The organism is Paraburkholderia dipogonis, from assembly GCF_042680985.1.
In the GTDB taxonomy this organism is placed as follows: Bacteria; Pseudomonadota; Gammaproteobacteria; order Burkholderiales; family Burkholderiaceae; genus Paraburkholderia; species Paraburkholderia phytofirmans.
Genome location: NZ_JBHUFR010000006.1, coordinates 171,867 through 228,693, shown reverse-complemented (window position 1 = coordinate 228,693; position 56,827 = coordinate 171,867). Strand labels below are relative to the sequence as shown.

Below are 56,827 nucleotides of genomic sequence, written 5' to 3'. Positions count from 1 at the left end.
GAAAGCTGTCCTGCCAGCTTGTCTTCTGATGATCGAAGACGAAACAGTCTTTGCATGCCGGGCCACGAATCGAAGCGTTTTCATGTCAATGTCTCCTTCCCAGAAGTGCGTCAACGGTCAGTGCATGACCGGCCGTAAGGCGATCCCGAACGGTCCCCGCGAAGATGCGGCGTCGCGTGGCTATCGCTTTGTCAATCCTGCGATCAGATCGTCTTTTGCACTATCGACGGAGTCTAAAGAAACTGTTAACTCGTGCCGGATTGTGGGTTGGCGGAGCGTTGTCGCGCTGCGTGCTCGTTCAAGGCGCGCGTGAAGCGGGCGGAATCCCAGTCCTCGTTGAGCGCGCGATGCATGAGTTCCTGCTGGCTTTCCGGCGCCAGGCCGCCGACCGGTGGATCACGGTCGAGGTTGGTCGGAAACGGGTAGCCCTCGGCGCAGGATGCGATTGCCGCGGTGATTTCCGTGTCGCTTATTCGCCCGGACGCACGGCGCTCACGCAATACCGGATACAACGCCACGCACATCCCCTTGCGGTCGAGCACTTCCATCGCGCGACCATAAGCCGATGAGACCTGCAAGAGGTTCGCCATGCGCTGCACGTCCGCGGTGCGATTTGCGCCGGCCGCATGGAACAACGCGGGATTGAAGAACACAGCGTCGCCCTTGGAGAGCGGCAGCTGGACGAAATGGTCCTCGAAGTACTCTCGAAACTCGGCTCGGCGCCACGCCAGATATCCCTCGTTATATCGCTGCGAATACGGCAGGAGCTTGGTCGGTCCACTTTCAACCGGCATGTCGCTATGCGCCACCGCGCCCTGCAGAGTGAGGAAGGGGGACATCCGATGGACGTGCGCGGGATAGCGTTCGGCCCTTTCAGCCGTCTGGAAACCGAGGTGGTAATCGCGATGCGCCTGTTGGGCAGCGCCGCCTGGGCGAACCACGTTGACCTGCGAGGTCATCTGGTAACACGGTCCGAGCCACGCTTCCGATGCAATCATCAGCATTGGATTTGAAAAGTATTCCGCGAAGACTTCAGGCGCTCGCAGGCAGAGCTTCTCCTGGGCGTTCCAGATCCGGTCATTCGCGCCTGCCTTGGCGAAATGATCTGCCGCACTCGAGCCTTGTTCGCGTTCACTACGAATAATGGATTCGAAGACGGCCGTTGCATCGTCGACCGGTCTGGTATCGACAAATGCCCGCCGAAGCACGAGTACCCCTGCGCCATCGTGAAGGACACGAGCCCAATCCGCCTGCAACTGCGCTCTCTGCGATGCGTCGCGTGTCATGCCATCGAGTTGTGGACAGTCGTAAATCGGAATCCGCTGCGTAATTTCCGCCGCATAGCGGGTCTGGCCGTGGTCATCGCCCTCCAGCAAAGCGACGAATTCGTTTAAAGCGCAATCGCGCTCGCGGTACCAACCCTGCTCGCGCTTTTCGATACGATCCTGGCTGCGGTCCATGTCTCTCTCCTCTGTACGGCAAGGATAGCCTCATGTCGATGCGCTCGCCAGGCGTGTGACGAATCGAAGCGCGGCGCCGTTTTCCCCCGTTTTCGCGAAGCCGCGGGCGTCAGGCCCTCGAAGAAACTGCCTTTATCCAAGCCCTGTACATCGCAGGGCCGGCAATCCATGAAAGCATTCGCCGATTAGCGGCCTACGCGGACAGCTTCTGCATCTCAGCGAAGAGATCGGCTTTGCCCTCGAAACCGATGCCGGGCAGATCAGGCATCGTGATGAAGCCGTTTTCCACCTGCACGCCGTCGGGGAAGCCGCCATATGGCTGGAACAGGTCCGGATAGGATTCGTTGCCACCGAGTCCGAGTCCAGCCGCGATGTTCAACGACATCTGATGGCCACCGTGCGGAATGCAGCGGCTCGGTGACCAGCCGTGTTGATGCAGCATGTCGAGCGTGCGCAGATATTCGACGAGGCCGTAGCTGAGCGCGCAATCGAATTGCAACCAGTCGCGATCCGGGCGCATGCCGCCGTAACGGATCAGGTTGCGGGCGTCCTGCATCGAGAAAAGATCTTCGCCGGTGGCCATCGGCTTGTCGTAATAGTTGCGCAGCGTGGCCTGCAATTCGTAATCGAGCGGGTCACCCGGCTCTTCGTACCAGAACAGGTCGTATTGCGAGAGTGCCTTCGCGTACTGGATCGCCGTATCGAGATCGAAGCGGCCGTTGGCGTCGACAGCGAGTTTTTGGCCGTCGCCCAGCACGCTCAGAATCCAGTCGATACGGCGCAGATCTTCGTCGAGCGAAGCGCCGCCGATCTTTTTCTTCACGACCGTATAGCCGCGGTCGATATAACTGCGCATTTCGTCTTTCAGCTTCCCGTGGTCCTGGCCCGGGTAATAGTAGCCGCCGGCGGCGTACACGAAAATCTTGCGATTGGGCTGACCATTACCGTAGCGGTCGGCCAGCAACTGGAAGAGCGGCTTGCCTTCGATCTTCGCCACCGCGTCCCAGATCGCCATGTCGATGGTGCCGATCGCGACCGAGCGCTCGCCGTGGCCGCCCGGTTTTTCGTTCGTGAACATGGTCGCCCAGATCTTGTGCGGATCGAGGTTGTCGCCGGCGTCGTTGACGAGCGTGGCGGGATCGGCTTCGAGAATGCGCGGAATGAAGCGCTCGCGCATCAGTTTGCCCTGGCCGTAGCGGCCGTTCGAATTGAAGCCGTAACCCACCACCGGCTTGCCGTCACGGATCACGTCCGTCACGACTGCGACGAGACTCAGCGTCATCTTGCTGAAGTCGATGTAGGCATTGCGGATGGGGGAACTGATCGGAACGGTCTTCTCGCGGATTTCTACGATTCTCATGACGGGGTCTCCTGAGTTTTGAGCACGTATCGCATGCGTCTGGCTGCAATGGAAACTAGCTTAGCCGCGAAATGAGGCGTTAGAATTCACTTTGATTCATTTCATTTTTTACTTTAAGTGAATAACCAAAGTGACCGCCGACCCTGCATCTGATTTCGAATTTTTCATCCTCCTCGCCAAGCTCAAAAGCTTGTCGGGGGCGGCGCGAGCGCTCGACCTCACGCCGCCGGCCGCGACCAAGCGCTTGGGGCTAATGGAACAGAAACTGGGCGCGCGCCTGGTCAACAGAACGACGCGCAGCGTCAGCCTGACGCCGGAGGGCGAGACCTACCTGCGCTACGCGACGCAGATCGTCGGGCAACTCCGGCAGATGGAAGATGAGATATCGGGGGCTCGTTCCGATCCCCATGGACTGCTACGCGTGAATGCGACGCTCGGTTTCGGGCGCACGGCCATTGCGCCGCTCGTGTCCGACTTCGCGAAGCGCTTTCCCAATGTGGAGATCCAGTTTGAAGTGACGGACCGGCCCATCGATCTGGTCGGGGAAGCGTTCGACATGGCGATCCGTTTTGGAACGCTTCCCGACAGCCGGCTCAGCGCCCGGCGCATCATGAGCAATCGCCGCTTTCTGTGCGCCTCGCCGAAATACCTCGAACGATTCGGGACACCGAAGCGTATCGAGGATCTGGTGCGGCACCGTTGCATCGTTCATCGCCAGAACGACGATGCTTATGGCGTGTGGCGGTATATGCAGGGCGACCACACCGAAGCGTTGAAGGTGAAAGGCGCGCTTTCGAGCAACGATGGCGACATCGTGCTGCGCTGGGCGCTCGACGGACACGGAATATTGATTCGTTCCGAATGGGATCTGGCCAAGTACGTTCAGAGCGGCCGGCTAAAACTGGTGTTACCCAATACCGTACTGCCCTCAGCCGACCTGTTCGTCTACTACCCTAGCCAGCGAAACCAGACGGCGCGGGCCCGGGCATTCATCGATTTTCTGATCGATCATTTTCAGGCACCGTTTATTCCGGTTGAGACGGGCGCTTTGCGTTACGACCAAAAGAAGAAAGCAGGCCGCAAAGCGTGAGCCGCCCGCTGTCATTGCGCGGGCGCCGTCTGCCCCAACTGCTCGCCGAACTGCAACGCCGCAAGCTGAGCATAAAGCGGAGAACTCAAAAGGAGTTCGGCATGACGCCCCTGCGCGACGATCCGCCCCTGCTCCAGCACGATGATGCGGTCGGCCTGTTGGACGGTCGCGAGGCGGTGTGCGATGACCAGTGTGGTGCGGTTTTGCGCGGCATTGTCCAGCGCCTTTTGCACCAGCCGTTCGCTGGCGGCATCGAGCGCACTGGTCGCTTCGTCCAGCAGCAGGATGGGCGGATTCTTCAGGATCGCGCGAGCGATCGCGATGCGCTGGCGCTGTCCGCCGGACAGCCGCACGCCGCGCTCGCCGAGAAAGGTGTCGTAGCCCTCCGGTAGTTCTTCGATAAAACCGGCCGCGGCCGCCATGTCCGCAGCCCGTTGCACTTGCGCGAGCGTGGCATCCGGCGCGCCGTAGCGGATGTTGTCGAGCACGCTCCCCGAAAAAATCACCGATTCTTGCAGCACCACGCCGATTTCCCTGCGCAAATCGACGAGCGGCACGTCACGCGTCGGCACGCCGTTGATCAGAATGCGGCCGGCTTGCGGATCGTAAAAGCGCAACAGCAACTGGAACAGCGTGGTCTTGCCCGCGCCGGACGGACCGACCAGTGCCACATGTTCACCGGGGCGAACCTCGATCGAGAGTGCGGAAAGCGCCGCGACGCCTGGGCGCGATGGATACGAGAAGCTGACATCGTCGAAGCGGATGCCCTCGCCTCGCGCAGGCAGCGCGACTGTCGTTTCGGCCTGCAACACCGGCGAGCGCGCCGCCAGCAATTGCAGCAAACGTTCAGTGGCGCCGGCAGCGCGCTGCAGATCGCCCCATACCTCCGCAACCGCGCCCACGGCGCCGGCCGTAAACACGGCGTAGAGGATGAACTGGGACAATTGGCCCGCCGTCATCCGACCGGCCAGCACCGCCTGCGCGCCGAGCCACAGCACGAATACGATAGCGGTGAACACCAGCACGATCACCACGGCGGTCAACCAGGCGCGCGCGCGAATGCGCGTGAGCGCGGTCTCGAAGGCCGTCTCCACCGCGCCGGCATAGCGCCGCGCCTCGAATGGCTCCTGCGTGTACGACTGCACGGTCGGCATGGCATTGAGCACCTCGCCCGCCAGCGCGCTCGTATTCGCGATCTTGTCCTGGCTCGCGCGCGAGAGCCGCCGCACGCGGCGGCCGAAGATCACAATAGGTGCGACCACCACGACCAGCGTCGCGATGATGTAGCCGGACAACACCGGGCTCGTCACCGCCAGCATCGCCACGCCGCCGGTCAACAGGAAGAAGTTTCGCAATCCCAGCGACAGGCTGGTGCCCACTACCGTCTGGATCAAGGTGGTGTCGGCGGTGAGCCGTGACAGTACCTCGCCGGTCTGCGTGGTCTCGAAGAATTGCGGGCTCATGCTCAGCACGTGATCGTAGACCGCGCGCCGCAAGTCGGCCGTGACCCGCTCACCCAACCATGAGACGAGGTAGAAACGCAGTGCCGTGGCGGTGGCCAGCACCAACGACACGACAAACAGCGCGAGGAAATAGCGATCGATGTGCCCCCGGTCGCCCGCGGCAAAACCACGATCGATCAGGTATTTGAACGCCACGGGCAACACCAGCGTGGCGCCCGCCGAGGTCACCAGCGCGAGGAACGCGAGCGCCCAGCGGCCGGCATACGGGCGCAGGAAGGGAAACAGTGCGAAGAGCGGGCTGATACGGCGTGAAGGCGGCGGCGGCGGCGACGTCATAGCGTCTGGCATGAGGATTCCCAAGCGGATCGAATATTCTCTCGATTGTAGGCGGCGGCTAAGAAAGGCAGGCGAATGACCTTGGAGATGGCAAAAATTTGACGCGATGGCGGTTTCGTCGATCGACTGGGCGGCAGCGGCATCCAGCCCATGCGGGGATTGCACACGGTAGCATCTGCTCGCCTCGACCGTGAGCCGCTGGGCCAGCTTCAGCGCATGCGCATCCGCATCGCCCGCCGCATCCCGGACGTACGCGAAGATCGCCCGCTCAACGCCCGGCGCCCTAAGCAGCAGAAGATGATCCTCCGTGAACACGTCCACGCCGAACGACGCCGTCACGGTCGTATAGCCCGCGCACCGGAACGTCTGCCCGTCGACGACCGATTCACTCACGATCACTTCCCGCTGTCCGCACAAACCGTCCGTGTTGGACACCCCACGATGCGGCCCCGGCAGGAATAAATGCTCCGGCAGGCTGTGCGCCCAGTCTGGTGGTAATAGTCCACCACCTGATCGAGCAGCGCCGCATCATCCACCTCCACCGACACCGGCGACTCCAGCGCCCGCACCCATCGCCGAACGGTCTGTCATCATCCAGGAGTCCTGGCGCTATCAGAAACCGGCACGCCTGCCCTTTCATCTGCGCAAGACCCCGCCCCTCTTTCCGTGGATGAAGCTCGCAGGCCGATGGATCGAGACCGCCGGTTTCGAGCCCGGATTACGCGTGCGTATCACCTTCGAACACCAGAAACTCATCATTGCGCCGCTTTAAATGCAAAAGGGCCGCAAAGCGGCCCTTCTTCAATTCACATCCCGCCACAGCTACTCTTCTTCCAGCGGGTCAAACCACAAATCAAAGTGCAACTCCATATCCAGCGATGCCAGCGCCGCCATCTGCCTCGGCCCAAGCGAAGGGCCACCATTTCCCGAAACGGAAGACCAAAAGCAGTAAGTTCGGTACCAGCAGCCCATCTCCTTAATCCTTTTCATGTCAACGCTATACGCTTCCAACTCTCGCAGTAAAAAATCCAAATGATCCGCGACGTCGACGGAGTCGAGTTCCCTGGTGTCGAAGAACCAGCCAAGAAGGCCGTTCTTATTGCTGGTTCTGGTCGGGGAAATTCTTATCTCGTCCGCCATGCGATTCATCGCATCGGCATCAGATCCATAAATACAAAGCGTTACGTAGGTCCTCGAACAAGCTGACATGTTTCATCCAATAAGTTAATACCGCGACTGACCGCCCCTCCCGCTCTTGCCGCCCTTCCCCACCGGACAACCTTCGCCATTCCACTGGTTCCAGAAGTCGTCAAGCATGGGCTTAGTGAAATTAACTGGACCCGGGATACCTTCGTCCTGCTTTATGCCATGCACCCAATCGCGGAAATTCTTATCGTTGTAGCCGTACCATTGGTCGCCCTTATGTAGACCAAAGGGATCGTTGAACTGAACCGGATTCCCACCCACATAAGCATACGCATTCGTCTGCCCACTCGCGTAGCCGATCGGGTCTTCGCTAATGAACCGCCCTATAGCCGGACTGTAATACCGGCTCCGGTAGTAATACATCGGTACTGCAACAGCGTGTCGCTGCCCACAGTTGGTCGACCGCGTCGTAGTTGCATCTGGCCGAACGTACCCACGCTCGAATGACCATAGGTAGCCCAAACTCCAAATCCACCAATTCGAGGGATAGCGCGTTGCGGTCCTTCTGTACTAAGTGCTATCTGCCCGAGCGTCCTCGGACGCGGACGATCGAAATAGCAGTCGATCGCAAACCACGGCAATTTGCGCCCCGATCGATGGCTCGAAAAGAACTAGCTCCAACCTCCCACTATTGAAGTCCGCTAACCAATGGTGTTTAAAGTCAGGTTTCAACCAGGAGCCGGTGTCGGAAAAGCTGGTAGCCCAAGTCACCCAGTAATCGATCTCCTCCGTCGAAAATTGTCGTGCGGTGGACCTTAGCACTCGGCTTACTACGTTTTGCAACACGAAATCTTCGGCGCGAAATGCTTTGACGCCGAATAACTCGACTGTGCAAAGTTGTCCCGTCACACGCAACAAGCCGATCCTGTTTACCGAGGTACCTCTATCCATGCTGATTGAGACTATTTCTGCATCGTGCAAGGAGAAGTCATCATAGGAAACATTACCGATATTCATTTTTCCGTCCATCATTTCGGTTGCCACGGACCATGAATAGGGACGGGATTTCCGCGGGAGGGATCGCCATTCTCCTTACGCCCCCAGTCATGCCCGTGCGGCACAGGTGTATTCGGACCATGGTGCTGGTCCCAGTCGACATCCCAATCCGGCCATCCGTCAGCACCATAACCTCGCTCCTGCCCACTACCCGGATTTACGTGAATCGACCCTGGCTCGCCCTTATTCGGCGTCTTACTTGGCCTGTTAAAAGTCGACCCATCAAGCAGATCACTAAACCATTTCGGAACCCCTCCCGAGCCCGGACTACAACCCGGCCCAGCCGGTGGAGGCGGTGGAAGGATGGGAATTGCCTGCAACCCTGCCGGATCCGTGAACTGAACCGGATTCCCACCCACATAAGCATACGCATTCGTCTGCCCACTCGCGTAGCCGATCGGGTCTTCGCTAATGAACCGCCCTATCGCCGGACTGTAATACCGACTCCGATAGTAGTACAACCCCGTCGCATCATTCTCCCGACCCGTGTACTGCTGCGTATTCGGATCCACGGCGCCCGTCTGGCTCGTTGCGCCATACGGCTCGTAGCTGTATCCCGTCTGACTTTGCTGGTCCCCATCCGTCAACGCAATCACATTGCTATTGGCATCGCGAAGCACATATCTGTCCTGGCTCGCGTCGTCACCGATGCGACGGTACGTCAGTTCATCCGGGCCGCCTGCCTGATACGGAGAGAACACCCGGATGCGCTTTGACCAGTCGCCGTCCGGCACCATGAAGTTCAGTTCATCGCCGAACCACGTGGTCTTCATCCGGTGGCCGTTCACCGTGTAATCCTTTCGCCGGTCGAATGCATCGTAGCTAAAGACCGCCGTCGTGCCAACGCTGATCCGGCTTAGCAGGTTCTGCTCATTCCAGCCGTACTGGTTCACGCCATCGCTGGCGAGATTGCCGTTCAGATCGTACGACATCGTTTTTGCCAGCCCAGCGCGTCAACTGGTTCGCCGCGTTGTACTGTGCGTCGTTCACCGCCTGCGGCAGGTTGACCTTTGCAAGGCTGCCGCCTGCTTTCGTGCGTCGTCCCGCCAGATCGTAGCCATACGTCAGGTCGCCAAACATGCTACCGTCGGCGCGCTTGTAGGTAATGCCCGTCAACTGGCTTGCTGCATCCCAGCCATAGGTTGCCGTCATCCCATTGGCGAACGTCGCCTGACTGAGTCGGCCGAGCGCGTCGTAAGCGTAACCGAACGTGCGCGGTGCTTCGTCATTCACGACATACTGGATTGCGGTTACGCGATGTTCAGCGTCGCGGCTGTAGTCCACCGTCGCCCGGTCCATGTCGATGCCGGCCAAATCGCGCGTGTCGGAGGCGTAGCGATATGAAAAGATTCCCTGGATAGTTGGATGATCAAACGTGCGGACCAGTTTGCCGGTAACGCCGTCATAATAGAGAGTCGTATCGACGCCTGCCTGGTTCCGGCCATCAACGGTTGGAACCACGTCGTACACACTCTGAAGCTTGTTGATTTCGTTTTTCCAGCCGTACATCCAGCTTCGGGCCGGCAGGACGCCGGGCGCCGACTGGAAATCCGTCTGCACGGGACGGCCGGCGGCGTCGTAGGAATAAGTCGTCACCTGCCCCTTGCGATCCGTTACCGACGCAATCTGCGCGGCGCTGTTCCACGTATAGGTCTCGCTGTGGCCAAGCGGATCGGTCTTGCTCACTGCACGGCCAATCGCGTTGTACGTGTATTGCGTCGTGACACCCTTCGGATCCGTCCTGCTGAGCACATGGCCGTTACGGTCGTACGTGAAGTGGGTTACACCGTTCAGCGCATCGGTAATATCCGTCGTCCGGTTCAGCGCATCGACGGTGCGGCGTGTCGTGTTGCCCAGCGGATCCTGTACTGCCGTCACCCGGCCCGCGGCGTCTGTCGTGAACTGCCTCGTGCGGATCAACGGATCCGTGATGCTTGTCAGGTCCGCGCCGGTCCACGTCCATTTGGTCACACCCTTGAGGGCGTCGGTCATTGTCAGCGGGCGACCCTGGCTGTCGTTCGTCCATGTCGTACGGTTACCCATCCGGTCAGTGGCCGTCAGCAGGTTGCCCTTTGCGTCGTATGTATAAACGGTGCTCACGCCGCGTTGCGGGTCGCCCGCCTGCGCTTCGGTCAGCAACTGGGAGTAGCTGTCGAATGTGCCTGTGAAGATGGCCCCGTACTGATCCGCCTCACTGGTGAGATTGCCGTTCGCGTCGTAGGTATATGTGTACTGGCGATCCGTCGACGTGAGATTTGTCACGCGTCCGTTCACATCGCGCGTGAAGGTCTGCACCTGCTGTTGCGACTCTCCCGCAGGATAAGTATTGCGCACCACGCGCCCATTCGCGTCAAACTCCAGACGGCGGATACTGCCGCGCCTGTCGGTCACTTCGGTCTGCGTGATTTTGCCGCCCGTGACCGTATAAGCCATTACAAACGTGCTGCCGTCAGCAAGCTTCTGGGCGACAACGCGGTCGTTGTCGTCGTAAGTGTTCAGGACCTGCTGGTTGCCCTCGGGATCAGTGATGCTGACTAGACGGCTCTTCGCATCCCAGCCGTATTTCCAGACGCCGCCGCCCGCATCGGTGATCTGAACCAGACGGTCCTGGCTGTCGTACTGATAGCTCACCTGGCGGTTCAACGTGTCGGTAACACGCGAAATGAGCGGCGTGCCACGCGCACCGACCGTGGAGGTAAACGTCAACGTGCGGCCGTTCATGCTTTTGATGTTTGTGACTGCGCCGGTGTTGCTGTCGCGGGAGATCGTCACCGTATTGCCGTTGCGGTCCTGCAACCGGGTCAACCGGTACATGCCGCCTATCGTCGTGAACTGCATCGTGCGACCGTCGCGCAAGGTAAGCAGTCTGGATGTACCCGTGCCGGTGATGCTCGCGCGATAGTACTTGCCCGGGCTCGTCAGGTCGTCCCAGGTCGTGGTGGTACCCGCACGAAGCGTGAACGGAATCCGGATTCCGCTCGGCAGATACAGCTGGATAAGCTGCCGCACATTATTGCTGTCGGCGGCGCTCAGCGTCAGGTAGCTGTCGTAGTTGAAGGTCGCACCGATGCCAAATGCGCCGGCCATCGGTCGGCCGGATGTGTCGTAGGCGCTGCTGCGATAAACGCGCGCCAGATCCAGCGCGATCGTGTCCGCGAGGTGCAGGTCATGCGCGACCAGATGCAACTGGCCCGTATTCAACTTGACCGGATCGCCTCCCGACGTGCTGCTGCCGCAACCGGCCGTAGCATCTGCGCCGCTGCATCCGCCCGAGCCGCTGCCATTTGCACCGTCGCTGGTATCATTGGCGCCCCCTGCGCCATTACCTGCGCCTGCGCCATCGCCATTGCCTCCGCCGCTGGCTCCGCCAGCGCCGTCGATGTTGTCGCCGTCAACGTTATTGCTGTCGTCGGGCGAGGGCGGCTCAACCGTCGTGCCACCGGAGGACCCGGCACAATAGTTGTCTATTTGATCCGTGCCGCCGCAAAGGAAACCACCTATGCCACCGTAATCAGCCGCCGAAGCCTTAAACTTACAGGACGGATCGCCAGGAAAAGCTCCTGACGTGGCATAAAGTGTATTGCACTCCGCTGCATGCGCATGCGGTGCTATCAACCACGACAGCAAAGCAAATAAAAACACGACGAACGGACGCAGCAGCGCGCGACGCGCCGCAAAGGCGTCGGTGACTTGCATGAAAATTCCCGGATGAAAGAGGAAACCGGATCGACTATCGCGAGCCGGTTGAGCCAGATGCGAGAACGGAGGGAGACACTTGGGAATCAGCCGCAAGCGAAGGGATGGCGCCGCGTGCCGAAGGCACGGAAGACACCGTTACCGGCCTTCGGATTCCGATGATGTTTCCGGCTGCGTCATAGTCGTAATAGGCGGTGGCGCCTCCCACCGAAACTGACGTGAGCCTGCCGAGGGCGTCGTACCCATAGGCAATTTCGTCAGCCTGTGCGGGCGCAGCGAGAGCTAAGAGAAAGACCATTGCGCCGCCGCTGGCGACACGCCGCGTGTTCCGGCGAGCACGCCAGTTTCGAAATAGATCGACCATCGATATCCCCATTACAAGACCTGTAGTTTTGCTAACCAGGTCGACAGTATCGAAATCAGAATTGAATTTATAGGGGACCGATCTTTAATTTAAGCAGAAAATTCCCTACGGCCATAAACCAATGCATCGTCCATCGCCAGTCCGACGAACCAACGAAGCAGGATATTGTGATTGTAGGGCTGGTCGTCCGATTGATTGTGCAGGCGGCGCCTCGATAATCGGCGCGATCATCCTGCTGGTCATTTACGGACTGGTGCGCCGGCGGAGCTAGCGCGTTTGCACGATCTTCCCGGCAGGGCAGGACGTGCGGTGCCTGAGATCAACGGACGCTGACTGACTGTCTGCAACCTCATCAGCCCGTTGAATCAAGTGACAGCCGCCAGCATCGACTGACGGCAGCCCACCACGGCACACCGGCAAGCATATTGTGCTCGAACGTCCTCGTCCGAGGGATCGTCGGTCGCCAGCAGGTATTCGATAAACAGTTCTTCGCCTGCCTCGATCGGCCGGATCGTGTGAATGAAGATGCGGCCATCATCTTCGATGGTTTCGCAGTTCGGCGCGCAGGCGTGGTTCAGCCATCGCGCACTATTGCCGCCACGGCTTCCGTCGATCACGCGTCCGTCCGACAGGCCAAAAAGAAACGTGTGCCCGGCGACACCTTCGCGCCGATGCCGGCGCACGGCTTCCCGCCAGCTCGTCAATTCGCCCCGGTATTCAAGCACGCACTCACCCGCCGCGAGCGGGCGCATCGCGAACACACCCTTCCCGTGGACTGACGACCGCCGTACGATCACGCGCCGCATATCGTTTCCTTCTGACTGACTGACTGACGCACCAGTATGCGAGTGCAAATTTGCACTCGCATGACTTTGTGCCGGCTATCGACACTTGCAGCCATCGCGTCGACCGACAGTAGCCACCCGAGTATCGACGAGGCGCTGCGGGCGCGCGGTCTGCATCGGCACATTGAGACGCTGCGCCGATCTATTGCTGCGGCGAAGCTTCCAGAAGGCCCTTAAGTTGCGAAACCGCCGTATCGGATTCCGATTGAATCCGCGCGCGCAACACCAACCAGTTGAACATAGCGAACCACAACGACGGCGAGCGATAAGTGAATTCACGTTCGAAGCGAGTTCCGCTCTCGGTCGATGTCAGCGAATAAGTGACGGTGCCGGCCGGTCTGTTATCAATCGTTCCTTCTATTGACCACTTGCCCGGAGGCTCCCGCGTGGCGACTGTCCACACGACGCGGCCACGTCTTCCCGCTACGCGGAATTCCTCCGTTACCTGCTCGCCCAGATCGAGCGGATGGTCAACCGCGCCGCTGACCGCAAGCGATGACGGATGCCAGGCGGGCCAGTGAGCCGGGGTCGTGACATAGTCGAATACGACAGTGGGAGAGCGTTGAATCGACGCGACCGTCACAATGCGCGTGTCGAGCCCGATTCGCTGCGGCAGTGGGATAAAGAGCAACGCGATGAAAACGAGCACGGCCAATATCGCCGTGAGGAACCGTGTACGGTTTTTCATAACGCTTAATACTCTGCGTGCTCCAGACGAAGTTATTCTACTGCGGAGCCGTGGGTCAGGCGGATCGAGTGCGAGCGTTATCGTCCTGGATCAGCAGATGACGTGTTGTCCGGCAGCGCGACCGAGCGCAGGGACTGCGCCTCGATAGATCTCCTCGGCCGCGGTTTCACACCAGCGCCCCGCGAACAAGCACATCAACCACCGTGATACATCGGATTGATGCTATCGCCCGGGGCACGCCGCCCGGATTGCGACTTACCCGATTCACTGCCGCCGACGCCGCTATGGTTCACGTCAACCACGCCGCTGTGGCCTTCTGCCGCCGCCTTCGCTGGAGCGGTTTGACCGCGATGCGCTACTGACGTAGAGACGTCGCTTCGATAGGAAGAAGTATGGTCGTCACCACCCGCGAACGCGGGAGCTGTTAGCAATGCGATGCTTGCGACTAACAGAGCGGCAATAGATCTCACTTTCATGGCGACTCCCATAAGCTTGTCGAACATTCAAAGGCACCCGCATCGGGTCTATTGCGGCGCGCGCGATGCTCAACGTCGATGGGTCGACGGGTAGGAGTTTGCCGCGCGCTAACAAGGTGGCTCAAACGAACAACGAGTTTTCCGGCATCCGACCAATGCATGCAGATGCCGCGGCGATAGCGTTAAACCGTCCGTCGTTGTACCCACAGTTATCAATGCACGGGTTGTGCCAATGCTTGTTCGCTCATCTTCCGAGCGAGCGCAACTAGCTGAAAATAACGACCTCGGTGTCCACTACGAGAGCTTTTACAGTCGGATTGAGGAGTCGTGACGTCTGGCCATAGGCGACGTTTCTTGAGTTACTGTGTGTGGTCACCCAACATATCGAGTAACTGAGTCGGAACTTAAATACTCATTCATTTGCGCGCCCCGCGATCACGATCGGTCGTGGCGGTCGTGCTAGAGTCGAGCATCTTTCTTTATCGCATCGCCCTTATTCCGCCACGGCGCAAAACGTGAACATGCAGATTCCAGCGATCGTTCCTGAACAAACCGCTCTGGTTGTCATGCATTATCAGACGGACATCATGCGGTTATTTCCATCAGTCGCACCTGCTCTGCTCGCCAATACGCGCAAGCTGTGCGACGCCGCGCGGGCCAAAGGAGTCAGCGTTTATTTCGCCAGGATTCACTTTAGTCCAGGCTATCCGGAAGTCAGCCCGTTAAACAGAAACGGGCAGGGAATCAAGCAACTGGGTCTTTTCGTCGACGACGAGATCGCGCCGGAACTCGGCCAGCAAGCGACCGAGCCGCTCATCATCGCGCATCGCGCCAGCGTGTTCTTTGGCACCGATCTGCAGGCGCGGCTTTCCGCACAGGGGATCGATACGCTAATCATGGTGGGCATAGCGTCGACCGGCGTCGTGCTGTCGTCGGTTGCGTACGCGAGCGACGCGGACTTCCGCTTGTTCACTGTGAAGGATTGCTGCTACGACCCGGACCAGGTCGTGCACGATCATCTTTTTTCCACGGCGTTCGAGTCGCGCACCACGGTGCTCTCGCTCGTTGATGCCTTGTCGTTGCTTGCCTAGCGCGTGCTGGAATTGTTTCGGCTGTCGCTGCCAGGCAGCGGCTCCACTCCGGTGCACGGTGTTCACGTCGATCTTCGACGCTCAAGAAAACAACGGCAAAGATTCAACTGCCGTTTGGCGCTGGCGCCGCGAAGTCGCGGATCGGCTGGTTCGCGCGGGAGCATATTCGCCAACGGAGCCGAGCCGCTTGTTGAGATCCGACAGTGCTTTGCAGACAGACGTGCGATCGGGCATTGCGACCAATGCCAACTCGAGCCGGTTCAGCAGTTCCGGCAGGCTCGATTCCCCAGTCATCTTCCCTGCGAACTTCCGCTTCCGCATAAGACCGCTCCCTGATTCGACAGACGCTGCGCGCACAGTCCCTCATGCTACCAGGTCGACAGGGACGCGTCCAGGCAGGTTGGGAAGATCGACCTCCCAAAAGGCGATGACGTCCGAGGCAATAACCGAGGCCGAATCGAATAGCGGCCTGCCTATGTTCGCGAATAGTTTTCCGCGCTGACTTGTCCGTCATTTGCATCTGGACCGATTATGATAGTGACGGACGACATCGTATTCATCGCCTGAGGTGGTTCGGGGATCGGCCGTGGCCCGTCTCGCTGAATCACCCTGCAAGCTCGGCAACCAGGTCATGATTTCGGCGCGCGTAGCAACGCGCCCCGAGTCAATCCTGCCTCACAGGAACAACCATGAACGACAAATCCCTCATCAAGGTAGCGGTCCTCGACGACTATCAGAACGTCGCGCTGAGCATGGCAGACTGGTCGCCACTCACGAACCGTGCTGACGTGACAGTGTTCAACGATCACGTCGCCGATATCGGGAATCTCATCCAACGCCTGCAGCCATTCGACGTCATCTGCGTGATGCGGGAACGCACACCGTTGCCCCGCGTGGTCATCGAAAGCCTGCCGAATCTGAAGCTGATTGCCTCGACAGGCGCAGGGAATACGTCGATCGATCAGGATGCGGCGGCCGAACGCGGCATCGAAATTCTTCACACCGGCTATTCGTCCACGCCGACGATCGAGATGACGTGGGCGCTGATTCTCGCGATGGCCCGCAATATTCCGCTCGAGAATCAGTCGGTGCGCCAGGGAGGCTGGCAACTTTCGCTTGGCGACGAACTCGCGGGCAAGACGCTCGGATTGCTCGGCCTTGGCCGCGTCGGTTCGGCTGTCGGCATCATCGGGCGGGCATTCAGAATGAACGTTATCGCGTGGAGCCAGAACCTCACCGAGGAACGCGCCGCCGAAAAAGGCGTGCAGCGAGTCAGCAAGGACGAGTTGTTCTCAACGGCGGATTTCCTGTCGATCCACGTGCGACTTGGCGAGCGAACCACCGGATTGGTCGGCGCGGCGGAATTCGCACAGATGAAACCCACAAGCCGGCTGATCAATACGTCGAGAGGTCCGATCGTCGACTCCGCCGCGCTGCTTACCGCACTCACAACCGGCCAGATTACCGGCGCCGCGCTGGATGTGTACGACGTCGAACCGCTCGACAACCCGCACCCTCTGCGCGAATTGCCCAACGTGCTCGCAACGCCTCATATCGGCTATGTATCGAAGGAGTTGTATCGCACCTTCTACGGCGATACGGTGCGCAACATCGTTCAATGGCTCGATGAAAGCGGCGGCTCCGCACACGGCTAGCGAAGGAAAAGATCTTCGCGAGCTTTTAGCCCGATCAGCCCTGTATCGACGCAGGGTTCAATTCGATATGCAGGACGACAAGCCACCGCCTCGGGCAGTCGTCCGCGATCTGCACGCCTTGCGTGCCTTCGCCGCTCTTCTTCACAAAACCCTTCTCGCGCGCGAAGCCGAATGCGCGCCGCGCATCGGCCTGCAGCCATAACGTCACCATCCCGCACGTCACACAGCTGAAAATCCAGACGGCCTGATGCGGTGGCGCGGAATCGAGTTGCTGCACGCAATACGTGAAAATAGTGGTCAGCACCTGGTTCGTGACGAAGGCGATGGTCACCACCTTGCACAGCCCCCTGAACATCATCGCGGGTCTCGACGGTGTCATGGAAGTCAGACGCCGAACTCGACGGTAACGCGACGCTTCATTTGCTTGAATTCCATATCGACTCCAATAGATCGCTTCGTTTCATCACAGCGCAAAGCGAGTCGCCCACTATACGAAGTCCGTGGTAAAGAACGCGCAACGATTGCCGGCAACGCCGTAAAGATTGTGCGAAATGGCCGGCGTCTAAGGGGCCGTCGGCGCCTGTGAGTGCATAGCTTCGCGTTCGAGCCATGCGCGGAACAGCACGACCAGTTCGTCCGCCGACTTCCCATCCGGAACGTACGTGCAATAGCTCCGCGACGGCAAACGAGGACCGGCGAACGGCGCGACAAGCCGGCCGGACGCGAGATCGTCCGCGACCAGGGCGGTCGGTCCCATCGCAATGCCTATTCCGTCGATGGCCGCTTGCAACGTCAGAAAGAAGTGATCGAAGCTCAGCGCGGCGGCCGGCCTGAGTGCCGGAATCTCCGCGCTCGCCAGCCAGTCCGGCCAAACCCGCGGAAGACTCGACGTATGCAGCAACGTGTGCTGCCGCATATCGTCCGGCGTTCGAAGCGGCAGGCGCTGCAAGAGCGCCGGACTACAGACAGGGATTCGCTCCTCGGACAGGAACGGCCGCATCGAGTAGCCATAGAAGGTGTCCGGACCGCCCCGGACGATCACGTCGTAGGTCTCCTTCAGACTCTCCAGCGACTCGTTCGACGTCTGAACATTGACGTTCACGTCGGGATGCGCGGCGCGGAATGTCGCCAGTCTCGGCACCAGCCAGCGCAATGTGAAGGTCGCGGGCGCATTCACGGATAGTGTCCGGGAATGCGTTTCAGGGAATCCGTATCGGGCCGTGGCCCGCGCGAGCTCCTCGAACAATGGACCGATTTCCGCCAGATAAGCCTTCGCTGCCGGCGTCAGCGCGACGCGCCGGTTGTGCCGTTCGAACAACGATGCGCCGAGCCACTCTTCGAGCGCACGCACGTGCTGGCTGACCGCACCGTGAGTCACGTGTAATTCAGCGGCGGCCTCCTTGAAGCTGCTGAGACGGCCTGCGGCCTCGAAGGCGCGCAAGGCATTGAGCGGTGGCAGGGTCCGTTTCATTCACAGTAGTTTATCTAACGTGAAGCCTCAATTTAACTGGTTTGTCGAACCCCTACAAGATAGATATCCTTCTTACTACGACGCTGACTCCACCTCTTTCGCACTCTTTTCCGGCCTCTCGAACCTGCATGCTCAGTTACACCGGCGGTCTCGTCCTCTTCGCCGCTCTGCTCCACGCGACCTGGAACGCGATGCTGCACGGCAACCGCGACCGCTTCCTGTCCATGACGTGGATGAGCATCGCCATCGCGGCGGTCGCCACGCTCGTTATCCAGTTCACGCCTCTGCCCGCCAACGCGGCCTGGCCGTACATCGCCGCGTCGGGCCTCGTGCATATCGTCTACAACGTCAGCCTCGTGCGAGCCTATCGCCGCGGCGATCTGGCGCAGGCCTATCCGATCGCGCGCGGCTCGTCGCCGCTGCTCGTCACGCTCGGCGCCGCGCTCTTCGCGCATGAGGCGATCGGCCCCTTGCACGCGCTCGGGATCGCGATGATCTCGGGCGGCATCATCGCGCTCGCGCTGCAAGGCGGGCGCGTGTCGCGCGCGGGTGCACTGGCCGCGCTGGCGACCGGTGCGTCGATCGCGCTCTATACCGTGATAGACGGCATCGGCGTGCGTTTATCCGGCGGCGAGGCGCTCGCTTACACCGCCTGGATGTTCCTGTTCTACTGGCTGATGCCGGCGCTGTTCGTCGCGACGCGCGGGCTCGCGGCGTTGTGGACGTCGATACGGGCAGCGCCCATCGCCGTCGCATCGTCGCTCGCCGGCGGCCTGGTGTCGATCGCGGCGTATGGCATCGTGATCTGGGCGATGCAGTCGGGCGCAATGGGTACGGTATCCGCGTTGCGCGAGACCAGCGTGGTGTTCGCCGTGCTGATCGGGCGCGTGATCTTGCGGGAAGCGGTGAGCGCAAGGCGCTGGCTCGCGTGCGTGATCGTCGCGGCCGGGGCGGTGTGTTTGGGGCTTTGACCAGACAAGATCCCACCAGTCCAGATCGAAGTGCGAGGCCCTTTCTTCGGAGTACAAGCAACTTCGCGGCCACGACGGCGGATTCACCCTACAGTCTGCCAACTGCGAAAGTCTTTTTTGTTCTACGCTATAGGTGCGGCCCGCAGCGCGTCCGAAAGTCTGTCCCGCATCACGGCTATCCGGGAAAGCCTCAGATTCCGCTGCACTCCGTAGACGATATTCCGGCGCGGTACGGTGCAACCGGCCGGAAGCAATCTCGAGCCAGTCCTATCGCCACTCAACACTCCGGCAGCCCGGCGGACCTCCGTCCGGCCGTGGCACTCGAACCTTGGTGCACCCAACCTATGGAGACTAAAGATGTCTATTCGATTAGGAGAAGACGCTCCCGATTTCACCGCGGAAACCACCGAAGGGACGATCCATTTTCACGAATGGATCGGCGACCATTGGGTAGTCCTATTTTCGCATCCGAAGGACTTCACTCCCGTTTGCACCACGGAACTCGGATACCTGGCGGGCCTCAAGCCGGAATTCGATAAGCGCAACACGAAAATTATCGGGCTCAGCGTCGATCCGGTCAGCGATCATACGGAGTGGGTCAAAGATATCGCCGAGACGCAGGGCCACGCAATCAATTACCCGCTAATCGGCGACTCGGACCTGAAGGTCGCGAAGCTCTACGACATGATCCACCCCGAAGCCAGCGGCGGCGGCCCGCGCACCGCGGTCGACAACGCAACGGTACGCTCTGTGTTTCTCGTCGGCCCGGACAAAAAAGTCAAAGCCATGCTTGTCTATCCGATGAGCGCGGGCCGCAATTTCGACGAAGTATTGCGCCTGCTCGATGCGCTTCAACTCAACGCGAAACACACGGTGGCGACGCCGGTGAACTGGAAACCGGGTGAAGACGTCATCATTCCGACATCCGTTTCCAACGATGCCGCAACGCAAAAATATCCACAGGGTTTCAAAACCGTGAAGCCTTATCTGCGGTACGTTGCGCAACCGAAGTAACGCGCGCGTGAACTGGAGAGGTGCGCGCCGGACGGCGTGAAGTCCGGCGCATGAAGCGAGTCCGGGTGCATTCGTGCGCCCGGACCTCTGAACGGGGCAGCGCTCGATTGGACTGCCTGTGGCGTAATCGGCGGCACCGCATGAGCCGCCACCTTCAAGCGCTCGCAGAAGCGGGCCACGGAGCGAAATCGTGTTGATCTTCCGGCAGCTATTCGATCAGCAATCGTCGACCTACACCTACCTTCTTGCCGATAGCACGACGCGAGAGGCGGTACTGATCGATCCGGTATTCGAACAGGTGCGCCGGGACGCCGCCCTGATCGAAGAACTCGGCTTGCATCTGCTTTATACGATCGACACTCACGTTCACGCCGATCACGTGACCGGTGCATGGATGCTGAATCGCCGTATAGGCAGCCGCATTGCGATCTCGGCTGCAAGCGGCGCCGAAGGCGCGGACCGCTATCTGAGCCACGGCGACAAAGTCGAGTTCGGCACGAGATATCTGACGATACGCGCGACACCGGGTCATACCGATGGATGCATCACGCTCGTACTCGACAACGAGACCATGGCGTTCACCGGCGATTGTCTGTTGATCCGAGGCACGGGCCGCACGGATTTCCAGCGCGGCGACGCGCACACCATGTTTCGCGCGGTGCATGGGCAGATTTTCACGCTGCCCACCGCGTGCCTGCTCTACCCGGCTCACGATTATCGCGGCCTGACGGTCACGAGCGTGGGGGAGGAGCGGCGCTTCAATCCGCGCCTTGGCGGTGAACTGTGTGAAGAGGATTTCACCGGATACATGACGAACCTGCACCTGCCGCATCCGAAGCAGATCGACGTCGCGGTGCCTGCGAATCTGAAATGTGGACTGGCGGCGAGCGTCCCCGCGCAGATGACCGAGCCCGATTGGGCGCCGCTGACCTGTAGCTTTGCGGGCATCTGGGAAATCAACGCGCAGTGGCTTGAGGAAAATCTTCGTGCGGTCGAAATCGTCGATGTGCGGGAGCCTGAAGAATTCAACGGACCGTTGGGACGCATTCCCGCAGCCAGGCTCATTTCATTGGGCGACCTGGCCGGGCGGACCGCGGAACTTACGAAGGACCGTCCGATCGTGACGGTTTGCCGTGCCGGTGGACGCTCGGCACAAGCCACGGTCATGCTGCGTCAGGCCGGATTCGAACGGGTCGCCAACCTTCCCGGCGGCATGCTGCGCTGGCGTGCGGAAGGCCGCGTCGTTGAAAACGGCAGCGTGTAGCGGTGTTGTTGATGCATGCTTTCAATGCCGGCGACACGGTGCGCGGGCCATGCAGTTTGCGGAGCTCGCGCTTGGGTTGCGTTAATTTATCGCACGAGAGGCGAGCGCCGCCTCACCCCTTCCACGCCGTCCCGTCCGGAAAATCATATTCATCGAGCGACGCCGCATGCATCTCGATGCTGTAACCCGAACGCTGCGGCGGCATATAACGACCATTGCGGATCACAACCGGATCAACGAAATGTTCATGCAGATGATCCACGTATTCGAGCACCCGGTTCTCTAGCGACGCCGACACGCAAATATAGTCGAACAGCGAAATATGCTGGACGTACTCGCATAATCCCACACCGCCGGCATGCGGACACACCGGCACGCCGAACTTCGCCGCCATCAGCAGAACGACGATCACCTCGTTCAAGCCACCCAGCCGGCAGCTATCGACCTGACAGAAGTCGATGGCCTGCGCCTGCAGCAACTGCTTGAACATCACCCGGTTATGACAGTGCTCGCCGGTCGCGACGCCGATCGGCCGAAGCCGTTGACGGATGGCCGCGTGGCCGAGAATGTCGTCGGGACTCGTGGGCTCCTCGATCCACCACGGATCGAATTGCGCGAGGCGCCGCATATTCGCGACCGCCTCGTCGACATCCCACACCTGGTTCGCGTCCATCATCAGCTTCCGGTCTTCGCCGATTTCTTCGCGCAGAATGCGGGCGCGGCGCATATCCTCGTCGAGACTGCCGCCCACTTTCTGCTTGAAGTGCGTCCAGCCTTGAGCGACACCTTCACGCGCGAGCCGGCGGATTTTGTCGTCGTCGTAGCCGAGCCAGCCTGCGGATGTCGTATAGGCCGGATAACCCTGCGCAAGCATTTCCTTTTCGCGCTCGCCCCGTGTCTTCGCATGACGATGCAACATCGCGATGGCTTCCTGTGGCGTGATCGCGTCGGTCACGTAGCGGAAGTCGAGGCAGCGCACGAGTTTTTCGGGACTCATGTCGACGAGCAACTTCCACACGGGCTTGCCTTCCGCTTTCGCCCACATGTCCCACGCCGCGTTGACGACAGCCGCCGTCGCCAGATGAATCGCGCCTTTGTCCGGGCCGATCCAGCGCAACTGGCTATCCGACGTCAGCGCGCGCCAGAAAGCGCCCATGTTCGCGGCAATATCTTCCAGCCTTTTACCGACGATCAACGGAGCCAGCGCCTCGACCGCGGCCACGCAGATCTCGTTGCCGCGTCCGATCGTGAAAGTGAGGCCGTGGCCGGTGAGCGCGTCGGGCGAATCGGTTTCGAGCGTGACGTAGGCGGCGGAGTAATCCGGCGCGGCGTTCATCGCATCGGAACCGTCCAGTGAGCGCGAGGTGGGAAACCGAATGTCACGGACGGACAGGCTGGTGATCGTGGGCATCTGAACTCACTCCTCTGCGACAGCCATCACTTCGGTCTCGTAGCAAAGAGGGCCGTGGCATCGAAAGACACCGCGACCCTGGCCTCTCCACACACTCAAACGGCAGCGCTCAATCGTAGAGCACGGCTGCGATCTTCGGATCGGTCATGTTGGTCTTGTCGTACCAGTAGAAGCCCGTGTCCACTTTCTTGGGCAGCTTCTCGCCCTTGAGCGCCTTCACCGCGGAGTCGACCACGCACTTGCCGATGCCGACCGGGTTCTGTGTGATGGCACCCGCCATCAAGCCCGAGTTGATATCGTCCTTCTGTTCCTTGCCGGAGTCGTAGCCGATCAGCACCAGCTTCTTGCCTGATTCCTTCACGCCGATCGCGGCGCCTTCCGCCGAGCCTTCATTCGCGCCGAAGATGCCCTTGAGATTGGGGTTCGCCTGGATCATCGTCTTGGCGATTTCCGCCGACTTCAAATGGTCGCCGCCGCCATATTGAACCGAGACGATCTTGATGTTCGGGTGCTTCGTTTTCATTTCATTGAGGAAGCCGTCGCGGCGATCGATGCCGGTGCGGCTCGTCTGGTCGTGCACGATCACGCCGACTTCGCCGGCATTGCCGATTGCCTCGGCCATCTTGTCGGCAGCGAGGGCGGCCGCGGCGAGGTTGTCCGTTGCGCACGTTGTCAGCGGAATATCGCTGTCCACGCCGGAGTCGAAAGCGATCACGGGTATCTTGCTGGCCTGCGCGCGCTTTAACAGCGGAATGGCCGCCTTGCTATCAAGCGCGGCGATGCCGAGCGCCTGCGGCTTCTTGGCGAGCGCAGCCGAGAGCATGTCGATCTGTTTGTCGACCATGGCTTCGGTTTCCGGACCCTCGAAGGTGATTCTGACGTTGTGCTCCTTGGCCGACTGTTCGGCGCCGGATTTGACGGCCTGCCAGAACTGATGCTGGAAGCCCTTCGAAATGAGTGGGATGTAGGTGTCCGCGTATGTCACGCTCGTCCCGCCAATGAGAGCGCCAACGCCGACCACGACACCGATTAGTTTTCTTTTCAACATGGTGTTTCTCCTCCTAAGATGGGCTGTCAACTTCAGCCGTTGGGGAGCTTATGGCGCTCCATTCCTTATCCTCTCCCGCGTCGCGTCAACTTTTCTTGCGCCGCAAAATATCGCCGTAGACCGCGAGGATGATGATGAGACCAGTCACCACGATCTGCCATTCCTGCGCGACGGACATGATGCGCAGACCGTTCGTCAGCACACTCATGATGAACGCGCCGATGATCGTGCCGAGAATCGTGCCCGCGCCGCCGCTCAGCGATGTCCCGCCGATCACCACGGCCGCGATCGCTTCGAGTTCGTAACCTTGGCCCAGCGCCGGCTGCGCCGAATTCAAGCGCGAGGCGATCAGTAGTCCGGCAATTCCGCAAATCGCGCCGCTCAAACCGTAAATGGCGATCTTCCACCGGTCGACGTTCACACCGGACAGGCGCACCGCTTCTTCATTACTGCCGAGCGCGAAGGTATAACGGCCGAGCGCCGTGCGATTGAGCGTGATCGAACTCACCACCGCCAGGAAAAACAGAATCAGAACCGCGTTCGGCACAGGCAAGCTCGGCAGCAGGTCGCCGATCAGCGAATCCTGCGAGATCATGTAGAAATTTTCGGTGTCGGTGAAATAGATCGGCTTGTCGGCCGAGACAACCAGCGACAGCCCTTTTAGCAGCATCATCATGCCGAGCGTGGCGATGAACGGCGGTATTTTCATTTTCGCCGTCAGCGTTCCCGAAACGGTCCCGCAGACTGCGCCCGTACCGATCGCGGCAAGGACGCCGGTCCACATCGGCAAATGCCAGTAGGTGAGAAACACGCCGCAAATAACCGCCGTGAAGGTCATCAACGTGCCGACCGACAGATCGATACCGCCGGTGATGATGACGAACGTGCAGGCAATCGCGAGCACGCCGTTCACCGCCGTTGCCTGCAGAATCCCGAGCATGTTGTCCATCTGCATGAACGCGGGAGACGCGAAGCTGAAAAACGCCAGCAGCAGGATCAGGCTCCCGAACGCAAGCAGCTTTTGCAAAGCGGTCGGCGTGAAGACGCGGGCTCTCAGGCCCGAGAACGTCTTTTTATTACCCAGCGCCGAAGTGTCCGATTGCAATGTCATGAAAGACCTCTTGAACTCACGCCATGTTTAGGGGTTCGCGCTGCGTCGCCAGTTGCATGATGCGCTCCTGGGTCGCTCCCGCCGCCGGAAGCTCGCCAGTGATGCGGCCCTCGCACATCACGACGATGCGGTCGCTCATGCGCAGAATTTCCGGCAGTTCCGACGAGATCATTACGATTGCCTTGCCCTGATCCGCGAGCGAGCGCAGCAGCTTGTAGATTTCGCTTTTGGCGCCCACGTCGATGCCGCGCGTCGGCTCGTCGAAGAAGAGCACGTCGCAGTCGCGCTCGAGCCATTTGGCAATGACGATCTTCTGCTGATTGCCGCCCGAGAGCAGCCGCACCTCCTGCGTCGCGGAAGGCGTGCGAATGGCGAGCAGATTGATGAAATGGGCGGCGGTCTTGCGTATCTGCGCGCGGCGCAGGAAAAAGTTCAGCGACAGGAATTTGCGCAAGTTCGACATCACGATGTTCGATTCGACGCTCATGCCGGTCGCAAGGCCGAAACGCTTGCGGTCTTCGGAGAGATAACCGATGCCGCGCGCCACCGCATCGCTCGGATTCCTGATCGATGCCTTCACGCCTTTCACGATGATCTCGCCCGACTCGATCGGATCGGCGCCGAACACCGCGCGGGCGACTTCGGTGCGGCCGGCGCCCATCAAGCCCGCAAAGCCCAGTATCTCGCCCTTGCGCAGCGCGAAGCTCACGTCTCTAACCAGCGGGCCGGCATTCAGCCTGGTGACTTCGAGCGCGACCTCGCCCTGGTTGGCGATGTGTTGCGAAGGCGCGGCGTCGGTCAAGGTTCGCCCGACCATCATGCCGATAATCGCTTGCACGGTCGTGTCTTTCGCCGCGACCGTCGCCACATATTCTCCGTCGCGCAACACGGTGACCCGGTCGGCAATCTGCTTCAGCTCGTCCATTTTGTGCGAGATGTAGATGATTCCGACGCCCCGCTTCTTCAGGTCGCGAATGATGCGGAACAGCTCGGCGATTTCGGCGTCGTTGAGCGCCGAGGTCGGCTCGTCCATGATCAGCACGCGCGAGTCGAACGACAAAGCCTTCGCGATCTCGACCATCTGCTGCCGCGCGACAGTGAGCGAGCTGACCAACGCGCGCGGGTCGAGAGTCACGTGCATGCGAGCGAGAATGTCGTGCGCTTGTGCGTTTAGCTTGTCTTCGTCGAGGAACAGGCCGAGGCGACCACGCGGCTCACGGCCGATGAACATGTTCTGCGCGACCGTCAGATGGTTCATCAGCTGGAGTTCCTGATGAATGATGCCGACGCCCACGGACTGCGCCTCGCGCGGGCTCTGGAAATCGACCGGCTGGCCGTCGTAGAGAATTTCGCCGGTATCCCGTGTGTACACGCCGGCGAGGATTTTCATCAGCGTGGACTTGCCGGCGCCGTTCTCGCCCATCAGCGCGTGGACCTCGCCCGCGACGAGTTCGAATTGGACTTCGTGAAGCGCCCTCACGCCAGGAAAGCGCTTGCTGAGCCGTTTGACGGAAATGAGCGGGGTCATGATGCGGATCGAACGACAAATCCGCGAGCGCCGCCGGCCTCATCGCGAGGAGCGGATCGAAAAAGCATGGAACGCCGCTTGGCCGGGCGCCGCCGGATATCGCACTGCAAAGACGGACGGTGCAAAGCGCGGTTGAAATCGCAACGAGAAACCAGACGCATTGCTGGGCCCTCAAATCGATGTGCCACGATTTTACGACGCTGGACCTCGCCGGCTCAAGCTTAGGCATTCCCTAATATCATGAGGCAAATGCGCCGCGCGCCTGCTTCCCACTATTTGATTTGCCGCCGATTCAGGCCGATTTGTCGGCCTTCAATATCAGAACAGTTGGGCGCCGAGTTCGCGCAGGCTGTTCCATTTCACGGTGCTGACAAACGTGCGGCCCGTGGTGTCGAGCGATTCGATCATCGCCCGTTGGCCGCGCGCTTCGGCGACGACGCGCACGATGCGCGCCTGATAGCGGAGCAGCGCGCCAATCGGCGGGCACAGCGCTTCCCGGCTAATCCGCGATCGTTTCTTTTCCATACCCAATCTATAAGAGGTCCAGCGAGTTGCAGGGCCGCCGACCAGCCACGACGTCTCTGCGCGTGATGCTACCAGGTTGGCCGGCAATGGTCCAGGCCGCCCAGCGCCGCGAAGCTTACGCTAGTCTGAAGCCGCGCTAATTCACCGCTAATTCGAGCCCGATACGATCGTCGTCACGGTAACGAAGGGGACCGCCCATGGTCGACGTGCTTGAATGGCTCATAGATATCTCGGTGGCGAGCGCGAATGCCGCGGCCACTGGTTCGATCTTTTTGCTGCTGGTCGGCGTGGCCGGCGAGACGCGCCGGCATGTCGTCAAACGTCGCGATGCCGGTCAAATCTTACTGCTGTAAATATATCTTGCCCGACTGGACCAGCACGGTGATTCGATCGGTGGCATTGCTGCGCTCGCGCGACTTTGACTTTCCCCTGCCGGCCGGTCAATATATCTTTTCATTGTAAAAATACCGACCGCGACAGAAACCATGAAAGAAGCAACGTCACGCCGCAAAACGTCAGTGCCGCTTAAAACCCCGGCCCCAGTTCATACCTCAGCCGACCACGCATCGCGCGAGAAACCGTATCATCACGGCGCGCTGCCCCATGCGCTGCTCGAAGCGGCGGAGGTCGTGCTACGGCGCGACGGCATTCGCGGCCTGACATTGCGCGCTATTGCACGTGAAGCCGGCGTCTCGCATACGGCGCCCCAACATCATTTCGGCGATACAGCCGGCGTGTTGAGCGAACTTGCCGCCAGCGGACACCGGCGGCTCGCCGCGACCATGGCGGAGCAGGCGGACGGAATCGAAGCGGGTCAGGCGCGGCGTAAAGCCATCGCTCGTGGCTACGTGAGCTTCGCGGTGGCCAATCCAGATTTACTGCACCTCATGTCGCGCAACGAAATGCTCGACGCTCAACGCCCGGCCCTCGTGCAGGCGCGGCTAGCGTCGGCGCGCGCGCTGGCCGGCGTAGTGAGTGCGCCCACCGACCACGCGGAAGAAGACAAGTCCTCGTTCGTCCGAATCACCGCGGCTCAGGCTACTGCCATGACCGCAGCCTGGGCGTACGTTCACGGACTTGCTTTGCTTCTGATCGACGGACGCCTGAATGCGTTGGCCGCATCCGCCGACGGTATTCGCAGCGCCGAGGATCTGGTTGAAGCCGCCATCGAGCATGTCCAGATCGTTCCCGCCTACCCCACAGGCAAAGTCCGAAAATGAACGGGCGGACTCGTATCGCGATGCCGCAACACCCAATCTGACGTCGATGCCACGATGACACAAAGCCTCTCGCGTTTTGGTCGCTCGCTCCTCTTGTAGCCCACATACATGCTCAAATCGCTCCGCAACCAACTCGTTATCGCACTCGGTGCCGTGGTGAGCCTGTTCGCCATTCTGCAAGGCGTCAGCTCCTACCAATTCTGCGTGGCCGGCATGAGCGCGGTGCTGGACCTTCGCATGGAACAGGTCGCCTCGCGTTTGCGAGTCGGCTTCGGCGACGGCATTCCCACGGTTCCTGCACGCGGCTCGCAAGACGCGCGCGATATTTTCATCGTGATGTGGAAAGATGGCGAGGCACAGCCGGTGCGTTCCACTGAGCCGTCGCTGCTTCTGCCGCGTAATGCGGCCACGGGCTTCTCGTCGCCGGTCGTGAACGGCGAAGGCTGGCGGATCTATACGGCTCGCGACGGCGCTCAAACCGTGCAGGTCGCGCAGCGCCTGTCCGTACGTCACGAGATCGAGGAGACCGCCGCGACGAAGACGCTATGGCCAATCGTCGTGCTGATTCCGCTTGTGTGGGCCGCTGTTATCTTTGTCGTGAGCCGTTCGTTGCGGGAACTGAACCGGCTTGGAAACAAGGTTCGCGATATCGATGTGAACCATCTAGAGGCGCTGCCGTTCGCGCGCGTACCCACCGAACTGCTGCCGTTCATCCGCTCGATCAATCTGATGATCGAGCGGCTAGCCCGCTCCATCGAGAGTGAACGCAAATTCATTTCCGATGCCGCGCACGAGTTGCGAACGCCGCTCACGGCTCTGCAATTGCAAGCCGACAATCTGCAACGCGACGTCATGCCGAGCAATCAGGAACGGTTTCGCGCACTCCAGGGCGGTATCGCACGAAGCAGCAATCTGATTTCGCAGTTGCTGCGGCTCGCGCGCGCGGACGCCCCGCCCGTGGGTCAATCGATGACACGGGCAATGGTCAGCGTCGATGTCGCGGCCGTCGTCGTCAATGCCATTTCCGATGTACTGCCGATTGCCATGCAGCGCGGCATCGATATCGGCGCGGACGAAATGGTCAGCGCCAAGGTGCGCGCAATCGAGCTCGACATCGGCACGGTGATCAAGAATCTAGTCAGCAATGCGGTTCGCTATACGCCCGACGGCGGCACAATCGATTTATCGACCCGCGTGCATGACGGCATGGTCTCTGTCGAAGTGAAGGACACCGGTTCCGGCATCGACGAAACTCTGCTGCCACGCGTGTTCGACCGGTTCTTTCGCGCCAATACGGACATTGAAGGCAGTGGTCTCGGACTATCGATCGTGAAGGCGATTGTCACGCGGTACGGAGGTACGGTGACGCTGCGCAATCGCGATGACGGGCAGTCCGGCATCGTAGCGACGATCAGCCTTCCGATCGAGCCGGACGGTGCGGGTTGATGGGTTTCATATCCGGCTTTAGTGGCGCAAGTAAATCGACTTCAGGCCCACGTCATAGCCCGGACGCAACAACTCGGCAGGACTTGCGTTCGCATGCGTGCTGTCGATGCCGATAGCCGGAGCGGTATGCGTCGACATCTGCGGTGAATTGGCACCGCCCACTTCATAAGCCACCATCTCGACCTGCATTTCATCGATCTGCGTGACAGGTTGTGCGAACGCCGCAGTCGGCAAAGCGATCAGGCCGGCGATCAGCGTGGTGCGCAAAAACTTGGTCATGGTCATTCTCCTTCAAAGTTGCAGCTTCATTCTGGGTATGGAATACGGCTCGCGCTATCGCGAGAAGTTGCTGGCCGGGTTATTGGCGAGTCCGTTTCAAATTGAACGGCGGTGCCTGACGAAGTATCCCGGCCAGCCACGAATACATATTGCGCGCCCAGAATTAGCGCTGAATGAGGGAGTTCGAATTACCCGTTTTGCCCTTCTGCCAGCCCTGTCCGTACAGCGTCGTACTGCGCCGGCGGTCGAGCGACCGCCGGCGTATCGCACCGCTCTGGACAACTCGGACGCCAGGTCACTCGAACCATCACTTCGGCAACAGCCCCTTAGCCTGGTCGAGCATTTTGCCGACCGCCTTACTGAAACCGCCGGCTTGATCGTCGCTCTTCTTTTGTGCGGGCGCCTGCGAAGCGGCGACGCAGGCAGCGCGCATTTCCGGATGTTCTGTCCAGCATGTGGTAGCCAATTGCTTCGCGCGGTTGATATCGCCATGCTCTCGATACCACGAGACTACGCTAGGCCAGGTCACCGACGTGCGGCCAAAATAATCGAACTGTTGCAACAGGAATGCTTCGCCTTGCTTAGGATCTTTCTGTCCGATGCGGTTGGCAAGATTGGTCTGCACCGCCCATGAGCGGTCGCGTGAAGCCAGATTGCGCCGCAGCACCTGCGCCTGCGTATCGGGCGGAGCCGACCGCGACAGCGTCATCATATTCGACAGCAGAAACACGGGATAAGCGTGGTCCGCCGTCGGGCCTGATGCGATCGTCGTCGCTACTTGCAGCGCTTGCGAGTAGTTGCCTGCGGCTTGCAGATCCTGCATGTCCGAGATGGACCTGTAGTGGGCCAGAATAAGCGGCGTAGAGCCGCGCTTGCGGGCGGCGTTCCACGACTCGGTCCGCGCATCGGGCAGTTTGTCGCCAAGCATCGGGCGCACGAGCGCGGTCAGGTTGTCCTCGCGAGCGGCCGGATCGCCGTGATCGTCATGCAAACTTTCGAGTTGCGCCGAGATCTGATCGTCGATTACCGCACGGGCATCGAAGAGAGTTTCTGCGACGCTCGCCTGCGCGCCCGCACGTGCGGACGTGTACTGTGAGACCGCCTCGCGCAGTTCGCCAATGCTAGTGAGCTGATTCACCGTCTGCGCTGCACCTCCGCCGACTGCCGGCGCGATCGGCTGAGTACGCGCCTGCGCCACTGCCTGCTGTCCGGCCTTCTCCCGCCCTGCTTGCAGTTGTTTCTCGCGCAGCTTCTGGCGTCGCGCTTTGGCATCCTGCTCGTACGCAATGACGCGTTCGAAGAAAGCCTTGAAACCGTCCACATAGGAATAGCCGCAACGCAGGCTTATTGTCGCGCCGAACCGGTCCGCTTGTTCTTCGACGCTGCGTTGCCAGGCAGGGAATAACACGCGTGTGCCGAGCGTCTGCACAACGGCGATGTTGTCCACTCCGGTCCACGTGTTCGACGTCGGCGATTTGTTCGTCACTGTCCAGGCGAGCGACACGATGGCAAGCGACGTATCGCCGGCCGTGCGCGCATCAAAAATCGCGTGATGGTTGAGGTAGATATGGCCGAACTCGTGAGAGAGGATCGCAAATATCTCGTCCTCCGATTCAGCCGACTGCAACCAGCCGATCGACACGAAGATGTTGCCGCCCGCGCTCGAATTCGCGTTGAGACCGGTCTCAGAGATGATATGCACCGAGCCCGGATAGTTCGGCGTGCCAGCGGTTTTCTTGATCGTCGCGAGCAGGCCGTTGAGATATGCCTCCATCTCGGGCATGGGGACGAGGCCCCAGCCGTCGGCCCGCGCGTTCATCAGGTCGAGTTTGATGTCGGGCCAATCGCGCGCGGGTGGTGGCGGAATGGAGCCGACGGTGTCAAGGGTAGGTCCTTTGGGGGAGCCGCCGCCGAGGTTCAGGTTCGATAGCGCGCTTGGCATTTTGACGTCCGCGCATGCGCCGAGCAGGAGGCTCGCGCATGCGCCGCAGAAGTATCGCCGTGCGGTGTGCATGATCAATGGCACCGATTAGAGGCCGCGCCAAGCGTGGCGGCGGACTGAACGCCGGCAGACTCGCTGCAGCGTGCGATCTGTGCATTGCGAACTACCTTTACAGACATGCCGTCGACCCAGTAGGACTTCCCGTTGACTTTTACGGGATAAAAGCCGTGTTCGGAAGGCCCGTCGACTGCGAGCGGCAAAGTCGGCGCGTCCATGACCCCTTCTTTTTCGCCTGGCGCGCTGTAAAGCTTCACTGTTCCGCCGGGCTTTTGCGCATCGACAAAAGACTTTGCGTCGTCTGCAGCGGCAAAGCCACTTGTCGTCAATGTGAACACTACGACCGCCGTCGTGGCAAGAAGTGCACGTCTGAACTGTTGTCGGGCATCGTGAATTCTCCGCATCATCAATTCTCCTTGATATCGGTGATCCAGCGAAACAGGTGTTCGCTCCACTCAAAAAATTCGGCTGCTATCGTGCACGCGATCACGTGCGCCACCACGAGAAACGGGATCTGCATCCACTCGCCAATAAGAATCATCCCCACGCCAACTACCACGAGGGCTATCCCGCTCGCGAGAGAAAATGTGAGATTGAAAAGTGCCGTGGATTGCTTCGCTCTCCACCAAGGAGCCGAAAAACGTGTTTTCCAATGACTGCGTTCTCGATGGAATCGCTTAAACCGCTCTCGAGCGCGGCTCTTACCTATAACAACGAGAGACATCGCCAGGATGCCAATTACTGTATAGAGCCCTAGTCTGCACCATCTGTTCATAGGCATGATCAACCTAGGCTCCCACGCTTCGATATCTTCAAATGTGCTGTGATGGCTCAAAAGATTGTCAAGTGCCACAGCATGCAGAAACACGCCCGGTATGCGGTCTTGAAGTGGTGAAAGAATAAGGTCATTCGAATAAGCGAACGCTGTTCCGATCATTACCACGCGGTCCTTGAACGCAGACCTTAGTACATCGTCCAATCCAGTCTCTTCACCATTCGCCCGTTCATCAACGCTCTTTCGTTGGAGCATGCTTGCATGAATCGTTCGATAGTGAACACAAAGGGGCCGACTTGCAGGGCGAAAGATCGCACGCGCTTCGGCGCGCATCAAGAGCGTGAGTTCACTGTCGCTCGAGGTACAGTACATTTGCGCATCGTCGTCGCCCTGGTCAACTCGAATCCAGGAATCACGGCGCGCCTCGCTTTCTTCGTCCTTAGACACGCGCCATAGAAGGCCATCTGACGCGGTGTCCAGCGGCCACGTCACCGACATGAATTTGGCACTGTTGCACGGCACCACAATCCCACCGCCTCTCTTTTCGTAGATATCTTCAAAGATGGCGAAGGCAGCACTCAATTGGCATTTACCCTCTGAAATGTCAGGAACCTTCCCGTCGCAGTCCAGGGTTTGATCCGCACTCGACCCGTGCTCTTCTTGACAGGGGGACTCTTTCGGATACACGAGAGGATAAGTCCAGGCGAGCCGGTCTACTGCATGGGCGGAGAACTCAACGCCGACGCGCTTCAGTGCCTTCAAGTCAACGTCGTTGTCGAGCTCCGGGTTGGTGATGAGCATGTTCTCCGGCGTCCGGCGGGCCGCCAAGAATACGCGTGTCCCGCTCGACGTCAGCCTTGTAAGGGCCTTCTTGAACCCGTCAAATTCAGTAAAGTGTGTATTCCCGTCAGAACGCGCGGGTTGCTTGAGGTCACCTGTACATGTGGTCTTCTCAAGTTCACCAGAACCTCGGCTTCTGGATTGGGAAAGGATCACGTCGATGAAAAGGCCCTTCGGCGGGAATCTGTTGAGGTAGCCCAGAAGCCAGGTGTAGAACGGGTAACGAGCCGGCCAGCCTTCTCTGCAGCCCTCCAAAGCCTCTCGGTCAATGACGAGTACTGTGATGTCCGTGCCATTCCAGCCGCGCGGGTCCGCCGCGATATCGTTCTTGCGCTCATAGTCGAACAGATAGCCCGAGAACGGTGCCGCAAAGCGTGCAATCGTCTGCGAGACCATTTCCTCGCTAAAGCGTGATGGCACAGCAATTGCCAACAGTATACCCAGCACCACCGATAAAGCAGCGCGACCGAACAGATACCAAAATCCGACGCGTTCGTGGTTCGGACCTTCCCGCGCTTTTTCTTTATCCTTTGTCGCCATCGCCCAGCCCGGAATATCAGTGGAACGAAACAACAAAATGAGTCTAGAAAATCCTCGATCTTTTCGTTAGCTTAATTTCCATCGGGTAAACGCGAGGCAGAACATGCAATAGCGCATTTCTTTAGAGTTTTTTCGTATGAACAAACACAGGCACGGTCCGCAGATTTTATTTTTCGTTTGGATGACTAATAGTTTTTCCACCTCTTGTCTACTACATCGCGAGCGCCTGCGCTGCGTACATCGGCCGATAGTTAGTAATCGACCGCCAGAAGGGTCCGGACTGTAAGGCAGACGACTAACGCAGGTTTCAGACAGCGCGCGAGTGGCGGATAACGACTATTCGTTGTCGTCCGAGGCACAGCGCGTGCCATCACAACGGGAGTGCCAAGATGACGGGGTCCAACAGCGGATCCGTGACCGACGGTCCGCCGATCAGTACGAACGGCGTCGGATCAGGGGGACGTTGATGAGCGAACTGGAGAGCGCCCGTGTGGGCAAGGACGTACCTGAATGGCCGCGGCCGGCCGCGTATTTTGACTAGTGGCGCATGTCAAGCCAATAGGCAGGAAAACATCACGCTGAAGACCTGGCTTCTCCGGAAACGCATTAAGCCGAACGAATAGTCGGGAAAAAGAACATGCCCGCGGTTGAACTCATCGTCGAGTTCGACCGCGGGCCAGGATGCACTATCACGGCAACATAATCGGCACAGGCCGCGTCAACAAATCCACATAAAGGCTGAAAAACCGATTGTTATCAAACTGCGTAACGTAAGTGATCTTCTGCGGCGAAGCACCCGCCGCCGGCTGATCCGGATACACCTTCACATGCCCCTGATCCTCGCCACTCGTCGTATCGATGTCCAGATAGGCGCTTTTCGTTTGCGTCGCATAAGTAGGATCCAGGAAATACGCGATCGTCAACGTATCAAACAAATCCGTATTACTAGCGAACGCGCCGGCATTGGCAATCCCATAAGCCCTTGTTACAGCAGTCTGCTTGCTCGGGTTATTGACGATCTGGTCGTACACGCTTTGAGTCAGCGGCACCGTATTTGTCACGTCGAGCGGAATCACGGCTTGTGGAATCGAAGTCTGCAACACCGTACGCACAGCAAGCGGATCGAACCACCAGTTAAGCTCGCCCACCGCGTTCGCATTGCCCGGCACCGCCATCGCGCCGCCCATGTACACGATCCGCTTGATCAGCGGCACGATCTCCGGCGCCTTCTTGATCGCCGTGGCAAGGTTGGTGGGTGGCCCGACCTCGAGAATAGTGACCTGGTTCGGATAGCGCTTGATGGTCTGAATCATGAAATCCGCCGCGCTCTGCGCCTGCAGTTTCGTCGACACCGCGAACCCATCCGGCGGCGCAACGAGTTGAGACTGCTGAGTCGGCTCAGGCCGGCTCCACGCGCCGAAGTAGCCGTTCGGGTTGGCCGCCTGCTGCGCGCGAATACTCGCTACATCGTATTGCAGCGGATAGTCGGCGCCGCCGTACACACCCACCACGTTCTGCACACCCATGCGTTCCACAGCTTTGAGCGCATCCGACTCTTCCTGCAGCAACCAGTCGTTGCCGGTAACGACGGTGAGACCGAGCAGATTGACCTTGCCTTGACCCATCAACTGCGTGGTCATGGCGAAGAGCTGGCCGTCGTCGCCCATCGTGTTGAAGTCTGAATCGATGATGACCTTCGGCGCATTGGCGAGAGGATCGGTGGTCGATATGCTGCCACCGCACGCAGCGAGTCCCAGCGACATCATCAGTATGCCTACGCGTTGTGATTTCATGTTTCGTCCATTCGAGAGCGTGATTAACAAGGGAACACCATCGTGAGATGGTGCCGATAAATCAACGTCGAGCCACCGAAGTGGCAATACGGACCGCCTCATGTCACAACCGGCATCCGTGTCAGGCTGCGCTATCGACTTCCGCGCGGGTCGGTATCGAAGGCTGCGCGCCCGCCCGCGTCACGGAAATCGACGCCGCGCGTTGTGCGAGGCTGATCGCGCTTTCCAGCGGCTGCCGTGAGGCGAGTTGCGCGGCGAAGACGCCGATAAAAGTGTCGCCGGCCGCGGTCGTATCGACTGCTTGCACCTGCGGCGCGGGAAAGTGCATGCCTTCGCCGCCTTCCACCAGCAGATAAGCGCCCTGCGCGCCGAGCGTGACGATCACATTGCGTGCGCCGCCCTGTTGCAGCTCCGTCGCCGCGCGCCGCGCGCCGCTTTGCGATTCGACCGGCAGGCCGGCCAGAATGGCAGCCTCGACCTCGTTCGGCACGAGGTAGTCGACCAACGGCAGCCATTCCGCCGGCAACGGCCCGGTGGCCGGCGCCGGGTTCAACACGGTGATCTTGCCGAGCCGGCGAGCGAGCGCGAGCGTCGCGTGAACGGAATCCCATGGTGTTTCCAGTTGGCACACCACGACGTCACAGGCCTTGATGGCCGCTTCATGGCGTGCCACGCTCTCCGGCGTGAGTTCGCCGTTGCTGCCGGCAACCACGACGATCGTGTTCTGCCCGTCGTCGGACACCGTCACCATGGCAACACCGGTCGGCTGGCCCGGATGAACCTCGATGCCGCTGCAGTCGATCCCTTCCGCTTCCAGATCCTTGACGCGTTGCGCGCCGTTCGCGTCTTTGCCGACGCATCCGACCATCGCAACCTGTGCGCCGATGCGCGCGGCCGCGACCGCCTGGTTCCCGCCCTTGCCGCCGGCGACCTGCGAGAACTCATGTCCGCCGATCGTCTCGCCGGGGCGCGGCAAATGCGGCGCGCGCGCGACGAGATCCGTATTGATGCTTCCCACTACCAGCACGCGGCCCTGCTTCGTTTCTTTTGACACTTTAATTTTCTCCTGTCGACCAGAGTTAGCGCTTTAGCGCTTACTCTGGTCCCATGCAACGCGGTCGACCAGAGTTAGCGCTTTAGCACTTACTCTGGTCCCATGCAAAAGCTGCCGACCATCCACGAGACGGTCCCACTTATCCTGCGCGACGCCGGCTTCGATAAGTATCCAGCACGACAGCCACCACAATCACAGCTCCCGTAATGATGCGTTTAGTCGGCTCGGTCGCGCCGATCTGCGCAAGACCGGCGGCAAGCACCGAAATGATCAACACACCGAAGAACGTGCTCGTCACCGAACCACGCCCGCCCATCAAACTCGTTCCACCGATCACCACCGCCGCGATCACTTGCAATTCGATACCTTGCCCGGCATTCGGGTCCGCGGCCTCGAGCCGCGAAATCTGGAACAGCGAAGCCAGGCCGGCCAACAAACCCATCATCGCGAATACGGCGATCTTGTAGGGTCGCGGATTGACGCCCGCGAGCCGCACCGCTTCCTCATTCGTGCCGATGCCGACCAGATAGCGGCCGAAAACCGTACGCGTCAACACGAACTGCGCGGCGACCATCACCACAATGGCGATGATGAACGCCGGCGAGATGCCGAACGCGACCGGGTTGGAGAGGAAATCGAAGGCATCGCCGATATAAGCGGTGCGCGAGTTGGTCAGCTGATACGCGAGACCACGCGCCGCTTCGAGCACACCGAGCGACACGATGAACGACGGAATCCGCCACGCCACGGTGATCGCGCCGGTCACGCAGCCGGTCAGCGTGGCGCCCGCCATGCCGAGCAACGCGGCGGGCAGCGCCGGCCAATGCCACTGCAAGGCCGCGACGCTTGTGAGCGCCGCGCCGAGCGCCAGCACCGAGCCGACCGACAGATCGATGCCGGCAATGATCAGCACGAACGTCATACCGATCGACATCACAACGAGATCGGGAATCTGGTTGGCGATCGTGCTGAAGGTGTCGTAAGTCAGGAAATGCGAACTCAACAGCGAGAACAACACGATCATGCCGAGGAGCGCGCCGAGCAATCCAAGGTAGTTCGACAATCCGAGTCGCGTGCCGAGCGGCTTCGCGTTTTTGGGTGGTTCGTTCTGCAGCGTAGGCAGGCTGGTTTCCACGGTCATGCTCAATACTCCACTAATTTACTTTCGTCGGGCGCTTTCGCGTCGGGTTCGATCGGCTCGTGCAGCATGTCGTCGCCTTTCGCGTAGCCCGCGAATGCCGCCGCCAGCAGCGCGTCCTGAGTCCAGTTGCCGCGCTCGAACAGGCCTGTCATGCGTCCCGCCGACATCACCGCGATCCGGTCGCAAATCGCCATCAATTCGCGCAGGTCGCTCGATACCACCACCAGCGCGCGGCCCTCGCGAGCCAACGCGCCCATCAACGCATAGATGTCGAACTTCGCGCCGACGTCGATGCCACGCGTCGGCTCATCGAACAGCAGCACCGTGCAATCGCGCGCGAGCCACCGGCCGATCACCACCTTCTGCTGGTTGCCGCCCGACAACTCGGACACCGGCTGCGCCGGTCCGGAACTGCGGATACGCATTGCGTCGATCTGCCTGTGCGCCAAAGCCGCTTCACGACGGCCGTCCACCACGCCCTTGCTCGACACCGAGCGCAAGTGGCCCAGCGAAATGTTGGCGGCGATCGGCTGGGTCAGCAAAAGACCCTCGCCTTTGCGATCTTCCGTGATCAGCGCGATGCCGTGCTTCACGGCGTCCGAAGGCGACGCGATCGTCACGGGCTCAAGCGCGCCGCCTTCCCGCCGGATCGACACAGTGCCCGCGTCCGCGCGGTCCGCGCCATAGATGAGCCGCATCAACTCCGTGCGCCCCGCACCGATCAGTCCGCTGATGCCGAAAATCTCGCCGGCCTTGACCTCGAAGGACACGTCGCGCACCACCGGCTCGCGCGTCATGCCGCTGACCTTGAACGCCACCTCGCCGATACGCCGTTCGCCGAGATCGATCCGGTCGCCGATATCGCGGCCTACCATCAGGGTTACGAGACGGTCGGTAGTGAGGTTGGCCATCTCGTCGACATGCACGAGCTTGCCGTCACGCAACACGGCAGCGCGCCGCGCGATACGTTTCAATTCTTCCAACCGGTGCGAGATGTACGCCAGCGCGACGCCGCGCGCCTTCAACCGCTCGACCTGCTCGAACAGCAGATCGACTTCGCGGGCGGTCAGCATCGCGGTGGGTTCGTCGAGAATCAGCACGCGGCAGTCGCCGATCAGATTGCGCGCAATCTCGACCATCTGTTGATGCCCGATGCCGAGCGTGCCGACCAGCGTATCGGGATCGATTGCGTCGAGGCCGACTTGCGCCATGGCGTGCCGCGCGTCCTCGCGCAGTTTGGCGCGGTCGATCCAGCCGAATATGCCGCGCTGCGGCAAACGGTTCAGAAAGAGGTTTTCCGCCACCGAGAGCGTGGGCAGCAGGTTCAACTCCTGCATGACCATGCGCACGCCGAGCGCCTCGGCGTCCTTGCGGCTGGCCGGCGTGTAGGCCGCGCCGGCCAGCGTCATCGAACCGGTAGTCGGCGTGACGAGACCGCCGATTATCTTGGACAAGGTGCTCTTGCCCGCGCCGTTTTCGCCGGTCAGCGCCAGCACTTCGCCCGCGTGCAAGTCCAGCGAGACATCGGCGAGCACGGGCTCGGCATAGGTCTTGCCGATACCGTGCACGCGCAGCACGGGCGCGTCGTCGGCAAGAGATGAGATGGGAGTGGACATCAGATTGATTCAGGCTGGACAGAAATCAGTCGGCGTGGCCCCTTGCGGAGCGGGCCACACCTTGCACCCGTCTTACTTGGTGACCAGATCGACCGGCGTTTCGACAACACCGGACAATTCAGACTGTTTCTTGTGTTCGGAGAGCGCCTTCAAAGCCGTGTCGATGCCGAACACGGCCTGCTTGGCTGCGTATTGATTGGCGGTGGCGAGCACGCGGCCGTCCTTGAGCATCGGCTTGATCGCGTTGATGTCGTCGTAACCGACGATCTGCACCTTGCCTGCCTTGCCGGCCGCGCGCACGGCCGACACGGCGCCGATCGCCATGTTGTCGTTACCGCACAGCAAAGCCTTGACGTCCGGGTTCGCGTTGAGGATCTGGCTCGCGACGGCGTTGCCCTTGTCGATTTCCCACTCGCCCGATTGCAGCGCGACGACCTTCATGCCGCCCGCCGCCATGGCCTGCTTGAAACCGGCCGTGCGTTGCTGCGCGTTGGTCGTGGTCGTGACACCTTCGATAATGCCGACGTTGTCGCCCGCTTTCAGGTGCTTGGCCAGGTAGTCACCGACCTTCTGCGCGCCCTTCGCGTTATCCGGCCCGACGAACGGGATGTTCAGGTCTTTCGACTTGAGGACGTCGTTATCCAGCTTGTTGTCGATATTGACCACGATGATGCCGGCATCGACCGCCTTCTTCAGGACCGGCACCAGCGCCTTCGAGTCAGCCGGCGCGATCACCAGCGCGTCGACCTTCGAGACGATCATCTGCTCGACGATGCGGATCTGGTTCGCGGTGTCCGTCTCGTCCTTGATGCCGTTGGTGACGAGATCGAACTTCGCCGGATTCTGCTTCTGATAATCCTTGGCGCCCGTTTCCATGGTCAGGAAGAACTCGTTTGCCAGCGACTTCATGACAAGCGCGACTTTCGGTTTATGGGCGGCCTGGGCGAAGGCTGCCGGCATCGGCAAAATCGACACAGCCAGGAAAGCTGCGCCGGCTGCGATGGCGCGACGGCGCGCCGGAAGGAAATGGCGAATCATTGATGTCTCCGTATTGCTCGTTCGGTCTACTGAGAGCCGTTGAGTCGTGTGATGGGTAGGAACGCCGCACTTGCCGCAACTGGCTGAACCATCAGGGTCGTCCCGTATGCTGGGCAAGCATGGCCAGATCCAATCCTATCTCCGCGAACTGCGTTATGCTATGCCAAATTTCAAAACCTATCGTTTCAAAAATGGAACACGTAGACTGGGACGACCTGCGGATTCTGGTGGCGATCGCCCGCGAAGGCACCATGCGATCGGCCGCCGCGGCATGCGACCTGAGCGCGCCGACCCTGTCGCGCCGCCTGACCGAGCTGGAGCGGCGGCTGGGCGAACCTTTGATCGACCGGGTGCCGTCGGGCTGTAGCGTGACGGCGTTCGGCGCCAAGGTGCTGGCCTGGGCGGAGCAAATGGAGGACCTGGCGCACCAGATCGAACGCGCCGCTGACGTGAACGGCGGCGCACCCGCGCATGGCACGGTGCGGATCAACGCCGTCGAATGGCCGTCGTACATTCTGCTGAAACTGCTCGGCTCCTTTCAGGACCGGCTGCCCAGACTCGCGATCGAGGTGCTGACTTCGCGGCGTCCCTATAGCCTGGCGCGGCGCGAGGCGGATATCGCACTGTGGTCCGAATGCCCGGAAGAGGGCGACCTGTACGTCCGGCGCATCGGCAGGATCCGCTTCGGGCTGTTCGGCTCGCGCGATTACTATCTGCGCCACAAGGCCGCGATCGTGAAGAAAGAGTGGGACAAGCTGTCGTTCGTCGGCTACGACGACCGTCAACCGGACCATCCTGCGACCCAATGGCTGAAGGCGCTGCCCGGCGCTCCGGCGCCGTCGCTGCGCAGCAGCTACGGCATGGGCGTGTTCGATGGCGTGCTGGGCGGCTCCGGGCTCGGCATACTCGCGCAGCTAGCGGGTGACACGACCAGCGATCTCGTCTGCGTGGAGAAGCACATCAAGGCGCTCGATCAGGATGTGTGGATGGTGCTGCATCCGGCCTTGCGCGACAGCGAGCGGATCCGGACCGTGGCGAACCTGATTGCCGAGATCTTCCGCTAACGCCGCCTTGACGAATGAACCGAACGAACGCTAGCGTATCGGCCGATTACGGCTAACCTGCGCAAAACTGAGCGCGATTGCGCCTCGCGAAGCGGCGCCGCGTGGCTCGAAATCCGCCGCTCGATGGTCGCCGGACCGGGTCAGTAAGCCGTAGAGTTCCGGACGGCGCGCCGTCAGCCATTGCTGCCCTGCACTTGCATCGATCAGGCCTGTGTCCAGATCGGCGGAAACGAGTGCGTCTTGCGCGCGGCTCGCGGCGAGCACGCGGCCGCAGGGATCGACGATCATCGCTGCCCCGCTCGACTGCCCTGATCCGCCGGTCTCCACGCCTTCGCTGAAGACGACGAACATGCCGTTGTCACCGGCTCGCGCCGACAGCAAGCGGCGCAGCGATTGCCCCATCGAACCAGCTTGCGTTCGGCGATCGCCAGCCCGGTTCGCGCCGTCGCTGCGATGCGGCGCGATTAGCAAGGTCGCGCCCATGAGCGCCGTCATCCTCATGTTCTCGACCAGATAGTTGTCGCCGCCGATCAGGATGCCCACGCGAACGCCCCACGCCGTATCGAACACGGTGAACCGGTCGCCGCTGCTGATCCGCCGATGCCCAAACGCATGCAGCTTGCGGTGGCAATGACGCATCCCGCCCGGCAGGCACACCGCGTAGCTGTTGAACAGACGTCCATCGGCTGCGCGCTCCAGGAAACCGACACCCGCAGCCACGCCGGAGCGTTCGACCGCATCGGCCACCGCGCGGATCGACGGTCCGTCGAGCGGCTCTGCAAGCGCATCGAGTTCGGCGCGATGAAGCTTCGCCATGCTTGCGTAGCCGCCGATACAGGTCTCCGGAAACACCACCAGCCCGATATCTTTCTCAGCGGCAAGCGTCAGGCAATCCGCAATGCACGCGACGTTATGCGCCGCGTCGCCCGGACGTGAAACGAGCGACATAGCCGCAACGCGAAGCGATGGAACAGTGGAAGCGAACATCTTCACGACCGGATGAACAGAACGACACCATTGGACCGCTCCGCCATCCATAAGTAAAATGAAAAATTCTATGCATTCAATCACTTGCTGGAATGGAACTCAAGCTCCTGCGCGCCTTTCTGACCGTCGCTGAACTCCGCCACTTCGGGCACGCCGCCGAAGCGCTTTATGTCAGCCAGCCCGCTCTGAGCAAGCAGATCGTGGCGTTGGAAGCGAGCCTTGGCGCGCGGCTGTTCGAGCGCGGCCGGCACGGCGCGGAACTGACGATCTTCGGCGAAGGGTTTCTTGCCGACGCCGAGGCGCTGGTCCGCGACGCGGACAATATCCTCGCTCGTGCGCGCGAGGCGAGCAGCGGCACGCGCGGCTATCTGCGCGTCGGCCTCGGACTTTCGACGTTGACCGAAGCGCCGCAACTGATCGCCCAATTCCGCAAGCTCTATCCAAATGTCAGCGTGACACTGAACGATCTGTCTTCCGCGGAGCAATCCCGGCGGCTTCTCGGCGGCAAGCTCGACGTCGGCTTCCTGCGCTTGCCCGCCGACGCCGGCCTGTCCACCTTGCCGATACTCGACGAGGCCCTGGCATTGGCGATACCGCAATACGCTCGCTGGAAACGCGTTCCGTCGAATCTGCAGGAATTGAACGAGCCCGGCTTCATCGCACTGTCACGCGGACGCGGTCCCGGCCTCGCGGCACAAATCGATCACTGGTGCGGTGAACATGGCTTCGTGCCCAAAGTGATCCAGCAAGCCGACGACATTCAATCGGTTCTCGCCGGCGTGGCGGCGGGCGTGGGCGCGGCGTTCCTGCCGTCACGCGCGCAATACCTGTTACGCGACGCACGAGTGCTGCCGTTGCGCGATGCCGCCGCGCGCTGGCGGGTGGCACTGGCGTGGCAGACCACGCGCGACGATCCCGTGGTGGCGAATTTCGTCGCGTTCGTTCGCGCGGCGAAGAAGTCGCTGCGTGCCGGTTCCACTGCGCCGGGCTGATAGACAACGCGTCGTCGGGCTCGCCGGCCTGGCGAAGCCTTCGCAGAGCGTCGCGCGCCCCGCCGCGTCAAGCTGCACAACCGAGCAGAAACACGCGCTCCCGAGGCCGCCGAGCGGAGAAGCGCGTCCGAACATGCGTATGTCGCACACAACAACAAGGATTTCGCGGATGATGGAACCCGCCGCAACCCGCTCCATCAGATGCACTGCGTCCATCACGCCGGCGATCCGCGCCCAGCGGACACCGAAACCGACTTCCCGGTCGTGGACCTCGAGGTCGCATAACCAGCACGGGCGGCTCAGGCTCGTCCGTTTTCAGGAGATACGCCATGTCCCGCACCGTCGCCGAGAAGCGCTCCGCGTTCAAAGCCCTGCACACGTCCGGTTGTTTCATCCTGCCCAATCCGTGGGATGCCGGCAGCGCGCGCTATCTGCATACGCTCGGCTTCCAGGCGCTCGCCACGACCAGTTCCGGCTTTGCCTGGTCCACCGGACACGCCGATAACGGCTTGCCCCGCGACGCAATCCTCACGCATCTGCGCAAGATCGTCGAAGCGACCGACCTGCCCGTCAACGCGGACTTCGAGAACGGCTTCGGCAGCACCCCGAACGAGGTCGCGGAAAGTGTCCGGCTCGCCATCGAAACCGGCGTGGCCGGCCTGTCGATCGAAGACTCCACGGGCGACGCCGCCGCGCCGCTTTTCTCCATCGAAGTTGCCGTCGAGCGCATCAGCGCCGCGCGCCGCGCCATCGACGAAAACGGCGGCGATACGCTGCTGGTCGGCCGGGCGGAAAACTTCTTCGCCGGCTTGCCCGATCTCGACGACGCGATCGCGCGACTCAAGGCCTATTCGGAGGCCGGCGCCGACTGTCTGTACGCGCCGGGCATTCAGACGCGCGAGCAGATCGAGGCGGTAGTCGCCGCCGTGGCGCCGAAGCCCGTCAATCTGCTGATCGGCTCGACGTCGGCGTTCACGCTGCAGGACGTGGCCGCGCTCGGCGTGCGGCGCATCAGCGTGGGCGGCGCGCTGGCCCGCGCGGCGTGGGGCGGTTTCATGCAGGCGGCGCAGTCGCTCGTCCAAGGGCGTTTCGACGGCTTTGCCGGCGCGGCGCCAGGCTCGCAGCTCAACGAACTGTTCGAGAAGCGCGGGTGATTCGAGGTGTCGCAAGGCGGCCAAGGCGAGGGATCGAAAGCGCTTCGGACCGAACCGGGGTGCGGCACCGCCATCGTTCGCTGACGCACGTACGCAGTTCGCGTAGCCGTGAGAGACTGATGTCTAGCGGGCGTTCAGCCAGCCGACGCCCGCAGTTCGGGCACGTCAGCCATGGAATCTCGTCCTCTCAAAGTGCTTGCCGCACTCCTCGTCTCAAGCGTCGGCTTCTGCCCGGCGGTATCGCATGCCTACGCGCTCGACGCACAGTTCGACTGTCGGGCGCGTCCTCACGTGTTCATCACGCAACTCATCGACGACAACTACATCGAGTCCAATCCGATGCGGGTCGACACGAACTCCGTCAACGCGTTTCGTCCCGTGCACGGCAGCGATATGACCGTGTTCGGCTTTCGCGTCTACGCGGTGCTCGGCTACGAACCGGACGACGGCATGTTCAAGAAAGGCCGCGGCCAGGCACTCGCGGGCCCGTTGTACGGCGTCGTGCTGTCCGCGCCGAGCGAGTCGGTCGAAACGCGCGTGCGCGCGGCCGGAAGCACCGCCAAGGTGCACTCGGTCATTCCGTTGCTGCTGACCGCGCTGATCTGCACAGGTTGACGGAGCGCGGCCGAGCGCCGCGGTGCTATGCTTTTCGCTCCTCATCGCCCACGTCGCCAAGGTCTTCACGCCGATGCCCTCGTCCGTCCGCAACTCGCTCATCTGGATCTTCGACGCGTTCGAGCGCGATCCGACTTTTATCAGCAAGCGGATGTTCGGCAGCGACGCCGCCTATATCGACGGGCTTTTGTGCCTGATTGCCGCGGATCGCGACAAGCCGTGGAATGGCCTGCTGGTGTGCACGTCGCACGAGCGCCACGCAGCGCTCATCAATGAAATGCCGGCTTTGCGGCCGCATCCGGTGCTCGGCAAGTGGCTCTACATCGCGCAAGACGATCCGGCGTTTGAAAGCGTGGCCGAGGAATTGACGGCGCTGGTGCTCGCCCGCGATCCGCGCATAGGCGTTGAGCCGAAGCCGCGTGCACGCGGCAAGAAATCGAAGCTGCCGGAGGCGTAGCGCACGAGGCATAGCACATGAGGCCGTTCGATTGAACGGCTCACCCGCGCGTGGGCGTCTGCGAGCCGCTGTCGACGCTCCAACCATAGCCAAGCGCCTTGTACAACGCGACGATCTCGGCAAGCTGCTGATCCTGCAACTGCGACTGCTGAAGCTGCGCATTGAACAGACTGCGCTCGGCGTCGAGCACTTCCAGGTAGCTCGTATAGCCGCCCTCGTATAAATCCCGCGCGAGCGAAGCATATTGCGCGAGCGCCTCGACCTGGCGATTGGTCGCCTGCAACTGGTCACGCACGCGCGCCACGCCGACCAACGCGTTTTCCACATCGGCGAAAGCGGACTGGATAGCCTGCTCGTAGCTGAACAGCGCCTCTTGCTGCTGCGCCTCGGCGGTGCGTACCGATCCTGTGATCGCGCCGCCGGTGAAGATCGGCTGCGAGATCGCACCCGCAAACGACCAGATGCGCGCCGGCCCCGTCCACAACCCGGAGAGCGCCGTGCTCGCCGCACCGAACATGCCTGTGAGCGAAATGCTCGGGAAGTACTGCGCTCGCGCCGCGCCGATCGACGCGTTCGCGGAGACCAAAGCCTGTTCGGCTTGCAAGATATCGGGCCGCCGTTCAAGCAGCGACGACGGCAGCCCCGCCGGAATCGCGGGCGCGCTGAGTTGCGTCAACCATTTTCCGCGCGGGATCGGTCCGGGGTTATCGCCGAGCAGCAGCGACAACGCGTTTTCCTGTTGCGCGATCTGCTGCTGGAATGCGTACACCGATGCCTGCGCCGACTCGTATTCGGATTTCGCCTGACTCACCTGGAGTTGCGACACGACGCCGCCGGTGAAGCGCTCCTGAAACAGCGAGAGCGCATCGGAACGGCTGGCGAGTGTCGACTTCGAAATTTCCAGCCGTTGGTCGAGATCGCGCAGCAACAGATACGAGGTCGCCACACTCGATATCAACGCGATACGCGTCGCCTGCTGCGCGGCCTGAGTGCCCAGATAATCGGCGCGCGCGGCTTCGGTCATGCGCCGCAGGCGGCCGAACAGATCGATTTCCCACGACGCCATCACGTCCAGTTGCACCTGATTGCCGACCGCCGGCGCAAAGCCCGGCGCGGGCACGCTGCGGCCACGCCCGCCGGCGAAGTTCGCACCGACTTGCGGGAAGAGTCCGGCACGCGTGGTCATCAGGCGTCCGTAGAACTCGTCGACGCGCGCGGCCGCGATGGCGAGATCCTTGTTCTGATCGAGCGCCCGTTGGATCAGGCCATCGAGTACTGGATCGTTAAACTGGCTCCACCATTGCACGGCGCCCTGATCGACCACTTCGGCGTCAGGCGACGCGTAGCGGAACGACGACGGTGTGTCGACAGCAGGCCGGTGATAGTCGGGGCCGACCGTGCAGCCCGCGAACCAGCAAGCGCATACGACGGCCAATAAGCGACATCGAGGGAATCTCATGTTCCCTCCTCCCGCGACCCTGGCGACACCGGCGGTCCGGCATCCGGCGCAGGCGCCTTCTTGCCGCGCGACGACAATGTTTCGAGCCCCCAGAAGAACATCGGAATGAAGAACAGCGCGATGACCGTCGCGCCGAGCATGCCGAAGATCACACCGGTGCCGAGCGAGCGGCGGCTCGCAGCGGACGCGCCGTTCGCGATCGCCAGCGGCACGCAACCGAGAATGAACGCCAGCGATGTCATGATGATCGGCCGCAGCCGCAGCTTCGCGGCTTTGAGCGCGGCGTCGTAGGGGGACAGCGCTTCCTTCTCGCGCATCTCCACGGCGAACTCGAAGATCAGAATCGCGTTCTTCGCCGCGAGCGCGATCAGCACGGTCAGGCCGATCTGGAAGTACACGTCGTCTTCCATGCCGCGCAACAGAATGCCGATGAGCGCGCCGAATATCGCGAACGGCACCGCGAGCAGCACGCCGATCGGCAGCGACCACTTTTCGTATTGGGCCGCGAGGATCAGGAACACCATCAGCAAGGCAAAGCCGAACACGAGGCCCGCAGTCGAGCCGGCTGTCTTTTCCTCGTAGGCCTGGCCGCTCCATGCATAGCTATAGCCTTCGCCGAGCACCTCCTGCGCGATCTGCTCCATCGCGGCGATGGATTCCCCCGAACTGTGTCCCGGCGCGGCATCGCCGGTGATCTTCGCGGCGGGAAAGTTGTTGAAGCGCGTGACGATGTCGGCACCCGGCACGAAACGGACGGTCGTGACGGCCTTGATCGGCACCATGTCGCCGCTGCGGTTGCGCACGTAGAGTTGCTGGATGTCGTCGGGTTGCGTGCGGTATTGCGGCTCGGCTTGCACGATCACCTGAAAGAGCCGGCTGCTCTTCGGGAATTGACTCACGTACGAGGAGCCGAACATGGTCTGCAACGCGGCGTAAATGTCCTGAATCGGCACGCCGAGCGATTCCGCGCGCTCGCGGTCGACCTCGACGAGCAATTGCCGCGAATTCGTGTTGATGGTCGAGTTCACGCCACGCAACGCCGGGTTCTGGCGCGCCTTCGCAATGAACGCGCGCACCTTCTCTTCAAGGTTCTGATAGCTGCCGTCACCGGTGCTTTGCAGCCAGAACTCGAAGCCGCCGGTCGTGCCGAGCCCGGGAATGGACGGCGGATTCAGCGGCACCACCACGCCGTCCGTGTAGCCGGCAAACGCCTTGTTCGCATCGCGGATCAGGTCTTGCGCGGTGCCGTTCTCGCCGCGGTCCTTGAAACCTTTGAGCGTGATGAAGAGCGTGCCCGCATTCGACTTGTACTGCGAGTCGATCAGGCTGTAGCCGATCGGCGCGGCGACCGATTTGACCGCGGGCTGCTTCGCGAACCACTGTTCCGCGCGTTGCGAGAGGTTGCCGGTGCGGTCGAGGCTCGCCGCGTCCGGCAGCACCACCGCGCCGAGCAGATAGCCCTGATCTTCAGTGGGCAGGAACGACGAGGGAATGTGCTTGAACAGCCCCGCGGTCGCCGCCACCATCGCCACGATCAGCAGGATCGACAACGCGACGCGGCGCATCGCGAGTTGCACCGCGCGTCCATAGCCTTGCGTCAGGCGGTCGAAACGCTCGTTGAACCAGAGAAAAAAGCGGTTTTTCTTGTGCGTGCCGGGCTTGAGCAGAATCGCGGCAAGCGCCGGCGACAGCGTCAACGCAACAATGCCTGAGATCACGACCGAGACGGCGATCGTCACCGCGAACTGTTTGTACAACTGCCCCGTGATGCCGGACAGAAACGCCACCGGAATAAACACCGCGAGCAGCACGAGCACGATCGCGATGACCGGTCCGGTCACTTCGTCCATGGCGTGTTTGGCGGCCTCTTTCGGCGGCAGACCGAACTCGGTCATATTGCGCTCGACATTCTCGATCACCACGATCGCATCGTCCACAACGATGCCGATGGCCAGCACCATGCCGAACAAGGTCAGCATGTTGACCGAAAAGCCGAACACCAGCATGCCGATGAACGCGCCGAGAATCGACACGGGTACGGCGAGAAGCGGCACGAGCGTCGCGCGAAAGCTCTGCAGGAAAATAAACACGACGAGAATCACGAGGATCACCGCGTCGCGCAACGTGTGAATGACTTCGCCGATCGATTCCTGCACGAACTCCGTCGTATCCAGCGCGACTTCATATTTCAGGCCGGGAGGAAAGGCCTTTTGCAGTTGCTCGAGCGTGGCATGCACCTGCTTGGCGACCTGCAGCGCGTTCGCGCCCGGCTGCTGATACACGGCGATCAGCGTCGCGGTTTTTCCGTTGTAGCGCCCGCGCAGCGAATAATCTTTCGCGCCCAGTTCCGCGTGGCCGATATCCTTGATGCGGATGGTGGACGCGTCGCCCGAGCCGGCACGCAAGATGATGTTGTCGAAATCGGCAGGCTCGGTCATGCGGCCTTTGGTCGCCACCGGAAAGGTCTGCTGGACCGGCGCGTTGGTGGGCGACTGCCCGAGGCGGCCCGCGGAAAACTGCTGGTTCTGGTTGCTGATCGCCTGCTGCACATCGGCGACGGTGATGGCGAGCTTCGCCATGCGGTCGGGCTTGATCCAGATACGCATGGCGTAGTCGGCCGAACCGAAAATCGATGCCTGGTTCGCGCCCGGAATGCGCTTTAACGCATCGAGCACATAGACGTTCGCGTAGTTCGCGACGTACGACTGATCGAACGCGTTGTCCGGCGAGTAGATTGCGATCACCATCATGAACGCCGACGAGCGCTTCTGCACCGACACGCCTTGCGCCGTCACCGAATCGGGCAGCGTGGGCAACGCCAGGTTCACGCGGTTCTGCACATCCACCTGCGCTAGCGACGGATCCGTGCCGATGTTGAAGTACGTCGTCAGCGTCATATTGCCGGTCGACGAGCTGGACGAATTCATGTACATCATGTTGTCCGCGCCGTTCACCTGCTGCTCGAGCGGCGCCGCGACGTTCTGCGCGACGACCTCCGCGCTTGCGCCCGGATAGGTCGCGCTCACGGTGATGGTCGGCGGCGCGATATCGGGGAACTGCGCGATCGGCAGGTTGAACATCGCGACGATGCCGGCCACCACGAGGATGATCGACAGCACCGACGCGAAGATCGGCCGGTCGATAAAAAAGTGGGCGAACTTCATCGATCAGCCCCCCGCCGACGGCGCGAGGGTGACATCGACACGGCGCGACTTGTCGGGCGCGTCGCTTGCCACGATGCGCGCGGGACGGCGCATTTCGATACGCGCGACGTCGACACCCGCGACGATCAGCGCTGAACGCACTGTCGCGGCGCGCGCGGCGGCGAGCTTGACGTTCGCTTCATAGGAGCCGCTGGAATCGGTGTAGCCGGAAATCACGGCGCGCGAACCGGGCGCGGCGAGCAACCGGCGCGCGACGCCCGCGAGCGCGTCGGCCGACTGCGAATCGAGACTCGCGCTGCCAAGCCCGAAGAACACCGCGGTTTGTTTGGCCGGGAGTGCCGACGGGTTGGTCGCGTTTGCCGATGTGCCCTTTGCATTTGCCTGAGCGGCTGCGTTGCCGGACGTGCCTGCGTTGCCTGATGCGCTTGCAGCGCCATTCACCGTGCCAGATGCGGTGCTTGCGTCAGTTTGACCCGCAACGCCCGTCGCATTGCCACTGGTGCCAGCGTTGCCACCACCGCCAGCCGGCCCAGCACCGCCGCCCGACAACGCGGCAATATTCACGCTCGCCGCCGGCATCGGCACGACGTGGGCATTCACCGCCGCACCAGGCATCAACCGTAACGTGTTGTCGATCACCACGCGATCGCCCACGCGCAGACCCGAATTGACCACCCAGTCGTTACCGTTCCACTCGCCCGTTTCGATCGCACGTTGCTGGGCTTTGTTGTCTTTGTCGACGGTCCAAACATATTCGCCGCGAGGTCCCTGCAAGATCGCGCCTTGCGGTACGGCGACCGCCGCGCTCCGCTCGGCGCCCAGCAGCTTGATGCGCACGAACTGGCCGGGCCGTAGCGCGCCGGCCGGATTGGGCACGGCCGCGCGAATCAGATACGTGCCGGTCTCGGAGCTCAGCGACGCGTCCCTGAATGCGATATGGCCGCGTTGCGGATAGATGCTGCCGTCGGCAAGCACGATGACCGCTTCGAGATCGTCGATCTGCGGCAGTTTCAGCGTGCCATTCGCGGTCTGCGTGCGCAGTTGCAGCATTTCGTTCTCGGACAACGAGAAGTTGATCCACATGGGATCGAGCTTCGCGACATAGGTCAGCAAACTGTTGGCCGAGTCGATATACGAGCCGTCCTGCCTCTTCGCGAAGCTCGACAGGCCGGTGACCGGCGCCGTGATCGTCGTATAGCCGAGGTTCAGATTCGCGCTTGTCACGTTCGCGCGTGCCTGTTCGAGCGCCGCCGCCGCTGCCTGCTGCTGGCCGATCGAATCGTCGAGGTCTTTCTGGCTCAGCGCATTCTTCGCGACGAGCGGACGCACGCGATTGAGATTCGCCTGCGCGGTGTCGAGACGGGCTTTCTGTTGCGCGTACTCCGCGCGCGCGGCGTCGAGACTCGCCTGGAAGGGTTTGCGATCCATCACGAACATCACGTCGCCCTGATGGACCATCGAGCCTTCCTGATAGACGCGCTTCTCGAGAAAGCCGTTCACGCGCGCGCGTATTTCGACCTGCTGCGAGCTTTCCGTCTGGCCGACGTAATCGAACACGACCGGCACGTCGCGTAATGCAATGTCGACCACGTCGACATTGACCGGCGGCCGCGCGGCCGCGGGCGCCTCTTTTTCATGGCACCCGCTCAGCGTCGCGAAGGCGGTCAGTACGAGGCAAGCGGCAAAGACGTGCGTCCGTCGTGTCATCTTGATCTCCGTCGGCAAATCTCCGCGGCGCTATGACGCGGGCGTCGAGGCGCAACCGGCTGCACCGGAAACTTGCAGCTTCGGTGCGGTCTGGCACACCCGGCAACACGACTGAAACTGCGCTAACGCGTTAGCTTCGCGTCCGGATGCGCGTGCTCTCGAAGGCAGGTTCGTTTGCAGATCAATTGCTGCGTTGTTGCGTTATCTACGCTACGCGAGGCAAAAAGGAAGTGGGCGGCCATATGCCGCCTGGTCGGTGCGATGCCAATGAATGCATCAAGACTCGCTCGCCAACCGATGCATACGTGCTCCTTTTTCTTCTAGCGGTATGTCAATACGATGTCTGACACCGTGCAGAAATGTCAGAAGGCAATGGCCAGTTGCCGCGAAACGCTTTCAATCTGATTGCTGAGGAAGTGTAGCATCGCTAATCAAAAAAACAACACGCGATCAGTGTTGGAAAATGGACAATAGCCAATTCGCATTTAGACGTTATGTAGCGTCAACGCGCCTGGTTTCGACATTAAGGAAACATTGACTAAATTCACCGCTGCGTGTGATGACGTGAATCCATACCGTGGCAGAATCAGCGACACCGCAGCATGCGTCCGGGAGGTTTGTCATGGGCAACGACACACACGTCGAACATCAGACCGGCGCAGATGACACTGCGCATTCGCCACCGGACATTCCCGGCCAGATCGTGCTGGTCTTTCAGGGCGGCGGCGCGCTCGGTGCTTACCAGGCGGGCGTGTATCAGGCTCTTCACGACGGCAAAGTCGAACCTCACTGGGTCATCGGCACCTCGATCGGCGCGATAAATGGCGCGATCATCGCCGGCAATCTGCCTGAGAATCGTATGGCGCGCCTGACCCGGTTCTGGAACGGCGTGGCACGTCAGGGCATGGAAGCGGCAAACTGGCTGCCGCGACTCGCAAACTGGCTGCGCGATTTTGTCACGGTCACTCAAGGCGTGCCGTCGTTTTTCGCGCCGCAGTTGCAGTCGTGGGCGGGCCTTCAGGCACGCGTTCGTTCCGATCAGGCAGCCTTCTATTCGACCGAACCACTGCGCGAAACCTTGGCTTCGCTCGTCGATTTCGACTACCTGAACCAGAAGACGACGCGGCTAACCGTCGGCACGGTCAATGTCCGCAGTGGACGCATGCGCTACTTCACGAATCGCGATGCGTTGCTGGACGTCGAACACGTGATGGCTTCCGCCGCTTTTCCGCCCGGCTTCCCGGCGGTGCAACTGGAAGGCGAATCGTACTGGGACGGCGGCATTTATTCGAATACACCGCTCGAAGCCGTGCTCGACGACCGGCCGCGACGCGACTCGGTGATTTTCTCGGTGCAGTTGTGGCCTTCGAGCGGTCCGGAACCCGAGTCGATCTTGCAGGTCATGAGCCGGCAACGCGACATTCAGTATTCGAGCCGCGCGGAGAGTCATCTCGATCGACAGAAGCAGATTCACCGCTTGCGTCACGTGATCCGCGAACTGGGCCAACATCTGCCCGAAGCGACACTCAATGATCCGCAGGTGCGCGAACTGCTCGGCTGGGGCTGCGGCACGACGATGCGCGTGCTGGAACTCGACGCACCGGCATTCGATAACGACGACCTGAACCGCGACATCGATTTCTCTTCGGCCGGCATCGAACGGCGCTGGCTTGCGGGTTACGAAGACACGGTCCGCCTGCTGGAGCGCGCGCCGTGGCGAGAAACACTGGACCCGATGGAAGGCCTCTCGGTCTTTCGCATGGCCTCGGCGGCAAGCCAGCAATAAATCGCGTCGCGCCGCAAACAACCACTCGCGGCCTCGGCCGTGGCGCAGGCCGTGCGCGCCTGCTCACTCACCGCAAATCCCATTTGTACCTGGCACGCAAGACTGTTTGTCCATGGCGGGTGTTCGAGATCGGCGTGGATGCGCCTAGATTTCATACCCATCGGAGCCACCGGCCCGATCAGCATTTGATCCCAAGTTACTTATCCGGAGATTCAGCCATGAGCACATCACAAAAAGTCGTTGTCGTTACGGGCGCATCGCAAGGCATCGGCGCAGAACTGGTCAACGCGTTTCGCAAGCTCGACTACCGCGTCGTCGCGACCGCACGTTCGGTCAAGCCCTCGGAAGATCCGAACGTCCTGACCGTGGCAGGCGATATCGGCGAACCGGCCACCGCACAGCGCGTGATTCGTGAAGCCATCGCCCGTTTTGGCCGCATCGACACGCTCGTCAACAACGCCGGCATCTTCGTTGCCAAGCCCTTCACCAGCTATACGGCCGAAGACTACGCGAAGGTCACCGCGGTGAACCTCAACGGCTTCTTCTTCATCACGCAGCTGGCCATCGCCGAGATGGAAAAGCACGGCAGCGGCCACGTGGTCAGCATTTCGACGAGTCTCGTCGACCACGCCATCGACGGCGTGCCCTCTGTGCTGGCCTCGCTGACCAAGGGCGGCCTGAACGCGGCCACGAAGTCCCTCGCCATCGAATACGCGAAGAAGGGCATCCGCGCGAACGCGGTCGCGCCGGGCATCATCAAATCGCCGATGCATGCGGAAGAAACCCATGCGGCGCTCGGCGCGCTGCATCCTGTCGGGCATATGGGCGAAATGAGCGATATCGTGAACGCTGTCCTGTTCCTGGACTCGGCGCCGTTCGTGACGGGCGAAATTCTGCACGTCGACGGCGGCCAGAGCGCAGGCCACTGATCGCGCCAGGGCGCCGCTGACCGGCGCCCTTCACGTCAACCGAGGATTACGGAGAACGCCATGCCTATCGTCACAATTCAGGTGACCCGCGAAGGTTCCAAACCCGGCAACGATGCCGTCACGGCCGACGAAAAAGCCCAGCTCATCGCAGGCGTCAGCCAGGTGCTGCTGGACGTGCTGAACAAGCCGCTCGCCGCGACCTTCGTGGTCATCGAAGAAGTGGACATGGAGAACTGGGGCTGGGGCGGCATGCCGGTCGAGGCCTATCGCAAGCAGCTCGCCCAGAAGCCAGGTTGAGCGTCGCAACGGGAGCGCTCAACCCGTTGGGCTGTTAGTTTTCAGTTCGCGAACTGCCGCAGTTGCTCGATGCTCTGCTTCAGTTCGCGCTCCAACTGGGCCATCAGTTCCGCCGCCGGCAACGACCTTGCCAGCGCGGCGGCCTGGCCTGCCCAATGCGCGCCGTAGCCGGACTCGCCTTTCGCCTTTGCCGCCGCGTTCAGCGCCTTGCCGGCATCGTAGGCCATGGGATAGGCGGCCGGCTGGGGTGAACGCGGGTCGGCGCCGAGCGCTGTGAAGCTGTTCACCATGCTTCTCGCCAGCCGCCCGGAGATCGCCGCCGTGAAAGTCGTGCGGCGCGCCGCCTCGCCAAGCAACGCGCGACGATAACCCTCGTCGATCGACGTTTCGGTACACGCCACGAAGGCCGTGCCAAGCTGCGCGGCCTGAGCGCCGAGCGCGAGCGCCGCGGCAATGCCCGCGCCGTCCATGATGCCGCCGGCGGCGATCACCGGCAGCCGGCATTCGCTGGCCAGCAAACGTGTCAGGGCGAACGTGCCCAACCGGTCGTCGAATGCATCCGGGTCGAAGACACCGCGATGCCCGCCGGCCTCGATACCTTGCGCCACGATCGCGTCCACGCCCGCCGCTTCGAGCTGCGCCGCTTCCTGCAAATTTGTCGCACTGGCGAGCAGCGTGATGCCCGCCTGTTTCAGTTCGGCGATCACATCCGCCGACGGCAAGCCGAAGTGAAAACTGACGATCGCCGGCTTCTCCTCCAGAAACACCGCCAGCATGGCGGGGTCCGCGAGGAAGCTCGTGTAGATCTCCGACAGTTTCGCCGGCGGCGTTGCCCCGTACTTTTCGAAATGCGGCGCAAGCCAGCTCAACCATTGCTGCTCGACCGCCGCGTCCGCTTGTGCAGGCCGATGGCAGAACACGTTGATGTTGAACGGCTTGCCCGTCAGCGCGCGCGTCTCCCTGATCACCTTGCGCGCGCCGTCGGCGTTCATCGCTCCGACGCCCAGCGAGCCGAGTCCGCCCGCGTTGCACACAGCCGCGGCCAGTGCGGGCGTGGTGACGCCCGCCATCGGCGCCTGAATGATCGGTTTGTCGATGCCCAGCAAGGGCAGCAAGGCACGCTTGCCTGTCTGATTGGTCATGTCGCTTCCTCATCGAGTGTCACTACAATATAGTCGTGATATTCCGTACGAACCCCTGTTCCACGCCGAACGCGGCCATTTCGGACGGGCGTTCCACGGCCCGACCAGACCGCGCTATCAGGCACCTCGCCGAGAGACCATGCAGCGTCAATTTGAAGATGTCCTTCTGGGCAGTATCGAACTATTCTGCCTGGCAGCCGAACTGGAGAGTTTCACCGAGGCCGCTAACGCCGCGAGCGTCACACCGGCCGCCGTCAGCCGTAC

Annotated in this window: 52 protein-coding genes (1 of these 52 running past the window's edge); 21 read left to right on the top strand and 31 right to left on the bottom strand. The window is 61.3% G+C overall.

What is annotated here, in order from left to right; translation table 11 throughout:
• Positions 1–245: 245 nt before the first annotated feature.
• Positions 246–1,460, bottom strand: a complete 1,215-nt coding sequence (locus ACFSNN_RS05675) for a phytanoyl-CoA dioxygenase family protein (protein WP_134460216.1) — start codon at positions 1,458–1,460, stop codon at positions 246–248.
• 193 nt (positions 1,461–1,653) lie between these two features.
• Positions 1,654–2,820 (bottom strand): mandelate racemase/muconate lactonizing enzyme family protein, encoded by a 1,167-nt coding sequence (locus ACFSNN_RS05670; RefSeq protein ID WP_134460218.1) that lies wholly within the window; start codon positions 2,818–2,820, stop codon positions 1,654–1,656.
• 130 nt (positions 2,821–2,950) lie between these two features.
• Here ACFSNN_RS05670 and ACFSNN_RS05665 point away from each other — a divergent pair, with 130 nt between their 5' ends.
• Positions 2,951–3,910 carry a LysR family transcriptional regulator gene (locus ACFSNN_RS05665; RefSeq protein WP_134460221.1) on the top strand — a complete coding sequence of 320 codons (960 nt, stop codon included), beginning with the start codon at positions 2,951–2,953 and terminating at the stop codon, positions 3,908–3,910.
• Between the two features lie 11 nt (positions 3,911–3,921).
• On the opposite strand, the gene ACFSNN_RS05660 is transcribed toward ACFSNN_RS05665, so the two are convergent.
• Positions 3,922–5,721: an ABC transporter transmembrane domain-containing protein gene (locus ACFSNN_RS05660; protein WP_208949609.1), complete on the bottom strand. Its 1,800-nt coding sequence runs from the start codon at positions 5,719–5,721 to the stop codon at positions 3,922–3,924.
• Positions 5,722–6,379: 658 nt separating this feature from the next.
• On the opposite strand from ACFSNN_RS05660, the gene ACFSNN_RS05655 reads away from it, so the two are divergent.
• A complete protein-coding gene (locus tag ACFSNN_RS05655) occupies positions 6,380–6,481 on the top strand; it encodes a SymE family type I addiction module toxin (RefSeq protein ID WP_244323038.1) in 102 nt (33 codons plus the stop codon).
• A 50-nt stretch (positions 6,482–6,531) separates the two neighbouring features.
• Here the strand turns inward: ACFSNN_RS05655 and ACFSNN_RS05650 are convergent, their stop codons facing one another.
• The 4 genes from ACFSNN_RS05650 to ACFSNN_RS05635 form a co-directional block, all read right to left on the bottom strand.
• Positions 6,532–6,918 (bottom strand): DUF4279 domain-containing protein, encoded by a 387-nt coding sequence (locus tag ACFSNN_RS05650; RefSeq protein WP_134460224.1) that lies wholly within the window; start codon positions 6,916–6,918, stop codon positions 6,532–6,534.
• Between the two features lie 15 nt (positions 6,919–6,933).
• Positions 6,934–7,377, bottom strand: a complete 444-nt coding sequence (locus ACFSNN_RS05645; protein ID WP_279631154.1) for an RHS repeat-associated core domain-containing protein — start codon at positions 7,375–7,377, stop codon at positions 6,934–6,936.
• Positions 7,378–7,883: 506 nt separating this feature from the next.
• Positions 7,884–8,843 (bottom strand): RHS repeat-associated core domain-containing protein, encoded by a 960-nt coding sequence (locus tag ACFSNN_RS05640; protein WP_279631155.1) that lies wholly within the window; start codon positions 8,841–8,843, stop codon positions 7,884–7,886.
• Positions 8,782–11,112 (bottom strand): DUF6531 domain-containing protein, encoded by a 2,331-nt coding sequence (locus ACFSNN_RS05635; RefSeq protein WP_244322879.1) that lies wholly within the window; start codon positions 11,110–11,112, stop codon positions 8,782–8,784. Before ACFSNN_RS05635 ends, ACFSNN_RS05640 begins: the two co-directional genes overlap by 62 nt.
• Here ACFSNN_RS05635 and ACFSNN_RS05630 point away from each other — a divergent pair.
• Positions 11,080–11,475: a hypothetical protein gene (locus ACFSNN_RS05630; RefSeq protein ID WP_244322880.1), complete on the top strand. Its 396-nt coding sequence runs from the start codon at positions 11,080–11,082 to the stop codon at positions 11,473–11,475. The genes ACFSNN_RS05635 and ACFSNN_RS05630 overlap by 33 nt on opposite strands.
• An 861-nt stretch (positions 11,476–12,336) precedes the next feature.
• On the opposite strand, the gene ACFSNN_RS05620 is transcribed toward ACFSNN_RS05630, so the two are convergent.
• From ACFSNN_RS05620 to ACFSNN_RS05610, 3 genes are all read right to left on the bottom strand, one after another.
• On the bottom strand, positions 12,337–12,777 hold the full coding sequence (locus tag ACFSNN_RS05620) for an SET domain-containing protein (RefSeq protein WP_134460229.1): 441 nt from the start codon (positions 12,775–12,777) through the stop codon (positions 12,337–12,339).
• 181 nt (positions 12,778–12,958) lie between these two features.
• Positions 12,959–13,504 carry an SRPBCC family protein gene (locus ACFSNN_RS05615; RefSeq protein ID WP_134460232.1) on the bottom strand — a complete coding sequence of 182 codons (546 nt, stop codon included), beginning with the start codon at positions 13,502–13,504 and terminating at the stop codon, positions 12,959–12,961.
• Between the two features lie 194 nt (positions 13,505–13,698).
• On the bottom strand, positions 13,699–14,007 hold the full coding sequence (locus ACFSNN_RS05610; RefSeq protein WP_134460235.1) for a hypothetical protein: 309 nt from the start codon (positions 14,005–14,007) through the stop codon (positions 13,699–13,701).
• A 494-nt stretch (positions 14,008–14,501) separates the two neighbouring features.
• Between ACFSNN_RS05610 and ACFSNN_RS05605 the strand changes: the two genes are divergently transcribed.
• On the top strand, positions 14,502–15,071 hold the full coding sequence (locus ACFSNN_RS05605; RefSeq protein ID WP_134465486.1) for a cysteine hydrolase family protein: 570 nt from the start codon (positions 14,502–14,504) through the stop codon (positions 15,069–15,071).
• Between the two features lie 689 nt (positions 15,072–15,760).
• Positions 15,761–16,726: a D-2-hydroxyacid dehydrogenase family protein gene (locus ACFSNN_RS05600; RefSeq protein ID WP_134460237.1), complete on the top strand. Its 966-nt coding sequence runs from the start codon at positions 15,761–15,763 to the stop codon at positions 16,724–16,726.
• A gap of 34 nt (positions 16,727–16,760) precedes the next feature.
• Here ACFSNN_RS05600 and ACFSNN_RS05595 read toward each other — a convergent pair whose 3' ends face one another.
• On the bottom strand, positions 16,761–17,105 hold the full coding sequence (locus tag ACFSNN_RS05595; RefSeq protein ID WP_244322881.1) for a hypothetical protein: 345 nt from the start codon (positions 17,103–17,105) through the stop codon (positions 16,761–16,763).
• A 183-nt stretch (positions 17,106–17,288) separates the two neighbouring features.
• Entirely contained in the window at positions 17,289–18,197 is a 909-nt protein-coding gene (gene gcvA / locus ACFSNN_RS05590; RefSeq protein ID WP_134460240.1) for a transcriptional regulator GcvA, read from the bottom strand.
• A 128-nt stretch (positions 18,198–18,325) separates the two neighbouring features.
• Here gcvA and ACFSNN_RS05585 point away from each other — a divergent pair, with 128 nt between their 5' ends.
• From ACFSNN_RS05585 to ACFSNN_RS05575, 3 genes are all read left to right on the top strand, one after another.
• On the top strand, positions 18,326–19,168 hold the full coding sequence (locus ACFSNN_RS05585) for a DMT family transporter (RefSeq protein WP_134460243.1): 843 nt from the start codon (positions 18,326–18,328) through the stop codon (positions 19,166–19,168).
• A gap of 357 nt (positions 19,169–19,525) precedes the next feature.
• On the top strand, positions 19,526–20,182 hold the full coding sequence (locus ACFSNN_RS05580; RefSeq protein WP_134465488.1) for a peroxiredoxin: 657 nt from the start codon (positions 19,526–19,528) through the stop codon (positions 20,180–20,182).
• 193 nt (positions 20,183–20,375) lie between these two features.
• Positions 20,376–21,446 carry a rhodanese-like domain-containing protein gene (locus tag ACFSNN_RS05575; RefSeq protein WP_134465489.1) on the top strand — a complete coding sequence of 357 codons (1,071 nt, stop codon included), beginning with the start codon at positions 20,376–20,378 and terminating at the stop codon, positions 21,444–21,446.
• A gap of 112 nt (positions 21,447–21,558) precedes the next feature.
• Here ACFSNN_RS05575 and ACFSNN_RS05570 read toward each other — a convergent pair whose 3' ends face one another.
• The 4 genes from ACFSNN_RS05570 to ACFSNN_RS05555 form a co-directional block, all read right to left on the bottom strand.
• Positions 21,559–22,857: an L-fuconate dehydratase gene (locus tag ACFSNN_RS05570; RefSeq protein ID WP_134460246.1), complete on the bottom strand. Its 1,299-nt coding sequence runs from the start codon at positions 22,855–22,857 to the stop codon at positions 21,559–21,561.
• Positions 22,858–22,966: 109 nt separating this feature from the next.
• Positions 22,967–23,905, bottom strand: a complete 939-nt coding sequence (locus ACFSNN_RS05565) for an ABC transporter substrate-binding protein (protein ID WP_134460249.1) — start codon at positions 23,903–23,905, stop codon at positions 22,967–22,969.
• Positions 23,906–23,990: 85 nt separating this feature from the next.
• Positions 23,991–25,016 carry an ABC transporter permease gene (locus ACFSNN_RS05560; RefSeq protein WP_134460252.1) on the bottom strand — a complete coding sequence of 342 codons (1,026 nt, stop codon included), beginning with the start codon at positions 25,014–25,016 and terminating at the stop codon, positions 23,991–23,993.
• 16 nt (positions 25,017–25,032) lie between these two features.
• Positions 25,033–26,544 (bottom strand): sugar ABC transporter ATP-binding protein, encoded by a 1,512-nt coding sequence (locus tag ACFSNN_RS05555; RefSeq protein WP_134460255.1) that lies wholly within the window; start codon positions 26,542–26,544, stop codon positions 25,033–25,035.
• On the opposite strand from ACFSNN_RS05555, the gene ACFSNN_RS05550 reads away from it, so the two are divergent.
• Positions 26,543–26,680 (top strand): hypothetical protein, encoded by a 138-nt coding sequence (locus ACFSNN_RS05550; RefSeq protein ID WP_166799320.1) that lies wholly within the window; start codon positions 26,543–26,545, stop codon positions 26,678–26,680. The genes ACFSNN_RS05555 and ACFSNN_RS05550 overlap by 2 nt on opposite strands.
• 182 nt (positions 26,681–26,862) lie before the next feature.
• Here ACFSNN_RS05550 and ACFSNN_RS05545 read toward each other — a convergent pair whose 3' ends face one another.
• Positions 26,863–27,069 (bottom strand): hypothetical protein, encoded by a 207-nt coding sequence (locus ACFSNN_RS05545; RefSeq protein ID WP_012426068.1) that lies wholly within the window; start codon positions 27,067–27,069, stop codon positions 26,863–26,865.
• 197 nt (positions 27,070–27,266) lie between these two features.
• On the opposite strand from ACFSNN_RS05545, the gene ACFSNN_RS05540 reads away from it, so the two are divergent.
• The 3 genes from ACFSNN_RS05540 to ACFSNN_RS05530 all read left to right on the top strand — a co-directional run bounded on the left by ACFSNN_RS05540 (position 27,267) and on the right by ACFSNN_RS05530 (position 29,735).
• Positions 27,267–27,422, top strand: a complete 156-nt coding sequence (locus tag ACFSNN_RS05540; RefSeq protein ID WP_166799321.1) for a hypothetical protein — start codon at positions 27,267–27,269, stop codon at positions 27,420–27,422.
• Positions 27,423–27,554: 132 nt separating this feature from the next.
• Complete coding sequence (locus ACFSNN_RS05535; protein WP_134460258.1) at positions 27,555–28,289, top strand: TetR/AcrR family transcriptional regulator; 735 nt, start codon at positions 27,555–27,557, stop codon at positions 28,287–28,289.
• Positions 28,290–28,397: 108 nt separating this feature from the next.
• Positions 28,398–29,735 (top strand): sensor histidine kinase, encoded by a 1,338-nt coding sequence (locus ACFSNN_RS05530; RefSeq protein WP_134460261.1) that lies wholly within the window; start codon positions 28,398–28,400, stop codon positions 29,733–29,735.
• A gap of 18 nt (positions 29,736–29,753) precedes the next feature.
• Here ACFSNN_RS05530 and ACFSNN_RS05525 read toward each other — a convergent pair whose 3' ends face one another.
• The 9 genes from ACFSNN_RS05525 to ACFSNN_RS05485 all read right to left on the bottom strand — a co-directional run bounded on the left by ACFSNN_RS05525 (position 29,754) and on the right by ACFSNN_RS05485 (position 40,810).
• Positions 29,754–30,014, bottom strand: coding sequence for a hypothetical protein (locus ACFSNN_RS05525; RefSeq protein ID WP_134460264.1), 261 nt, complete (start codon positions 30,012–30,014; stop codon positions 29,754–29,756).
• A gap of 307 nt (positions 30,015–30,321) precedes the next feature.
• Positions 30,322–31,956 carry a M48 family metallopeptidase gene (locus tag ACFSNN_RS05520; RefSeq protein WP_244322882.1) on the bottom strand — a complete coding sequence of 545 codons (1,635 nt, stop codon included), beginning with the start codon at positions 31,954–31,956 and terminating at the stop codon, positions 30,322–30,324.
• Positions 31,957–32,030: 74 nt separating this feature from the next.
• Positions 32,031–32,420 (bottom strand): hypothetical protein, encoded by a 390-nt coding sequence (locus ACFSNN_RS05515; RefSeq protein WP_244322883.1) that lies wholly within the window; start codon positions 32,418–32,420, stop codon positions 32,031–32,033.
• Positions 32,420–34,201, bottom strand: coding sequence for a CHASE2 domain-containing protein (locus ACFSNN_RS05510; RefSeq protein ID WP_244322884.1), 1,782 nt, complete (start codon positions 34,199–34,201; stop codon positions 32,420–32,422). Before ACFSNN_RS05510 ends, ACFSNN_RS05515 begins: the two co-directional genes overlap by 1 nt.
• 656 nt (positions 34,202–34,857) lie before the next feature.
• Entirely contained in the window at positions 34,858–35,961 is a 1,104-nt protein-coding gene (locus ACFSNN_RS05505; RefSeq protein WP_134460270.1) for a nucleoside hydrolase, read from the bottom strand.
• A 121-nt stretch (positions 35,962–36,082) separates the two neighbouring features.
• Complete coding sequence (rbsK, locus tag ACFSNN_RS05500; protein WP_012426059.1) at positions 36,083–37,015, bottom strand: ribokinase; 933 nt, start codon at positions 37,013–37,015, stop codon at positions 36,083–36,085.
• Between the two features lie 139 nt (positions 37,016–37,154).
• Complete coding sequence (locus ACFSNN_RS05495; protein ID WP_012426058.1) at positions 37,155–38,156, bottom strand: ABC transporter permease; 1,002 nt, start codon at positions 38,154–38,156, stop codon at positions 37,155–37,157.
• Positions 38,157–38,158: 2 nt separating this feature from the next.
• The gene (locus ACFSNN_RS05490) at positions 38,159–39,772 is read right to left on the bottom strand and encodes a sugar ABC transporter ATP-binding protein (protein WP_134460273.1); all 1,614 of its coding nucleotides are present in this window, start codon (positions 39,770–39,772) and stop codon (positions 38,159–38,161) included.
• Positions 39,773–39,844: 72 nt separating this feature from the next.
• The gene (locus ACFSNN_RS05485) at positions 39,845–40,810 is read right to left on the bottom strand and encodes a sugar ABC transporter substrate-binding protein (RefSeq protein WP_134460276.1); all 966 of its coding nucleotides are present in this window, start codon (positions 40,808–40,810) and stop codon (positions 39,845–39,847) included.
• A 191-nt stretch (positions 40,811–41,001) separates the two neighbouring features.
• On the opposite strand from ACFSNN_RS05485, the gene ACFSNN_RS05480 reads away from it, so the two are divergent.
• Positions 41,002–41,874 (top strand): LysR family transcriptional regulator, encoded by an 873-nt coding sequence (locus ACFSNN_RS05480; protein WP_134460279.1) that lies wholly within the window; start codon positions 41,002–41,004, stop codon positions 41,872–41,874.
• A 30-nt stretch (positions 41,875–41,904) separates the two neighbouring features.
• Here the strand turns inward: ACFSNN_RS05480 and ACFSNN_RS05475 are convergent, their stop codons facing one another.
• A complete protein-coding gene (locus tag ACFSNN_RS05475) occupies positions 41,905–42,822 on the bottom strand; it encodes a nitrilase-related carbon-nitrogen hydrolase (protein WP_134460282.1) in 918 nt (305 codons plus the stop codon).
• 131 nt (positions 42,823–42,953) lie between these two features.
• Between ACFSNN_RS05475 and ACFSNN_RS05470 the strand changes: the two genes are divergently transcribed.
• The 4 genes from ACFSNN_RS05470 to ACFSNN_RS05455 all read left to right on the top strand — a co-directional run bounded on the left by ACFSNN_RS05470 (position 42,954) and on the right by ACFSNN_RS05455 (position 46,079).
• The gene (locus ACFSNN_RS05470) at positions 42,954–43,853 is read left to right on the top strand and encodes a LysR family transcriptional regulator (RefSeq protein WP_134460285.1); all 900 of its coding nucleotides are present in this window, start codon (positions 42,954–42,956) and stop codon (positions 43,851–43,853) included.
• A 329-nt stretch (positions 43,854–44,182) separates the two neighbouring features.
• Complete coding sequence (locus ACFSNN_RS05465) at positions 44,183–45,007, top strand: isocitrate lyase/PEP mutase family protein (RefSeq protein ID WP_134460287.1); 825 nt, start codon at positions 44,183–44,185, stop codon at positions 45,005–45,007.
• 171 nt (positions 45,008–45,178) lie between these two features.
• Positions 45,179–45,622 (top strand): hypothetical protein, encoded by a 444-nt coding sequence (locus ACFSNN_RS05460; protein ID WP_134460290.1) that lies wholly within the window; start codon positions 45,179–45,181, stop codon positions 45,620–45,622.
• A 73-nt stretch (positions 45,623–45,695) separates the two neighbouring features.
• Positions 45,696–46,079, top strand: coding sequence for a hypothetical protein (locus tag ACFSNN_RS05455; protein WP_134460293.1), 384 nt, complete (start codon positions 45,696–45,698; stop codon positions 46,077–46,079).
• A 40-nt stretch (positions 46,080–46,119) separates the two neighbouring features.
• On the opposite strand, the gene ACFSNN_RS05450 is transcribed toward ACFSNN_RS05455, so the two are convergent.
• From ACFSNN_RS05450 to ACFSNN_RS05440, 3 genes are read right to left on the bottom strand one after another with little or no spacing between them, the layout of a single operon-like run.
• Complete coding sequence (locus ACFSNN_RS05450) at positions 46,120–47,538, bottom strand: efflux transporter outer membrane subunit (RefSeq protein ID WP_134460296.1); 1,419 nt, start codon at positions 47,536–47,538, stop codon at positions 46,120–46,122.
• On the bottom strand, positions 47,535–50,702 hold the full coding sequence (locus tag ACFSNN_RS05445; protein ID WP_134460299.1) for an efflux RND transporter permease subunit: 3,168 nt from the start codon (positions 50,700–50,702) through the stop codon (positions 47,535–47,537). The genes ACFSNN_RS05450 and ACFSNN_RS05445 overlap by 4 nt, the downstream gene beginning before the upstream one ends.
• Positions 50,703–50,705: 3 nt before the next feature.
• Positions 50,706–52,409, bottom strand: coding sequence for an efflux RND transporter periplasmic adaptor subunit (locus ACFSNN_RS05440; RefSeq protein WP_134460301.1), 1,704 nt, complete (start codon positions 52,407–52,409; stop codon positions 50,706–50,708).
• Between the two features lie 622 nt (positions 52,410–53,031).
• Between ACFSNN_RS05440 and ACFSNN_RS05435 the strand changes: the two genes are divergently transcribed.
• The 3 genes from ACFSNN_RS05435 to ACFSNN_RS05425 all read left to right on the top strand — a co-directional run bounded on the left by ACFSNN_RS05435 (position 53,032) and on the right by ACFSNN_RS05425 (position 55,421).
• Complete coding sequence (locus ACFSNN_RS05435) at positions 53,032–54,195, top strand: patatin-like phospholipase family protein (protein ID WP_134460304.1); 1,164 nt, start codon at positions 53,032–53,034, stop codon at positions 54,193–54,195.
• Between the two features lie 218 nt (positions 54,196–54,413).
• The gene (locus tag ACFSNN_RS05430; RefSeq protein ID WP_134460307.1) at positions 54,414–55,124 is read left to right on the top strand and encodes an SDR family NAD(P)-dependent oxidoreductase; all 711 of its coding nucleotides are present in this window, start codon (positions 54,414–54,416) and stop codon (positions 55,122–55,124) included.
• Between the two features lie 60 nt (positions 55,125–55,184).
• Positions 55,185–55,421, top strand: a complete 237-nt coding sequence (locus ACFSNN_RS05425; protein ID WP_134460310.1) for a tautomerase family protein — start codon at positions 55,185–55,187, stop codon at positions 55,419–55,421.
• Positions 55,422–55,462: 41 nt separating this feature from the next.
• On the opposite strand, the gene ACFSNN_RS05420 is transcribed toward ACFSNN_RS05425, so the two are convergent.
• Complete coding sequence (locus ACFSNN_RS05420; protein ID WP_134460313.1) at positions 55,463–56,563, bottom strand: NAD(P)H-dependent flavin oxidoreductase; 1,101 nt, start codon at positions 56,561–56,563, stop codon at positions 55,463–55,465.
• 139 nt (positions 56,564–56,702) lie between these two features.
• Here ACFSNN_RS05420 and ACFSNN_RS05415 point away from each other — a divergent pair, with 139 nt between their 5' ends.
• On the top strand, positions 56,703–56,827 hold the 5' end (the start) of the coding sequence (locus tag ACFSNN_RS05415; RefSeq protein WP_134460316.1) for a LysR family transcriptional regulator. Its footprint extends 787 nt past the window's final position; 125 of the gene's 912 nt are visible here — the first part of the coding sequence; it begins with the start codon at positions 56,703–56,705; the stop codon falls past the right edge of the window.

Coding starts and splice junctions, on each gene's coding strand:
- ACFSNN_RS05560 (WP_134460252.1), bottom strand. CDS start 25,016: ATGACATTGCAATCGGACACTTCGGCGCTGGGTAATAAAAAGACGTTC.
- ACFSNN_RS05565 (WP_134460249.1), bottom strand. CDS start 23,905: ATGTTGAAAAGAAAACTAATCGGTGTCGTGGTCGGCGTTGGCGCTCTC.
- ACFSNN_RS05420 (WP_134460313.1), bottom strand. CDS start 56,563: ATGACCAATCAGACAGGCAAGCGTGCCTTGCTGCCCTTGCTGGGCATC.
- ACFSNN_RS05585 (WP_134460243.1), top strand. CDS start 18,326: ATGCTCAGTTACACCGGCGGTCTCGTCCTCTTCGCCGCTCTGCTCCAC.
- ACFSNN_RS05540 (WP_166799321.1), top strand. CDS start 27,267: ATGGTCGACGTGCTTGAATGGCTCATAGATATCTCGGTGGCGAGCGCG.
- ACFSNN_RS05455 (WP_134460293.1), top strand. CDS start 45,696: ATGCCCTCGTCCGTCCGCAACTCGCTCATCTGGATCTTCGACGCGTTC.
- gcvA (WP_134460240.1), bottom strand. CDS start 18,197: ATGAAACGGACCCTGCCACCGCTCAATGCCTTGCGCGCCTTCGAGGCC.
- ACFSNN_RS05630 (WP_244322880.1), top strand. CDS start 11,080: ATGCGCGACCAGATGCAACTGGCCCGTATTCAACTTGACCGGATCGCC.
- ACFSNN_RS05615 (WP_134460232.1), bottom strand. CDS start 13,504: ATGAAAAACCGTACACGGTTCCTCACGGCGATATTGGCCGTGCTCGTT.
- ACFSNN_RS05520 (WP_244322882.1), bottom strand. CDS start 31,956: ATGCCAAGCGCGCTATCGAACCTGAACCTCGGCGGCGGCTCCCCCAAA.
- ACFSNN_RS05610 (WP_134460235.1), bottom strand. CDS start 14,007: ATGTTCGACAAGCTTATGGGAGTCGCCATGAAAGTGAGATCTATTGCC.
- ACFSNN_RS05435 (WP_134460304.1), top strand. CDS start 53,032: ATGGGCAACGACACACACGTCGAACATCAGACCGGCGCAGATGACACT.
- ACFSNN_RS05440 (WP_134460301.1), bottom strand. CDS start 52,409: ATGACACGACGGACGCACGTCTTTGCCGCTTGCCTCGTACTGACCGCC.
- ACFSNN_RS05480 (WP_134460279.1), top strand. CDS start 41,002: ATGGAACACGTAGACTGGGACGACCTGCGGATTCTGGTGGCGATCGCC.
- ACFSNN_RS05430 (WP_134460307.1), top strand. CDS start 54,414: ATGAGCACATCACAAAAAGTCGTTGTCGTTACGGGCGCATCGCAAGGC.
- ACFSNN_RS05600 (WP_134460237.1), top strand. CDS start 15,761: ATGAACGACAAATCCCTCATCAAGGTAGCGGTCCTCGACGACTATCAG.
- ACFSNN_RS05545 (WP_012426068.1), bottom strand. CDS start 27,069: ATGGAAAAGAAACGATCGCGGATTAGCCGGGAAGCGCTGTGCCCGCCG.
- ACFSNN_RS05470 (WP_134460285.1), top strand. CDS start 42,954: ATGGAACTCAAGCTCCTGCGCGCCTTTCTGACCGTCGCTGAACTCCGC.
- ACFSNN_RS05525 (WP_134460264.1), bottom strand. CDS start 30,014: ATGACCAAGTTTTTGCGCACCACGCTGATCGCCGGCCTGATCGCTTTG.
- ACFSNN_RS05550 (WP_166799320.1), top strand. CDS start 26,543: ATGATGCGGATCGAACGACAAATCCGCGAGCGCCGCCGGCCTCATCGC.
- ACFSNN_RS05655 (WP_244323038.1), top strand. CDS start 6,380: ATGAAGCTCGCAGGCCGATGGATCGAGACCGCCGGTTTCGAGCCCGGA.
- ACFSNN_RS05675 (WP_134460216.1), bottom strand. CDS start 1,460: ATGGACCGCAGCCAGGATCGTATCGAAAAGCGCGAGCAGGGTTGGTAC.
- ACFSNN_RS05530 (WP_134460261.1), top strand. CDS start 28,398: ATGCTCAAATCGCTCCGCAACCAACTCGTTATCGCACTCGGTGCCGTG.
- ACFSNN_RS05450 (WP_134460296.1), bottom strand. CDS start 47,538: ATGAGATTCCCTCGATGTCGCTTATTGGCCGTCGTATGCGCTTGCTGG.
- ACFSNN_RS05640 (WP_279631155.1), bottom strand. CDS start 8,843: ATGTCGTACGATCTGAACGGCAATCTCGCCAGCGATGGCGTGAACCAG.
- ACFSNN_RS05535 (WP_134460258.1), top strand. CDS start 27,555: ATGAAAGAAGCAACGTCACGCCGCAAAACGTCAGTGCCGCTTAAAACC.
- ACFSNN_RS05555 (WP_134460255.1), bottom strand. CDS start 26,544: ATGACCCCGCTCATTTCCGTCAAACGGCTCAGCAAGCGCTTTCCTGGC.
- ACFSNN_RS05475 (WP_134460282.1), bottom strand. CDS start 42,822: ATGTCGCTCGTTTCACGTCCGGGCGACGCGGCGCATAACGTCGCGTGC.
- ACFSNN_RS05670 (WP_134460218.1), bottom strand. CDS start 2,820: ATGAGAATCGTAGAAATCCGCGAGAAGACCGTTCCGATCAGTTCCCCC.
- ACFSNN_RS05620 (WP_134460229.1), bottom strand. CDS start 12,777: ATGCGGCGCGTGATCGTACGGCGGTCGTCAGTCCACGGGAAGGGTGTG.
- ACFSNN_RS05595 (WP_244322881.1), bottom strand. CDS start 17,105: ATGACACCGTCGAGACCCGCGATGATGTTCAGGGGGCTGTGCAAGGTG.
- ACFSNN_RS05460 (WP_134460290.1), top strand. CDS start 45,179: ATGGAATCTCGTCCTCTCAAAGTGCTTGCCGCACTCCTCGTCTCAAGC.
- ACFSNN_RS05570 (WP_134460246.1), bottom strand. CDS start 22,857: ATGCCCACGATCACCAGCCTGTCCGTCCGTGACATTCGGTTTCCCACC.
- ACFSNN_RS05465 (WP_134460287.1), top strand. CDS start 44,183: ATGTCCCGCACCGTCGCCGAGAAGCGCTCCGCGTTCAAAGCCCTGCAC.
- ACFSNN_RS05485 (WP_134460276.1), bottom strand. CDS start 40,810: ATGATTCGCCATTTCCTTCCGGCGCGCCGTCGCGCCATCGCAGCCGGC.
- ACFSNN_RS05490 (WP_134460273.1), bottom strand. CDS start 39,772: ATGTCCACTCCCATCTCATCTCTTGCCGACGACGCGCCCGTGCTGCGC.
- ACFSNN_RS05515 (WP_244322883.1), bottom strand. CDS start 32,420: ATGATGCGGAGAATTCACGATGCCCGACAACAGTTCAGACGTGCACTT.
- ACFSNN_RS05660 (WP_208949609.1), bottom strand. CDS start 5,721: ATGCCAGACGCTATGACGTCGCCGCCGCCGCCGCCTTCACGCCGTATC.
- ACFSNN_RS05425 (WP_134460310.1), top strand. CDS start 55,185: ATGCCTATCGTCACAATTCAGGTGACCCGCGAAGGTTCCAAACCCGGC.
- ACFSNN_RS05495 (WP_012426058.1), bottom strand. CDS start 38,156: ATGACCGTGGAAACCAGCCTGCCTACGCTGCAGAACGAACCACCCAAA.
- ACFSNN_RS05505 (WP_134460270.1), bottom strand. CDS start 35,961: ATGAAATCACAACGCGTAGGCATACTGATGATGTCGCTGGGACTCGCT.
- ACFSNN_RS05445 (WP_134460299.1), bottom strand. CDS start 50,702: ATGAAGTTCGCCCACTTTTTTATCGACCGGCCGATCTTCGCGTCGGTG.
- ACFSNN_RS05650 (WP_134460224.1), bottom strand. CDS start 6,918: ATGTCAGCTTGTTCGAGGACCTACGTAACGCTTTGTATTTATGGATCT.
- ACFSNN_RS05605 (WP_134465486.1), top strand. CDS start 14,502: ATGCAGATTCCAGCGATCGTTCCTGAACAAACCGCTCTGGTTGTCATG.
- ACFSNN_RS05580 (WP_134465488.1), top strand. CDS start 19,526: ATGTCTATTCGATTAGGAGAAGACGCTCCCGATTTCACCGCGGAAACC.